The sequence below is a fragment of the Variovorax sp. N23 genome, assembly GCF_025486315.1.
In the GTDB taxonomy this organism is placed as follows: domain Bacteria; phylum Pseudomonadota; class Gammaproteobacteria; order Burkholderiales; family Burkholderiaceae_C; genus Variovorax.
Genome location: NZ_JAOOPY010000004.1, coordinates 242,360 through 298,217, shown reverse-complemented (window position 1 = coordinate 298,217; position 55,858 = coordinate 242,360). Strand labels below are relative to the sequence as shown.

The 55,858-nt window shown below is 67.1% G+C and carries 54 protein-coding genes and 2 pseudogenes (2 of these 56 cut by a window edge); 22 read left to right on the top strand and 34 right to left on the bottom strand.

The features are described 5' to 3' along the window. A protein-coding gene (locus tag N8A90_RS08735; RefSeq protein WP_262074348.1) for an RnfABCDGE type electron transport complex subunit B crosses the window boundary here: on the top strand, window positions 1-352 show its 3' portion. Its footprint begins 257 nt before the window's first position; 352 of the gene's 609 nt are visible here — the last part of the coding sequence; its start codon lies beyond the left edge, outside the window; it ends in the stop codon at window positions 350-352. 17 nt (window positions 353-369) lie between these two features. Here N8A90_RS08735 and N8A90_RS08730 read toward each other — a convergent pair whose 3' ends face one another. Genes N8A90_RS08730 through scpA form a run of 7 tightly spaced genes read right to left on the bottom strand, consistent with a single transcriptional unit; the run spans window position 370 to window position 9,198 of the window. Next, window positions 370-852 (bottom strand): VOC family protein, encoded by a 483-nt coding sequence (locus N8A90_RS08730; protein ID WP_262074346.1) that lies wholly within the window; start codon window positions 850-852, stop codon window positions 370-372. Further along, window positions 849-1,871, bottom strand: a complete 1,023-nt coding sequence (bioB, locus tag N8A90_RS08725) for a biotin synthase BioB (RefSeq protein ID WP_262074344.1) — start codon at window positions 1,869-1,871, stop codon at window positions 849-851. Before bioB ends, N8A90_RS08730 begins: the two co-directional genes overlap by 4 nt. After that, entirely contained in the window at window positions 1,871-3,919 is a 2,049-nt protein-coding gene (accC, locus tag N8A90_RS08720; RefSeq protein ID WP_262074342.1) for an acetyl-CoA carboxylase biotin carboxylase subunit, read from the bottom strand. The genes bioB and accC overlap by 1 nt, the downstream gene beginning before the upstream one ends. A 10-nt stretch (window positions 3,920-3,929) precedes the next feature. Further along, entirely contained in the window at window positions 3,930-5,462 is a 1,533-nt protein-coding gene (locus N8A90_RS08715) for an acyl-CoA carboxylase subunit beta (RefSeq protein WP_262074340.1), read from the bottom strand. Window positions 5,463-5,501: 39 nt separating this feature from the next. After that, window positions 5,502-6,512, bottom strand: coding sequence for a methylmalonyl Co-A mutase-associated GTPase MeaB (meaB, locus tag N8A90_RS08710; protein WP_262074426.1), 1,011 nt, complete (start codon window positions 6,510-6,512; stop codon window positions 5,502-5,504). Between the two features lie 44 nt (window positions 6,513-6,556). Next, complete coding sequence (locus N8A90_RS08705) at window positions 6,557-7,030, bottom strand: GNAT family N-acetyltransferase (protein WP_262074339.1); 474 nt, start codon at window positions 7,028-7,030, stop codon at window positions 6,557-6,559. Then, entirely contained in the window at window positions 7,027-9,198 is a 2,172-nt protein-coding gene (gene scpA, locus N8A90_RS08700; RefSeq protein ID WP_262074338.1) for a methylmalonyl-CoA mutase, read from the bottom strand. The genes N8A90_RS08705 and scpA overlap by 4 nt, the downstream gene beginning before the upstream one ends. 105 nt (window positions 9,199-9,303) lie before the next feature. Between scpA and N8A90_RS08695 the strand changes: the two genes are divergently transcribed. The 5 genes from N8A90_RS08695 (at window position 9,304) to N8A90_RS08675 (ending at window position 15,784) form a co-directional block, all read left to right on the top strand. Next, entirely contained in the window at window positions 9,304-9,951 is a 648-nt protein-coding gene (locus tag N8A90_RS08695; RefSeq protein WP_262074336.1) for a GntR family transcriptional regulator, read from the top strand. Between the two features lie 343 nt (window positions 9,952-10,294). After that, the gene (gene nirB / locus N8A90_RS08690; RefSeq protein WP_262074333.1) at window positions 10,295-12,838 is read left to right on the top strand and encodes a nitrite reductase large subunit NirB; all 2,544 of its coding nucleotides are present in this window, start codon (window positions 10,295-10,297) and stop codon (window positions 12,836-12,838) included. 19 nt (window positions 12,839-12,857) lie between these two features. Further along, window positions 12,858-13,196, top strand: coding sequence for a nitrite reductase small subunit NirD (gene nirD, locus N8A90_RS08685; protein WP_262074424.1), 339 nt, complete (start codon window positions 12,858-12,860; stop codon window positions 13,194-13,196). A 42-nt stretch (window positions 13,197-13,238) separates the two neighbouring features. Further along, complete coding sequence (locus N8A90_RS08680; protein WP_262074332.1) at window positions 13,239-14,051, top strand: formate/nitrite transporter family protein; 813 nt, start codon at window positions 13,239-13,241, stop codon at window positions 14,049-14,051. Beyond that, the gene (locus tag N8A90_RS08675; RefSeq protein WP_262074331.1) at window positions 14,048-15,784 is read left to right on the top strand and encodes a bifunctional protein-serine/threonine kinase/phosphatase; all 1,737 of its coding nucleotides are present in this window, start codon (window positions 14,048-14,050) and stop codon (window positions 15,782-15,784) included. Before N8A90_RS08680 ends, N8A90_RS08675 begins: the two co-directional genes overlap by 4 nt. A 27-nt stretch (window positions 15,785-15,811) precedes the next feature. Here the strand turns inward: N8A90_RS08675 and dusA are convergent, their stop codons facing one another. Continuing rightward, complete coding sequence (dusA, locus tag N8A90_RS08670) at window positions 15,812-16,825, bottom strand: tRNA dihydrouridine(20/20a) synthase DusA (protein WP_262074330.1); 1,014 nt, start codon at window positions 16,823-16,825, stop codon at window positions 15,812-15,814. 95 nt (window positions 16,826-16,920) lie between these two features. Here dusA and N8A90_RS08665 point away from each other — a divergent pair, with 95 nt between their 5' ends. The 3 genes from N8A90_RS08665 (at window position 16,921) to N8A90_RS08655 (ending at window position 20,032) form a co-directional block, all read left to right on the top strand. Further along, entirely contained in the window at window positions 16,921-18,150 is a 1,230-nt protein-coding gene (locus N8A90_RS08665) for a site-specific integrase (RefSeq protein ID WP_262074328.1), read from the top strand. 233 nt (window positions 18,151-18,383) lie between these two features. Continuing rightward, window positions 18,384-19,121: a type IV toxin-antitoxin system AbiEi family antitoxin gene (locus N8A90_RS08660; protein WP_262074327.1), complete on the top strand. Its 738-nt coding sequence runs from the start codon at window positions 18,384-18,386 to the stop codon at window positions 19,119-19,121. Then, window positions 19,118-20,032: a nucleotidyl transferase AbiEii/AbiGii toxin family protein gene (locus N8A90_RS08655; RefSeq protein ID WP_262074324.1), complete on the top strand. Its 915-nt coding sequence runs from the start codon at window positions 19,118-19,120 to the stop codon at window positions 20,030-20,032. The genes N8A90_RS08660 and N8A90_RS08655 overlap by 4 nt, the downstream gene beginning before the upstream one ends. A 3-nt stretch (window positions 20,033-20,035) precedes the next feature. Here the strand turns inward: N8A90_RS08655 and N8A90_RS08650 are convergent, their stop codons facing one another. The 15 genes and pseudogenes from N8A90_RS08650 to N8A90_RS08580 all read right to left on the bottom strand — a co-directional run bounded on the left by N8A90_RS08650 (window position 20,036) and on the right by N8A90_RS08580 (window position 34,380). Then, window positions 20,036-20,287 (bottom strand): DUF2274 domain-containing protein, encoded by a 252-nt coding sequence (locus N8A90_RS08650; protein WP_262074322.1) that lies wholly within the window; start codon window positions 20,285-20,287, stop codon window positions 20,036-20,038. Next, complete coding sequence (locus N8A90_RS08645; RefSeq protein ID WP_262074320.1) at window positions 20,284-21,564, bottom strand: TrbI/VirB10 family protein; 1,281 nt, start codon at window positions 21,562-21,564, stop codon at window positions 20,284-20,286. Before N8A90_RS08645 ends, N8A90_RS08650 begins: the two co-directional genes overlap by 4 nt. After that, window positions 21,561-22,544 (bottom strand): P-type conjugative transfer protein TrbG, encoded by a 984-nt coding sequence (trbG, locus tag N8A90_RS08640; RefSeq protein ID WP_410087655.1) that lies wholly within the window; start codon window positions 22,542-22,544, stop codon window positions 21,561-21,563. Before trbG ends, N8A90_RS08645 begins: the two co-directional genes overlap by 4 nt. A 32-nt stretch (window positions 22,545-22,576) precedes the next feature. Further along, a complete protein-coding gene (gene trbF, locus N8A90_RS08635; protein WP_262074318.1) occupies window positions 22,577-23,281 on the bottom strand; it encodes a conjugal transfer protein TrbF in 705 nt (234 codons plus the stop codon). A 20-nt stretch (window positions 23,282-23,301) separates the two neighbouring features. After that, window positions 23,302-24,678 (bottom strand): P-type conjugative transfer protein TrbL, encoded by a 1,377-nt coding sequence (gene trbL, locus N8A90_RS08630; protein WP_262074317.1) that lies wholly within the window; start codon window positions 24,676-24,678, stop codon window positions 23,302-23,304. An 80-nt stretch (window positions 24,679-24,758) separates the two neighbouring features. Beyond that, window positions 24,759-24,998 (bottom strand): annotated as a pseudogene (locus N8A90_RS08625) (EexN family lipoprotein); the annotation flags it as partial. A gap of 22 nt (window positions 24,999-25,020) precedes the next feature. Further along, window positions 25,021-25,758, bottom strand: coding sequence for a P-type conjugative transfer protein TrbJ (gene trbJ / locus N8A90_RS08620; RefSeq protein ID WP_262074316.1), 738 nt, complete (start codon window positions 25,756-25,758; stop codon window positions 25,021-25,023). Continuing rightward, window positions 25,755-28,202: a conjugal transfer protein TrbE gene (gene trbE / locus N8A90_RS08615; protein ID WP_262074315.1), complete on the bottom strand. Its 2,448-nt coding sequence runs from the start codon at window positions 28,200-28,202 to the stop codon at window positions 25,755-25,757. The genes trbJ and trbE overlap by 4 nt, the downstream gene beginning before the upstream one ends. Window positions 28,203-28,224: 22 nt before the next feature. Then, entirely contained in the window at window positions 28,225-28,491 is a 267-nt protein-coding gene (locus N8A90_RS08610; RefSeq protein WP_262074422.1) for a VirB3 family type IV secretion system protein, read from the bottom strand. 17 nt (window positions 28,492-28,508) lie between these two features. Next, a complete protein-coding gene (locus N8A90_RS08605; RefSeq protein WP_262074314.1) occupies window positions 28,509-28,892 on the bottom strand; it encodes a TrbC/VirB2 family protein in 384 nt (127 codons plus the stop codon). After that, window positions 28,889-29,911, bottom strand: coding sequence for a P-type conjugative transfer ATPase TrbB (trbB, locus tag N8A90_RS08600; protein WP_262074420.1), 1,023 nt, complete (start codon window positions 29,909-29,911; stop codon window positions 28,889-28,891). The genes N8A90_RS08605 and trbB overlap by 4 nt, the downstream gene beginning before the upstream one ends. Before the next feature lie 29 nt (window positions 29,912-29,940). Further along, window positions 29,941-30,411: a CopG family transcriptional regulator gene (locus N8A90_RS08595; RefSeq protein WP_262074313.1), complete on the bottom strand. Its 471-nt coding sequence runs from the start codon at window positions 30,409-30,411 to the stop codon at window positions 29,941-29,943. Next, the gene (locus tag N8A90_RS08590) at window positions 30,408-32,411 is read right to left on the bottom strand and encodes a conjugal transfer protein TraG (protein WP_262074312.1); all 2,004 of its coding nucleotides are present in this window, start codon (window positions 32,409-32,411) and stop codon (window positions 30,408-30,410) included. Before N8A90_RS08590 ends, N8A90_RS08595 begins: the two co-directional genes overlap by 4 nt. Window positions 32,412-32,597: 186 nt before the next feature. Beyond that, on the bottom strand, window positions 32,598-33,509 hold the full coding sequence (locus N8A90_RS08585) for a LysR substrate-binding domain-containing protein (protein ID WP_262074311.1): 912 nt from the start codon (window positions 33,507-33,509) through the stop codon (window positions 32,598-32,600). A 322-nt stretch (window positions 33,510-33,831) separates the two neighbouring features. Then, complete coding sequence (locus tag N8A90_RS08580) at window positions 33,832-34,380, bottom strand: helix-turn-helix domain-containing protein (protein ID WP_262074418.1); 549 nt, start codon at window positions 34,378-34,380, stop codon at window positions 33,832-33,834. A gap of 187 nt (window positions 34,381-34,567) precedes the next feature. Between N8A90_RS08580 and N8A90_RS08575 the strand changes: the two genes are divergently transcribed. Further along, window positions 34,568-34,936 carry a helix-turn-helix domain-containing protein gene (locus N8A90_RS08575; protein ID WP_262074310.1) on the top strand — a complete coding sequence of 123 codons (369 nt, stop codon included), beginning with the start codon at window positions 34,568-34,570 and terminating at the stop codon, window positions 34,934-34,936. A 245-nt stretch (window positions 34,937-35,181) separates the two neighbouring features. Here N8A90_RS08575 and N8A90_RS08570 read toward each other — a convergent pair whose 3' ends face one another. The 5 genes from N8A90_RS08570 to N8A90_RS08550 are packed head-to-tail and all read right to left on the bottom strand — an operon-like array spanning window position 35,182 to window position 39,194. Beyond that, window positions 35,182-35,712 (bottom strand): DUF6527 family protein, encoded by a 531-nt coding sequence (locus tag N8A90_RS08570; protein ID WP_262074309.1) that lies wholly within the window; start codon window positions 35,710-35,712, stop codon window positions 35,182-35,184. After that, the gene (locus N8A90_RS08565) at window positions 35,709-37,223 is read right to left on the bottom strand and encodes an aminoglycoside phosphotransferase family protein (protein ID WP_262074308.1); all 1,515 of its coding nucleotides are present in this window, start codon (window positions 37,221-37,223) and stop codon (window positions 35,709-35,711) included. The genes N8A90_RS08570 and N8A90_RS08565 overlap by 4 nt, the downstream gene beginning before the upstream one ends. Beyond that, window positions 37,220-38,548 (bottom strand): HesA/MoeB/ThiF family protein, encoded by a 1,329-nt coding sequence (locus N8A90_RS08560; RefSeq protein ID WP_262074307.1) that lies wholly within the window; start codon window positions 38,546-38,548, stop codon window positions 37,220-37,222. Before N8A90_RS08560 ends, N8A90_RS08565 begins: the two co-directional genes overlap by 4 nt. Further along, complete coding sequence (locus tag N8A90_RS08555) at window positions 38,545-38,928, bottom strand: E2/UBC family protein (RefSeq protein WP_262074306.1); 384 nt, start codon at window positions 38,926-38,928, stop codon at window positions 38,545-38,547. Before N8A90_RS08555 ends, N8A90_RS08560 begins: the two co-directional genes overlap by 4 nt. A 5-nt stretch (window positions 38,929-38,933) precedes the next feature. Then, window positions 38,934-39,194 carry a multiubiquitin domain-containing protein gene (locus tag N8A90_RS08550; RefSeq protein WP_262074305.1) on the bottom strand — a complete coding sequence of 87 codons (261 nt, stop codon included), beginning with the start codon at window positions 39,192-39,194 and terminating at the stop codon, window positions 38,934-38,936. Window positions 39,195-39,540: 346 nt separating this feature from the next. Here N8A90_RS08550 and N8A90_RS08545 point away from each other — a divergent pair, with 346 nt between their 5' ends. The 5 genes and pseudogenes from N8A90_RS08545 (at window position 39,541) to N8A90_RS08525 (ending at window position 43,124) form a co-directional block, all read left to right on the top strand. After that, window positions 39,541-40,119, top strand: coding sequence for a hypothetical protein (locus N8A90_RS08545; protein ID WP_262074304.1), 579 nt, complete (start codon window positions 39,541-39,543; stop codon window positions 40,117-40,119). Next, on the top strand, window positions 40,116-40,520 hold the full coding sequence (locus N8A90_RS08540) for a hypothetical protein (protein ID WP_262074303.1): 405 nt from the start codon (window positions 40,116-40,118) through the stop codon (window positions 40,518-40,520). The genes N8A90_RS08545 and N8A90_RS08540 overlap by 4 nt, the downstream gene beginning before the upstream one ends. Window positions 40,521-40,526: 6 nt before the next feature. Then, window positions 40,527-41,318: an ImmA/IrrE family metallo-endopeptidase gene (locus N8A90_RS08535; protein ID WP_262074302.1), complete on the top strand. Its 792-nt coding sequence runs from the start codon at window positions 40,527-40,529 to the stop codon at window positions 41,316-41,318. A gap of 471 nt (window positions 41,319-41,789) precedes the next feature. Then, window positions 41,790-42,272: pseudogene (locus N8A90_RS08530) on the top strand (GreA/GreB family elongation factor). A 186-nt stretch (window positions 42,273-42,458) separates the two neighbouring features. Then, window positions 42,459-43,124, top strand: coding sequence for a tRNA-uridine aminocarboxypropyltransferase (locus tag N8A90_RS08525; protein WP_262074301.1), 666 nt, complete (start codon window positions 42,459-42,461; stop codon window positions 43,122-43,124). On the opposite strand, the gene N8A90_RS08520 is transcribed toward N8A90_RS08525, so the two are convergent. Genes N8A90_RS08520 through N8A90_RS08495 form a run of 6 tightly spaced genes read right to left on the bottom strand, consistent with a single transcriptional unit; the run spans window position 43,117 to window position 50,381 of the window. Then, on the bottom strand, window positions 43,117-44,124 hold the full coding sequence (locus N8A90_RS08520) for an NAD(P)H-dependent flavin oxidoreductase (protein ID WP_262074300.1): 1,008 nt from the start codon (window positions 44,122-44,124) through the stop codon (window positions 43,117-43,119). The genes N8A90_RS08525 and N8A90_RS08520 overlap by 8 nt on opposite strands. After that, window positions 44,121-45,137 carry an NAD(P)H-dependent flavin oxidoreductase gene (locus N8A90_RS08515; protein WP_262074299.1) on the bottom strand — a complete coding sequence of 339 codons (1,017 nt, stop codon included), beginning with the start codon at window positions 45,135-45,137 and terminating at the stop codon, window positions 44,121-44,123. The genes N8A90_RS08520 and N8A90_RS08515 overlap by 4 nt, the downstream gene beginning before the upstream one ends. Next, window positions 45,134-46,258, bottom strand: a complete 1,125-nt coding sequence (locus N8A90_RS08510; RefSeq protein ID WP_262074297.1) for a CaiB/BaiF CoA transferase family protein — start codon at window positions 46,256-46,258, stop codon at window positions 45,134-45,136. Before N8A90_RS08510 ends, N8A90_RS08515 begins: the two co-directional genes overlap by 4 nt. Continuing rightward, the gene (locus tag N8A90_RS08505) at window positions 46,255-48,390 is read right to left on the bottom strand and encodes an acetate--CoA ligase family protein (protein WP_262074296.1); all 2,136 of its coding nucleotides are present in this window, start codon (window positions 48,388-48,390) and stop codon (window positions 46,255-46,257) included. Before N8A90_RS08505 ends, N8A90_RS08510 begins: the two co-directional genes overlap by 4 nt. Window positions 48,391-48,406: 16 nt before the next feature. Next, complete coding sequence (locus N8A90_RS08500) at window positions 48,407-49,558, bottom strand: acyl-CoA dehydrogenase family protein (protein WP_262074295.1); 1,152 nt, start codon at window positions 49,556-49,558, stop codon at window positions 48,407-48,409. 58 nt (window positions 49,559-49,616) lie between these two features. Further along, window positions 49,617-50,381 carry an IclR family transcriptional regulator gene (locus N8A90_RS08495; protein ID WP_262074294.1) on the bottom strand — a complete coding sequence of 255 codons (765 nt, stop codon included), beginning with the start codon at window positions 50,379-50,381 and terminating at the stop codon, window positions 49,617-49,619. 195 nt (window positions 50,382-50,576) lie between these two features. Between N8A90_RS08495 and N8A90_RS08490 the strand changes: the two genes are divergently transcribed. The 7 genes in view from N8A90_RS08490 to N8A90_RS08460 are tightly spaced (at most 49 nt apart) and all read left to right on the top strand, a layout consistent with a single transcriptional unit that may run on beyond the window. Then, window positions 50,577-51,563 carry a Bug family tripartite tricarboxylate transporter substrate binding protein gene (locus tag N8A90_RS08490; RefSeq protein WP_262074293.1) on the top strand — a complete coding sequence of 329 codons (987 nt, stop codon included), beginning with the start codon at window positions 50,577-50,579 and terminating at the stop codon, window positions 51,561-51,563. A 44-nt stretch (window positions 51,564-51,607) separates the two neighbouring features. Further along, entirely contained in the window at window positions 51,608-52,042 is a 435-nt protein-coding gene (locus tag N8A90_RS08485; RefSeq protein ID WP_262074292.1) for a zinc ribbon domain-containing protein, read from the top strand. Then, entirely contained in the window at window positions 52,039-53,202 is a 1,164-nt protein-coding gene (locus N8A90_RS08480; protein ID WP_262074290.1) for a thiolase family protein, read from the top strand. Before N8A90_RS08485 ends, N8A90_RS08480 begins: the two co-directional genes overlap by 4 nt. Before the next feature lie 25 nt (window positions 53,203-53,227). Next, window positions 53,228-54,034: an enoyl-CoA hydratase/isomerase family protein gene (locus N8A90_RS08475; protein ID WP_262074289.1), complete on the top strand. Its 807-nt coding sequence runs from the start codon at window positions 53,228-53,230 to the stop codon at window positions 54,032-54,034. Between the two features lie 49 nt (window positions 54,035-54,083). Next, window positions 54,084-54,899, top strand: a complete 816-nt coding sequence (locus N8A90_RS08470) for an SDR family NAD(P)-dependent oxidoreductase (protein WP_262074288.1) — start codon at window positions 54,084-54,086, stop codon at window positions 54,897-54,899. Between the two features lie 2 nt (window positions 54,900-54,901). Beyond that, the gene (locus N8A90_RS08465; RefSeq protein WP_262074286.1) at window positions 54,902-55,738 is read left to right on the top strand and encodes an SDR family NAD(P)-dependent oxidoreductase; all 837 of its coding nucleotides are present in this window, start codon (window positions 54,902-54,904) and stop codon (window positions 55,736-55,738) included. Window positions 55,739-55,765: 27 nt separating this feature from the next. After that, window positions 55,766-55,858: the start of a carboxymuconolactone decarboxylase family protein gene (locus tag N8A90_RS08460; protein WP_262074284.1), read on the top strand. The gene runs 489 nt beyond the window's last position; the window shows 93 of its 582 coding nt (coding positions 1-93); it begins with the start codon at window positions 55,766-55,768; its stop codon lies beyond the right edge, outside the window.

The window sequence follows — 55,858 nt, the reverse complement described above, 5'->3', positions numbered from 1 at the left end:
GTGCATCGGCTGCACGCTGTGCCTCGACGCCTGCCCGACCGATGCGATCGTCGGCATCCACAAGCGCATGCACACCGTCATCGAGGCGCACTGCACCGGCTGCGAGCTGTGCATTCCGGTGTGCCCGGTCGACTGCATCTCGCTCGAGAACGAAACGCCCGGCCGCAGCGGCTGGCAGGCCTGGTCGAAGGCGCAGGCCGACGCGGCCCTGGCGCGCTACACCGTGCACCGGCAACGCCGCACCGCAACGGCACCGGACACGACACCGGCCGCCGCCGCACCCGATGCGGACGCGCGCAAGCGCTCGATCGTCGAAGCCGCGCTGGCCCGCGCCCGCAACGCGAAGCGCTGACAGACCCGGCCGCGGCCTCAGTTCGGCGCTGCTGCCAAGGCAGCGAAGGCCTTCACGACATCGGGCGGCGCCTGCACCATCTCGATCAGCACGCCTTCGCCTGCAATCGGAAATTCGTCGTTCGCCTTCGGGTGCAGGAAGCAGATGTCGAAGCCGGCCGCGCCCTGGCGGATGCCGCCCGGCGCGAAGCGCACGCCCTGCGCGGTGAGCCATTCGACAGCTTTGGGCAGGTCGTCGATCCACAGGCCCACGTGGTTGAGCGGCGTGGCGTGCACCGCCGGCTTCTTGTCCGGGTCGAGCGGCTGCATCAGGTCGACCTCGACCTTGAACGGCCCGACGCCCATCGCGCAGATGTCCTCGTCGACGTTCTCGCGCTCGCTCTTGAAGGTGCCGGTGACCTCGAGCCCCAGCATGTCGACCCACAGCGTCTGCAGGCGCAGCTTGTCGGGGCCGCCGATAGCGATCTGCTGGATGCCCAGCACCTTGAACGGACGTGTCATCCCTCGGCTCCTGCGCTCGTCGAAACCTGCCGTGCCTTCAGGCCCAGCTTGCGCAGCAGCTGCACATCGGCCTCCACGTCGGGGTTGCCCGTGACGAGCAGCTTGTCGCCATAGAAGATCGAGTTGGCGCCCGCCATGAAGCACAGCGCCTGCACCGCGTCGCCCATCTGCTGCCGGCCGGCCGAGAGCCGCACGCGTGCCTTGGGCATCGTGATACGCGCAACGGCGATCACGCGCACGAAGTCGAAAGGGTCGATCGGTGCGCTGTCCGCCAGCGGCGTGCCGGGCACCCGCACCAGGCTGTTGATCGGCACCGACTCGGGGTACGGCTGCAGGTTGGCCAGTTGCGCGATGAGGCCGGCGCGATGCACCGGCGCCTCGCCCATGCCGACGATGCCGCCGCAGCACACGCTGATGCCGGCGCTGCGCACATGCTGCAGGGTGTCGAGCCGGTCCTGGTAGGCGCGCGTGCTCACCACGTCGGTGTAGTACTCGGGCGCGGTGTCGAGGTTGTGGTTGTAGTAGTCGAGCCCGGCGTCCTTCAGCGCCGTGGCCTGGTGCGACTCGAGCATGCCCAACGTTGCGCAGGTCTGCAGGCCCAGGCCCTTCACCGCACCGATCAGCTCTGCGACTTTTTCGATGTCACGGTCCTTGGGCGCGCGCCATGCCGCGCCCATGCAGAAGCGGGTGGCGCCGGCATCCTTGGCGGCCTGCGCAGCGCGCACGACCTCGTCGACCGCCATCAGCTTCTCGGCCTTCACGCCGGTGTCGAACTCCGCCGCCTGCGGGCAGTAGCCGCAGTTCTCGGGGCAGCCGCCGGTCTTGACCGACAACAGCGTGGCCAACTCGATCGTCCCCTCGGGCCAATGCTGGCGATGCACCGTCTGCGCCTCGAAAAGCAGATCCATCAGCGGCTTGTCGAGCAGCGCCTGGATCGCCTCGATCGTCCAGTCGCCCTGCGGCACGGCCACCTTGGTCGGCCGGTGAATCGTCACGGCCTGCATATCGTTGGCACCCATCAATTGAACTCCAGAATGATTTGATCGACGGCGAGCGATTCCCCCTTGGCCGCCGAGATTTTTCCGACCACGCCGTCCTGCGTGGCGAACAGGACATTCTCCATCTTCATCGCCTCGATCACCGCGAGCTTCTCCCCGGCCTGCACCTGCTGCCCCGGCTGCACCGACACCTCGACCAGCAGGCCCGGCATCGGCGACATCAGGAACTTGCTCAGGTCCGGCGGTGCCTTGTAGGGCATCAGCTTCTGCAGCCGCGCCCCCAGCGGCGACAGCACCATCGCGTCGATCTGCGTGCCGTCGTGCGACAGGCGCAGCGCCAGCGGGTTCTTGCCCGCGCCGCGTTCCACCTGGGCCACGAAAGGCTTGTCGTTGACCACGCCCTCGATGCGCACCGCACCCAGGGCCGCCCTGCTGCCGATCTCGTAGCGCCTGTCGCCGACCTGCACCGCGCTCGACCCGTTGGTCCCCTTGAAATCCGTCACCGACACCGGCGTGTGCACATGCTCGCCCTTCACGTCGAGCGTGACGACGACGAACTGCTCGGCGATCTTCACGCCATGCCCTTCGAGCTGGCCGCTGATGCCCGAGGCGCGCGCGCGGTAGCGGCGATGCATGAAGGCCGCCAGCGCCACCAGGAAGCCCGGGTCGTCGTGCGGCACGTCTTCCGCATGGAAGCCCTGGCTGTAGTGTTCGGCGATGAAGCCGGTGTTGAAGTCGCCGGCGACGAACTTCGGGTGCGCGAGCAGCGCCGCCTGGAACGGGATGTTGCTGCTGACGCCGCGGATCACGAAGCCGTTGAGCGCCTCGCGCATCATCGCGATCGCATGCGCGCGGTCCTTGCCGTGCACGATCAGCTTGGCGATCATCGAGTCGTAGAACATCGGGATCTCGCCGCCGTCGTACACGCCGGTGTCGACACGCACGCCGTACAGATGTTCGGTGTCGGCCGAGAACATCGTCTCCTTCGGCGGCTGGAACTTCACCAGGCGGCCGGTCGACGGCAGGAAGTTGCGGAACGGGTCTTCGGCGTTGATGCGGCACTCGATCGCCCAGCCCTCGCGCTTCACATCCGATTGCTTCAACGGCAGCGGTTCGCCCGCGGCGACACGGATCATCAGCTCGACCAGGTCGAGGCCGGTGATGCATTCCGTCACCGGGTGCTCCACCTGCAGGCGCGTGTTCATCTCGAGGAAGTAGAAGCTCTGGTCCTTGCCGACCACGAACTCCACCGTGCCCGCCGACTGGTACTTCACGGCCTTGGCCAGCGCCACGGCCTGCTCGCCCATCGCGCGGCGCGTTTCCTCACTGATGAAAGGCGACGGCGCCTCCTCGATCACCTTCTGATGGCGCCTCTGGATCGAGCACTCGCGCTCGTTCAGATAGATGACGTTGCCTTGCGAATCGCCCAGCACCTGGATCTCGATGTGGCGCGGTTCGACCACGAACTTCTCGATGAAGACGCGGTCGTCGCCGAAGCTGTTGCGCGCCTCGTTGCGACAGGCCGTGAAGCCCTCGAAGGCTTCCTTGTCGTCGTGCGCCACGCGCAGGCCCTTGCCGCCGCCGCCGGCCGAGGCCTTGATCATCACCGGGTAGCCGATGTCCTTGGCGATCTGCACCGCCCGCTCGGCCGATTCGATGGCCTCGTTCCAGCCCGGGATCGTGTTGACCTTGGCGTCGTTCGCGAGCTTCTTGGACGCGATCTTGTCGCCCATCGCCGCGATCGAGTAGTGCTTCGGCCCGATGAAGACGATGCCCTCTTCCTCCACCTTGCGCGCGAAAGCCTCGTTCTCCGACAGGAAGCCATAGCCCGGGTGCACCGCCTCTGCCCCCGTCTTCTTGCACGCCGCGATGATGCGGTCGGCCTGCAGGTAGCTGTCGCGGCTGGCCGAGCCGCCGATGTGCACCGCCTCGTCGGCGAGCTCGACATGGCGCGCGTCCTTGTCGGCATCGGAATAGACGGCCACCGTCGCGATGCCCATCTTCTTCGCGGTCTTGATGACGCGGCAGGCAATCTCTCCGCGATTGGCAATGAGAATTTTCTTGAACATCTTGGTCTTTTCAGAGAGGGATATTGCCGTGCTTGCGCCACGGGTTCTCGAGCTTCTTCTCGCGCAGCATGACAAGCGAGCGGCAGATGCGCTTGCGCGTCTCGCTCGGCAGGATCACGTCGTCGATGTAGCCGCGGGTGCTCGCCACGTACGGGTTGGCGAAGCGGGCCTTGTATTCGGCTTCGCGGGCTGCCAGCTTCTCGGGGTCGTTCTTGTCTTCGCGGAAGATGATCTCGACCGCGCCCTTGGCGCCCATCACCGCGATCTCGGCGCGCGGCCAGGCGAGGTTGACGTCGCCGCGCAGGTGCTTGGACGCCATCACGTCGTAGGCGCCACCGTAAGCCTTGCGCGTGATGACGGTGATCTTCGGCACGGTGCACTCGGCGTAGGCGTAGAGCAGCTTGGCGCCGTGCTTGATGATGCCGCCGTATTCTTGAGAAGTGCCGGGCATGAAGCCGGGCACGTCGACGAAGGTGACGACCGGGATATTGAACGCATCGCAGAAGCGCACGAAGCGCGCCGCCTTGATGGAGCTCTTGATGTCCAGGCAACCGGCCAGCACCAGCGGCTGGTTGGCCACGATGCCCACGCTCTGGCCTTCCATGCGCGCGAAGCCGATCACGATGTTCTTCGCATAGTCGGGTTGCAGCTCGAAGAAGTCGCCGTCGTCGACCACCTTGGCGATCAGCTCCTTCATGTCGTAGGGCTTGTTCGGGTTCTCGGGCACCAGCGTGTCGAGCGAGAGGTCGGCACGGTCTGCCGGGTCGCCGCTCGGACGCACGGGCGGCTTCTCGCGGTTGTTGAGCGGCAGGTAGTTGTAGAGGCGACGCAGCATCATCAGCGCCTCGACGTCGTTCTCGAAGGCCATGTCGGCCACGCCGCTCTTGGTGGTGTGCGTGATCGCGCCGCCCAGTTCCTCGGCCGTCACGTCCTCGTGCGTCACGGTCTTCACGACCTCCGGGCCGGTCACGAACATGTACGAGCTGTCGCGCACCATGAAGATGAAGTCGGTCATGGCGGGCGAGTACACCGCGCCGCCGGCGCAGGGGCCCATGATCATGCTGATCTGCGGCACCACGCCCGAGGCCATCACGTTGCGCTGGAACACGTCGGCATAGCCGCCGAGCGAGGCCACGCCCTCCTGGATGCGCGCACCGCCCGAGTCGTTGAGACCGATGACCGGTGCGCCGACCTTCATCGCCTGGTCCATCACCTTGCAGATCTTCTCGGCATGCGCCTCGCTCAGCGCGCCGCCGAACACGGTGAAGTCCTGGCTGAAGATGAAGACCAGGCGGCCGTTGATCATCCCGTAGCCGGTGACCACGCCATCGCCAGGGATCTTGTTGTCGGCCATGCCGAAGTCGACCGAGCGGTGCTCGACGAACATGTCCCATTCCTCGAAGGTGCCGTCGTCGAGCAGCAGCTCGATGCGCTCGCGCGCCGTCAGCTTGCCCTTCTTGTGCTGCGCGTCGATGCGCTTCTGTCCACCGCCGAGGCGCGCCTGGGCGCGCCGTTGTTCGAGTTGTTCGAGGATTTCTTTCATGGCATTCAGTCTGGAAGATGAATCGGAAGGGTCTGGCAATCAGGGCGCCCGCGACGCTTGCGCGGCGAGCAGATGGCGTGCGGCGGTCGATGCAGGCAAGCGGCCCGCGGCCACCTGCGCGATCGTGTCGGGCAGCAGTTCGCGCACGGCTGGGTGCTGGCGAAAGGCGTGCTTCAGGCCGGCGTCGATGCGTTCCCACATCCACGACAGCGCCTGCTTCTCGCGGCGCGTCGCGCGCCTGCCGTTGGCATCCTGCAGTTGCCTGAACCGCGTGACGGACGCCCAGAAGGCATCGACGCCCGTGCCCAGCAGCGCGCTCAGCTGCATCACCTGCGGCTGCCAGAAGCGGACTTCGGCCTGCGGCGATCCAGGCTCGGCATGCGCGGCCTTCAGCATCTCGGCATGCGCCGGGTTGCCGTGGTGGCCGAAGAGCCGCAGCGCCGACGTGATCTGCGCCTGCGCGCGCGTGGCGGCATCGCGGTCGAGGTCGGCCTTGTTGATGACCACCAGGTCGGCGATTTCCATCACGCCCTTCTTGATGGCCTGCAGGTCGTCGCCCGCATTGGGCAGCTGCATCAGCACGAACATGTCGGTCATGCCGGCAACGGCGGTCTCGCTCTGGCCGACGCCGACCGTCTCGACGATGACGACGTCATAGCCGGCCGCCTCGCACACCAGCATCGCCTCGCGCGTCTTCTCGGCCACGCCGCCCAGCGTGCCGCTCGACGGGCTGGGGCGGATGTACGCCTTCTCGTGCACCGACAGCCGCTCCATGCGCGTCTTGTCGCCGAGGATCGAGCCGCCGGAGACAGTGGACGAGGGGTCTATGGTGAGCACCGCGACGCGGTGGCCTTGCTCGATCAGGTGAAGGCCCAGCGTCTCGATGAAGGTCGACTTGCCGACGCCGGGCACGCCCGAGATGCCGAGGCGGAAGGACCGGCCGGTGTGCGGCAGCAGCGCCGTCAGCAACGCATCGGCCTGCGTTCGATGATCGACGCGCGTCGATTCGAGCAGGGTGATCGCCTTGGCGATGGCGCGGCGCTGCGCCATGCCGCCCGATCCGACGATCGCCCCTTCGAGCGTAGTCGCCAAGGTCAGCACGTCGCCTCCGCATCCGCATGCCAGCGGTAATGCAGATCCACGCCCTCCTCGCCTTCGAGCACGAAGCCGTGCCGCAGGTAGAAGCGGTTGGCATCGCTCTGCACGAGGGCGGTGAGCGTGATGTCGCGCTGCTGCGCACGCGCCTGGGCCTTGGCCCAGCGCATGACCCACTCGCCGATGCCGCGGCCCTGGAAGCCGGTGCGCAGATACAGGTGGTCGAGGCGCAAGGCGTCCGAGCCCTCGGGCTTGAGCGTGACGAAGCCGACGCGCTGTTCGCCATCGATGACGATGTGGTGCATGAAGGGCACCACGAAGCCGGCACTCAGCCGCTCGCGCGAACGTGCGAGGTCGAAGCGCCCGACCCGCTCCAGGCTTGGGCGCATCGCGTCGATGCGCACCGCCAGCATGTCCTCGAAATCGCCGGAATCCACCGACTGCAGCGACAGCCGCGACAGGAGATCGCTCACGCTGCGTCTTTGGCTGCGACCGACGCGCGGATCTGTTCGAGCACGTCCTTGGCGCTCGCCGGGATCGGCGTGCCGGGGCCGTAGATGCCCTTCACGCCGGCCTCGTACAGCATCTCGTAGTCGCCGCGCGGAATCACGCCGCCGACGAACACGATGATGTCGTCCGCGCCCTGCTTCTTGAGTTCTTCGATGATCGCGGGCACCAGCGTCTTGTGGCCTGCCGCCAGCGTGCTCACGCCCACGGCATGCACGTCGTTCTCGATGGCCTGGCGGGCACACTCTTCCGGCGTCTGGAACAGCGGGCCCATGTCGACGTCGAAGCCCAGGTCGGCGAACGCCGTGGCGACCACCTTGGCGCCGCGGTCATGCCCGTCCTGGCCCAGCTTGGAGATCATCACGCGCGGACGGCGGCCCTGCTCTTCGGCGAATGCCGCGATCTCGTGCTGCAGCGCTTCCCAGCCTTCGGCCGAGTCGTAGGCCGCGGCATAGACGCCGCTGACCTTCTGCGTGTCGGCGCGGTGGCGGCCATAGACCTTCTCGAGCGCGTCGCTGATCTCGCCCACCGTGGCGCGCAGGCGCACCGCGTCGATGCTCAGCGCCAGCAGGTTGCCCTCGCCGCTTTCGGCGGCGGCAGTGAGCGCATCGAGCGCGGCCTGCGTCTTCGCGCTGTCGCGGCTGGCGCGGATCGCCTTGAGCTTGGCGATCTGCCCGTCGCGCACCTTCACGTTGTCGATCGACAGACTGTCGATCGCGTCTTCGGTCTTGAGCTTGTACTTGTTGACGCCGACGATCACGTCGCGGCCCGAGTCGATGCGCGCCTGCTTGTCGGCCGCGGCCGCCTCGATCTTGAGCTTGGCCCAGCCGCTGTCGACGGCGCGGGTCATGCCGCCCATCGCCTCGACCTCTTCGATGATCGTCCAGGCCGCATCGGCCATGTCCTGCGTGAGCTTCTCCATCATGTAGCTGCCGGCCCAGGGGTCGATCACGCTGGTGATGTGGGTCTCTTCCTGGATGATGAGCTGCGTGTTGCGGGCGATGCGCGCGCTGAACTCGGTGGGCAGCGCGATGGCCTCGTCGAGCGCGTTGGTGTGCAGGCTCTGCGTGCCGCCGAACACCGCGGCCATGGCCTCGATGGTGGTGCGCACCACGTTGTTGTACGGGTCCTGCTCGGTCAGCGACCAGCCCGAGGTCTGGCAGTGGGTGCGCAGCATCAGGCTCTTGGGGTTCTGCGGATTGAACGCCTTCATGATCCGGCACCACAGCAGACGCGCGGCGCGCATCTTGGCAACCTCCAGATAGAAGTTCATGCCGATGGCCCAGAAGAAGCTGAGCCGCCCGGCGAAGCCGTCGACATCGAGCCCCTTGGCCAGCGCCGTCTTCACGTACTCCTTGCCGTCGGCCAGCGTGAAGGCCAGCTCCAGCGCCTGGTTGGCGCCGGCTTCCTGCATGTGGTAGCCGCTGATGCTGATCGAGTTGAACTTCGGCATCTTCTCTGCCGTGTACTCGATGATGTCGCCGATGATCCGCATGCTCGGCGCGGGCGGGAAGATGTAGGTGTTGCGGACCATGAACTCCTTGAGGATGTCGTTCTGGATGGTTCCGCTCAGCTGGTCCTGCGCCACGCCCTGCTCCTCGGCCGCCACCACGTAGCCCGCGAGCACCGGCAGCACCGCGCCGTTCATCGTCATCGACACGCTCACCTTGTCGAGCGGGATCTGGTCGAACAGGATCTTCATGTCCTCGACCGAATCGATCGCCACGCCGGCCTTGCCGACGTCGCCGGTCACGCGCGGGTGGTCGCTGTCGTAGCCGCGGTGGGTGGCCAGGTCGAAGGCCACGCTCACGCCCTGCCCGCCCGCGGCCAGCGCCTTGCGGTAGAAGGCGTTCGACTCTTCGGCGGTCGAGAAGCCAGCGTACTGGCGGATGGTCCAGGGGCGCACCGCGTACATGGTGGCCTGCGGGCCGCGCAGGTAAGGCTCGAAGCCGGGCAGCGTGTCGGTGTACTTCAGGCCCTGCAGGTCGGCCGCGGTGTAGAGCGGCTTGACCGTGATGCCGTCGGGCGTGCGCCAGTTCAGCGCTTCGACGTTTCCGCCGGGTGCGGACTTGGCGGCGGCCTTCGTCCATGCCGCCAGGTCAGCGGTCTTGAAGGTGGGTTCGGGAGTGCTCATGGCTTGGCGGACGCGGGGGTCCGCGCTCGTCTCGGTGTTGGTTTCGACGAGTCTAACCATCCGTAATTATTAATTCAAACAAAATTTGTGCGGTACATTCGCCCCATGTCCGCCGCCACCCTCACGCCCCGCGCCCTCTACGAAGAGGTCGCCGAACTGCTGCGCCAACGCATCTTCAGCCGCGAGCTGGAGCCCGGCAGCTGGATCGACGAGATGAAGATCGCGGAGGAATACGGCATCAGCCGCACCCCCCTGCGCGAGGCGCTCAAGGTGCTGGCCGCCGAGGGCCTGGTGACGATGAAGGTGCGCCGCGGCGCCTATGTGACGGAGGTGTCGCAGCAGGACCTGGCGGATGTGTACCACCTGCTCTCGCTGCTGGAGTCCGACGCGGCCGGCGTGGTGGCCGAGCGTGCGACCGAGGCCCAGTTGCACACCCTGCAGTTGCTCCACGCCGAACTGGAAGCCGCCGCCATTCCGGGCCAGGTCGACCGCGAACATTTCTTCGCGATCAACGAGCGCTTCCACATGCAACTGCTGGCCATCGCCAACAACCGCTGGCGCGACCAGATGGTGGCCGACCTGCGCAAAGTGATGAAGCTCAACCGCCACAACTCGCTGCTCAAGTCGGGGCGCATCGACGAGTCGCTGCGGGAGCACCGCGCGCTGATGGCCGCGATCGTGGCCCGGGACCCCACCGCCGCCATGGCCCGCATGCGCGAGCACTTCAGCAACGGCCTCGAAGCGGCGGCCTGAGCGCCGGCGCGTGTCGGCCCATTGTTGGGGCCGGCCACCCTGATTTGGTGCCGGCATGGCAGGCGGCAAGCCTGCGCTGCACCGATCCCTGCGCCAAACGGCACGATTCACCGGGCATGAATCGTGCGTCACCTGCTGCGACCACCGCCGCAGTGCCGCTGCGATGGTCATCGCCTCCGCCAACGACGGCGGAACCCGAGACTCGCTGAAGCGTTCATCCGCCCGGCACTCGGTCGTTCCAACCCGATTTCGTTCCGCATCCCGCGGGGGCCCAGGCTGTGTCGCACCATCGCGATGCAGCGACTGCACGGCACCCCACGGGGCCGGACGTGCAGGATTCAACATGAAAATCATCGTCGTCGGTCATGGCATGGTGGGCCACAAGTTCCTCGAGGAGCTTCACCAGCAGGGCCTCTCGCATGCCGAGGTCACGGTGCTCTGCGAGGAAGCTCGCCCCGCCTACGACCGGGTGCACCTCTCCGAATTCTTCGCCGGCAAGACGGCCGACGACCTGTCGCTGGTCGCGCCGGACTTCTTCGCGCGCAGCGGCTTCTCGCTGCGCCTGGCGGCACGGGCCGCCGCCATCGAGCGCCGCGACAACACCGTGACCACCGTCGACGGCGAGGTGCTGCCCTACGACAAGCTGGTGCTGGCCACGGGGTCGGTCCCCTTCGTGCCGCCGGTGCCGGGCCGCGACAGGCCGCACACCTTCGTCTACCGCACCATCGAAGACCTGGAGGGCATGAAGGCCAGTGGCGCCCACTCCAAGACCGGCGTCGTGATCGGCGGCGGCCTGCTCGGGCTCGAATGCGCCAAGGCGCTGCGCGACCTGGGCCTGGAGACCCATGTCGTCGAGTTCGCGCCGCGCCTGATGGCCGTGCAGGTCGACGACGGCGGCGGGCGTGTGCTGCGCACGAAAATCGAGGAGCTGGGCGTGCGCGTGCACACCGGCCGCAACACGGTGGACATCACCGACGGGGCCACAGCCCGCCACCGCATGGTGTTCGCCGACGGCACCTGGCTGGAGACCGACATGATCGTGTTCTCCGCCGGCATCCGCCCGCGCGACGAGCTGGCGCGGCAGAGCCTGCTGGCCCTCGGCGCGCGCGGCGGCATCGCCATCGACGACCACTGCCGCACCAGCGACCGCGACGTCTACGCGATCGGCGAATGCGCGTCGTGGAACGAGCAGACCTTCGGCCTCGTGGCGCCAGGCTACGAGATGGCGCGCGTGGCAGCCCGGCACGTGGCCGGCGATGCCGAGGCCGCCTTCGCCGGTGCCGACATGAGCACCAAGCTCAAGCTGATGGGCGTCGATGTGGCGAGCATCGGCGACGCGCACGGCAAGACGCCCAACAGCCGCAACTACCAGTACATCGACGAGCGCAAGCAGGTCTACAAGAAGATCGTGATCAGCGAGGACGGCAAGACCTTGCTCGGCGCCGTGCTGGTGGGCAATGCCGACGAGTACGGCACGCTGCTGCAGATGGCGCTCAACGGCATCGCGCTGCCGGCCGAGCCCGAGTTCCTGATCCTGCCGTCGAGCGACGGCAAGGCCAAGCCGGGCCTGGGTGTGGAGGCGCTGCCCGACACCGCGCAGATCTGCTCGTGCAACAACGTGAGCAAGGCGCAGATCAGCGCGGCCGTGGTGAGCCTGGGTGAAAAGGGCGCCTGCACCATCGCCGAGATCAAGGCCTGCACCAAGGCCGGCGCTACCTGCGGCGGCTGCGTGCCGCTGGTCACGCAAGTGATGAAGTTCGAGATGGCCAAGCGCGGCATGGCGGTCAACAACCACCTGTGCGAACACTTCGCCTATTCGCGCCAGGAGATCTACCACCTGGTGCGCGTCGGCCAGATCCGGTCCTTCGACGACCTGATGCACAAGCACGGAAAAGGCCTGGGCTGCGACATCTGCAAGCCTGTGGCCGCCAGCGTGCTGGCCTCGGTCTGGAACGAGTTCGTGCTCAAGCCCCAACTGGCCAGCCTGCAGGACAGCAACGACTACTTCCTGGGGAACATCCAGAAGGACGGCACCTACTCCGTCGTCCCGCGCATGCCTGGCGGCGAGGTCACGCCCGACGGCCTGATCGCCGTGGGCCAGGTCGCCAAGAAGTACGGCCTGTACACCAAGGTGACGGGCGGCGCACGCGTCGACATGTTCGGCGCCCGCGTAGACCAGCTGCCGCTGATCTGGGAAGAGCTGATCGCCGCCGGCTTCGAGAGCGGCCATGCGTACGGCAAGTCGCTGCGCACCGTGAAGAGCTGCGTGGGCTCGACCTGGTGCCGCTACGGCGTGGACGATTCGGTCGGCCTGGCCGTGCAGCTGGAGAACCGCTACAAGGGCCTGCGCGCGCCGCACAAGATCAAGTTCGGCGTCTCGGGCTGCACCCGCGAATGCGCCGAGGCACAGGGCAAGGACGTCGGCATCATCGCCACCGACAAGGGCTGGAACCTCTACGTCTGCGGCAACGGCGGCATGAAGCCGCGCCATGCCGAACTGATCGCCAGCGACCTGACGAAGGATGCGCTCATCGCGCTGATCGACCGCTTCCTGATGTTCTACGTGCGCACGGCCGACCGCCTGCAGCGCACCAGCACCTGGCGCGACAACCTCGAAGGCGGGCTCGACTACCTCAAGGACGTGCTGATCGCCGACAGCCTGGGGCTCGGCACCGAGCTGGAAGCGCAGATGCAGCACGTGGTCGACACCTACCAGTGCGAATGGAAGACCGCCGTGACCGACCCGACCGTGCGCCAGCGCTTTCGCACCTTCGTCAACAGCGACAAGGCCGACGAACGCATCGTCTTCATCCAGGAGCGCGGCCAGATCCGCCCGGCCCGGCCCGACGAGACCGCCGCAGCACCGGCCGAGGCCACGCCGGCCTGACCCCCCGAGAACCATGCACATGCCCACCGACACCCTGCCATGGACCGCCGTCTGCGCGGCCGACGACATCCTCCCGAACACCGGCGTCTGCGCGCTGGTGCAGGGGCGCCATGTCGCGGTCTTCCGCATCGGCGACGACCGCTTCCACGCCATCGACAACGTCGACCCGCAATCGGGCGCCAGCGTGCTGTCGCGCGGGCTGGTCGGCAGCCTGGGCGACCGCGTCGTGGTCGCTTCGCCGCTCTACAAGAACCACTTCGACCTGCGCACCGGCGAATGCCTCGAAGCGCCGCAGAACTCGGTGCGCACCCACACGGTGCGCATCGACGGCGGCCGCGTGCTGGTCGCGCTCGGCTGAACGCCGCCCCTTCATCTCTCTTCTTTTTGTTCAGGTAATCACATGGCCTATCTCGCACCTGCCGAATTCGTGACCAAGATGGTCGACGCCGGCGAATCCAAGCTGCTGATGTCGACCCGCGACACCCTCATCCGTTCCTACATGGCCGGCGCCATCCTCGCGCTGGCCGCGGCCTTCGCCGTCACCGTGACGGTCAACACGGGCAATGCGCTGGTCGGCGCGATGCTGTTCCCGGTCGGCTTCATCATGCTGTACCTGATGGGCTTCGACCTCTTGACCGGCGTGTTCACGCTCGCGCCGCTGGCCGTGTTCGACAAGCGCCCCGGCGCCACCTGGGGCGGCGTGATGCGCAACTGGAGCCTGGTGTTCTGCGGCAACTTCGCCGGCGCGCTGACGGTGGCCGTCTTCATGGCGATCATCTTCACCTTTGGCTTCAGCGAAGCACCCAACGCCGTCGGCGAGAAGCTCGGCCACATTGGCGAGGGCCGCACGGTGGGCTATGCCGCGCACGGCGCCGCCGGCATGCTGACGCTGTTCATCCGCGGCGTGATGTGCAACTGGATGGTCTCCACCGGCGTGGTCGCGGCCATGATGTCGACCACCGTGTCGGGCAAGGCCATCGGCATGTGGATGCCGGTCATGATCTTTTTCTACATGGGCTTCGAGCATTCCATCGTCAACATGTTCCTGTTCCCCACCGGACTGATGCTCGGCGGCAAGTTCACGCTGATGGACTACCTGATCTGGAACGAGATCCCGACCGTGCTGGGCAACCTGGTGGGCGGCCTGACCTTCGTCGGCGCCACGCTGTACGCCACGCACTACAAGACCGGGCCCAAGCGCAAGATCGCATGAGCCCACGCCTGCGGGTGACGCTGGGCCAGCATTCGCTGGCCAGCACGCAGCACGCCAACCAGGACTTCCACGGCGCGTGCCTGCCGTCGGGGCATGTGCTCGCGAGCAAGGGCATCGCGCTGGCGCTGGCCGACGGCATCAGCTCCAGCAGCGTGAGCCAGGTGGCCGCCCAGACCGCCGTGCGCGCCTTCCTGGAGGACTACTACGCGACCTCCGATGCGTGGTCGGTCCGGCGCGCGGCGCAGCGCGTGCTGGCCGCCACCAATGCCTGGCTGCACGCCCAGAACATGCACGGCGACGCGCGCTTCGACCGCGACCGCGGCCAAGTCTGCACCTTCAGCGCGCTGGTCCTCAAGGGCCGCGACCTGCACCTGCTGCATGTCGGCGATGCACGCCTGTTCCGCCTGCACGCCCATGCGCTGGAGCAGTTGTCGGAAGACCACCGCGTGCGCCTGTCCTCGGCCGAGTCCTACCTGGGCCGCGCCCTGGGAACCGGCCCGAACGTCGAGATCGACTACCGCTGCTGGGAAGCCGAGCGCGGTGAGATCTACCTGCTAGCGACCGACGGCGCCTATGCGCACCTCGATGCCGCTGCGGTGCACGAGGCGCTGGCCCGCCACGCCGACGACTTCGACGCGGCGGCGGCCTGGCTGGTGGCCCGGTCGCGCGAACGCGGCAGTGTCGACGACGCCACGCTGCAGCTGCTTCGGATCGACGCGCTGCCCGAGGCCGATGCACCCCACCCGCAACTCACGCGCGACGGGCTGGCCCTGCCGCCGCCGCTGGCGCCGCGCATGGTGTTCGAGGGCCTCACCATCGTGCGCGAACTGCAGGTCGGCCCGCGCAGCCACGTGCACCTCGCGCTGGACACGGACAGCCAGCAGCAGGTCGTGCTCAAGACACCCTCGACCGACCTGCGGGATGACGCCGAGGCGCTCGACCGCTTCGTGCTGGAAGAATGGGTCGCGCGCCGCATCGACAGCCCGCACGTCATCAAGGCCTGGGCCGGGGACCGCCCGCGCAGCCATCTGTTCGTGGCGATGGAATACATCGACGGCCAGACCCTCGCGCAATGGATGGTCGACCACCCGCGACCCTCGCTCGACAGCGTGCGCGCCATCGTGTCGCAACTGGCGCGGGGCCTGCAGGCGTTGCACGGGCGGGAGATGCTGCACCAGGACCTGCGCCCCGAGAACGTGATGATCGACCGGCACGGCACGGTGAAGCTCATCGACCTGGGCACCGTGCATGTGGCAGGGCTGGCCGAAGGCCGGCACGACGCGCAAACGGCCGCCGCGCCCGGCACCCTGCAGTACATGGCGCCGGAGTACCTGCTGGGCCATGGCGGCAGCCCGCGTGCCGACCTGTTCTCGCTGGCCACCATCACCTACCAGATGCTCGGCGGCCAACTGCCCTACGGCCTGCAGGCGGCGCGGGTTCGCACGCCGCGCGACGTGCGCGGCCTGCGCTATGTGCCGCTGCGTCATGTGCGGCCGGAACTGCCGGTGTGGCTGGATGCGGTGCTGGGCAAGGCGCTGCACCCCGATCCGTCCAAGCGGCAGGAGGCGGTGTCGGAGTTCGCGCACGACCTCCAGTCGCCCGGCCCGTCGTTCCACCGTTCGCGGGCCACGCCCCTGGTCGAACGCGACCCGGTGCGCTTCTGGCGGTGCGTCGCCCTGCTGCTGGCGCTGGCGACCGTCTTTCTGATCGGCCTGCGCGTGCTGGGGCGCTGACGCGCTTCGCGCTGTGGCCTGAACGCCTCAGTCGGCCAGCAGTACCGGCTCGACCGGCTGTGCGTGCGCCAGGGCCATGACGGCATGGGGCGCCTCGCCCTTGAGGCGGTGGTCGCTCCACACCTGGCGCCAGCGGCGCGCGCCGGGCAGGCCGTTGCGCAGGCCCAGCATGTGCCGCGCGACGTTCGACCACGGCGTGCCGTGCTCGGCCGCCTCGCGCACCATGTAGTCGCACATCTGCCGCTCGATGTCCTCGCGCGACAGTTCATGCGCCGGCTCGCCGAAGAAGGCGGCATCCCACTCGGCCAGCCACCAGGGGTTGTGGTACGCCTCGCGGCCGACCATCACGCCGTCGAGCAGGCGCAGCTGCTGGTGCACCTGCTCGGTCTGCGCGATGCCGCCGTTGATGGAAAAGCGCAGCGCGGGGAAGTCGTGCTTGAGCCGATGAACCAGCTCGTAGCGCAGCGGCGGCACCTCGCGGTTCTGCTTGGGCGACAGGCCCTGCAGCCACGCGTTGCGCGCATGGACGATGAAGGTGCGGCAGCCCGCCTCGCTCACCGTGCCGACGAAGTCGCGCACGAAGTCGTAGCTCTCGGTCTTGTCGATGCCGATGCGGTGCTTGACCGTGACCGGCACGTCGACCACGTCGACCATCGCCTTCACGCCATCGGCCACCAGCTGCGGCTCGGCCATCAGGCAGGCGCCGAAGGCACCGCGCTGCACCCGCTCGCTCGGACAGCCGCAGTTCAGGTTGATCTCGTCGTAACCCCAGTCCTCGCCGAGCTTGGCGCAGTGCGCCAGGTCGGCCGGCTCGCTGCCGCCGAGCTGGAGGGCCACCGGGTGCTCCTCGGCGTTGAAACGCAGGTGCCGCGGCACGTCACCATGCACCAGCGCGCCGGTCGTCACCATCTCGGTGTAGAGCAACGCGCGCCGGGTGAGCAGGCGGTGGAAGAATCGGCAATGGCGGTCGGTCCAGTCCATCATAGGAGCGACCGAGACGACTTTCTCTTTTAAATTCAACAACTTAGCGTTATCATTCATACACTTAACCACCCTCGTGTGCACGCTCGTGTGCACTGAAATTTGCCCGAATACGCCCTGTTTCGCCCTGTCAGTGCACACATAGAGCACACGAAATGCCCACCTTCACGAAGCTTCCGTCCGGCAACACGCGCGCGCAAGTCCGCCGTAAGGGTGTCTATGCGAGTGAAACCTTTCGACGGTACAGGGACGCCCAGGAATGGGCTCTCGCAACGGAGCGCCGCATCGATCTGGGCGACGCACCCCGCCGGTCAAAGGTCAAGGATCCGACCACATTCGGCGATTTGATCGATCTGCATGTCACCGACATGAAGGAAGTGCGGAGAGCGCCCCGGCGGTCCAAGGCCTTCACCCTCGATGCCTTGAAGACCAAATTGGGCAAGTTGAAGCTGAAGGACCTCACGCGCGAGCGGCTCATCCAGTTTGGCAAGGACCGCGCCAGGGAAGGCGCAGGTCCCATCACCATCAGCATGGACATCGGCTACATCAAGCTCGTAGTTTCTCACGCGGCGGCCGTGCATGGCACTCAGGTTCAGGTTGAGCCCATTGATCTGGCTCGCATTGCGCTCAAGCGCCTGGGCCTGGTCGGAAAGGGGCGGGAACGGGACCGCCGCCCTACCCTCGACGAGTTGCAAGCGCTTGCCGACTATTTCGCCGGAAATCAGCGGCAGATCATTCCTCTCGGACGAATCATGCGTTTCGCAGTTGCCACCGCCATGCGGCAGGACGAGATCTGTCGCATTCGCTGGGAGGACGTCGATGCCCGGGCTCGTACCGTGATCGTGCGGGACCGAAAAGACCCACGAGACAAGAACGGCAATGACCAGAAAGTACCACTGCTGGATGTCACCGGATTCGATGCCTGGGCCATTCTCCAGGAGCAGCGGCCTTTCTCCGGAGGCAGCAGCTTTGTCTTCCCCTACAACGGCCGCTCTGTGGGGACCGCGTTCCGTCGCGCATGCAAGGAGCTGCGCATCAGGAACCTCAAATTCCACGACCTCCGGCACGAAGCGGCCAGTCGCCTCTTCGAGGCGGGGTTCACGATCGAGCAGGCCGCGCTCGTAACAGGACACAAAGATTGGAAGATGCTCAAGCGGTACACCCATCTGAGACCAGAAGATCTGCATGCCCTCAGGCCAAAGAACATTCCGACAACGCTCGATTTAGCATTCGATCCGACGCCTGCAGACATTGCCCTGGGTGCGTGGGCCAGTCCGGAGCAGAGTGCTCAACGGACCACCTCGAGTTTTTCAGGCCAGCGATCGCTGCCGCCGTCCCAAGATAGGGAGCGCAAGGCACTTGGGCTCGATAGCCGTTCAGCTTGAACGCTGAGCGTTTGATCACGCCCCGTGCGGCTGTCGCACGGCCTTCAAGCGTGCCGCTGTCAACTGGTTCTTGGGACGCATAGCGTCTCGCGATGCGTCGGAATAGCCCGCTTGCAACCTCGCAGCTCAACAATCCATAGATTTGAATTATTTCTGATTGTCGTAGCAATACTACGACTCACCCCAGTGAAACAAAATTTGCGACCTTTTGAATTGTTTAGCAAAATCGCAGTATGGCTACGACAAATAGAACAAAACTAAGTAACCTCTATGGCAACTGGGCGCCGGGAAGCCCGTTGACATCCGCAGACTTGGCCGCACGGAGCATCTCCGCCGACCTCGCTGTGCACTATGTGCGTGCAGGCTGGCTCACTCGCTTGGCACGCGGCGTGTACTGCCGCCCGAACGATGTGCTGCAACTGCACCCCTGCCTGCTCCTGCTTGAACGAACCATTGACGGTCTGCATGTCGGCGGCAAGTCATCGCTCGACTGGTATGGGGTACGACACTACGTGTCGCAGCAACCCGTCTTGCAACTTTACGGCTGGACGGCGGCGAAGCTGCCCGACTGGTTCACCGAGCGCTTCCCGGCCGAATACCACCGCAAACGCCTGTTCGACGAAATACCGGGGGCCCTGCTGCATGTCGGCCCGTTCGAGAAGCGCGTCGGCGCGGCGCGGGTTTCAGCGCCGGAACGCGGCTTCCTTGAAGTGCTCAGCGAAGTCGGCGTGAGACAGCCGCTGAAAGAAGCGCGCGAGCTGGCAGAGAGCGGATACGGCTTGCGTGCCGATGTGCTGCGCGAACTGTTGCAACGCTGCACCAGCGTCAAGACCGTGCGTCTGTGTCTGCAACTCGGGGGTGAACTCTCCCTGCCCTGGGCGAAGAAGCTGGACCCCTCGCACTTGCCCACCGGCAGCGCCAGGGCCTGGGTGTCCCGCTCGTCCGACGGGCTTCTGGTGCTCAAGCCATGAACCAGACCTACCTCGACACCGCCCGGCTGTTGACGCAGATCGCGCCGCTCGTCTTCGCGGACGGAACCTTCGCGCTCAAGGGCGGCACCGCGATCAATCTGTTCATCCGGGACATGCCACGGCTCTCGGTCGATCTGGATCTGGTCTTCCCCGACCACAGCTTGCCTCGCGACGCAGCACTCGCCCGCATCAATGACGCCATCCGGCACGCTGCCGAGCGGCTGAATGCTCGAGGGTTTCAGACGCACACGCTGGCGACGGCCGAGGCCGGCGAAACCAAACTGCTGGTGCGACGCGGAAAGATCGAAGTGAAGGTCGAAGTGAACTTCGTGATGCGTGGCACCGTCCGTCCCGTGCGCGCTGCGGCCCTGACGCCCGCGGCCCGCGAGGCCTTGCTGGCTGAACTGGAGATTCCGGTGGTATCGCTGGAGGACGTGTACGGCGGGAAGCTCGTCGCGGCCATGGATCGCCAGCATCCCCGCGACCTGTTTGACGTGATGCAGCTGTTCGCTCACGAAGGCATCACTCCCGGCATTCGACGGGCCTTCGTGGTCTACATCGCCAGCCACAACCGTCCCGTCCATGAAGTCCTGTTCCCGGCCATGCGTGATATCGGCCAGGAGTACGAACGCAATTTCAGGGGCATGACCACCGAGCCTGTGGCATTGGACGCGCTGCTCGTCGCACGCGAGCGCATGGTGCATGAATTGCAAAGCAGCCTCGATGCCGACGAGCGCCGCTTTCTGCTGTCGCTCGTCAATGGGCAACCCGAATGGCGGTTGCTGAGCATTGCGCATGCGGAGGATCTGCCGGGCATTCGCTGGAAGCTGCAGAACCTGGCGCAGCTGCAACGCAAGAGTCCTGCAAAGTTCGCCGAGCAAGCCGACCTGCTGGCGCGGCGCCTCGGGTAAGGGCTATGCGCTCGGATCGATCGGCCTCGGCTGCTTCACCCTCAGCGCCGCCTTGAAGCCACGGTCGCGCGCGATGAAGGCCGAGAGCATGTGCGGGATCAGCCCTACCGCATCCACCGGTCCATGCAGCCGACTGTGCACCGCGGCATAGGCATCAAGCTGCAGCTTGAGCTCGGCTGGCACGGCGATGGTCAGCTTGACGACCTCCGCCCTGGGCAGCGCGCCCAAGCTCAAGCGCGTGGTGTTCCTGCTCATTGCGACGAACCGCGCTGGAAGAACAGCGGCTGGTAGGGCCGCAGGATCAGGTCCTTGCTCACCATCACCCGCATCGGAAACCCCGGCCGGATCGTCAACGTCGGTTGGATGCTCGCATTGCGCCTGGTGATCTCCTGCCCGACCTGGCTGATCGAGTCCTGCGTGCCTTCGCGAATCGCGATCACGGTCCGATTGCCGTCTTGACCCGTGCTGCTCTCCGGGGCGGCCAGCTCCGCCCCGACGCCCAACAGTGTCGACAGGGCCGCCCCTGCGAGGATCCGCTCCCAGTGCCAGTCGACCCCATCCTCGAGCCCTGCATAACCGGCCGGGTCGATCCCCGGCAAGCGGTCCAGTGCCACCGACGAGGTGTCCGGCAGGATCAGCCGTGTCCACACCAGCAGCACGCGCCGCTGCCCGAACGACACCTGGCTGTCGTAGCGTCCCATCAGGCGCGAGCCCTGCGGGATCAACAGATGACGCCCTGTGGCCGTGTCGTACACCGCCTCGGTGACGTTGGCGATCACCTGCCCCGGCAGGTCCGAATTGATGCCCGTCACCAATGCCGCGGAGATCACCGTGCCGGCCATCACCTGGTACGGCGATGCGGGCAGCTGCAGACTCCCCTGGTTGCGCGTGCCGCCCTCGCCCGCCTTCGTCATGAACGCCGCTTTGGCATCCTGCCGGTTCTGCGCAGTCGTCGGATCTGCAGGGGCAGCCGACGTGCCGGCAGCCATTGCATCGAACGGGTTCGGGCTCGAGCCAGCAATAGCTGCGCTCGTGCGCGTGTCTGGAGTCGTCGGCGAGGGTGCAGACACCGCCCTGCCGCCACCGCCGCCACCGGCCCCCCGGAAGAAGACCGGCGACCGCGCCGCCTCGTCGGCCGCCAGTTGCGCCGGGTCCGTGCCGCGCGGCGTCATACGCGGGTCCCCTGGTTGCTGCGATTTCACGATGGCAGGCCCCAGGTCGCCCGGCAGCGGCTCGCCCAGCACCGGCGGCGCTGCCTTCGGTGTCGGTGCAAGGCCGGCGTAATCCTTGGGCAACCGATCGAGGTTCTCAGACCTCGCGATGCGATCAACGTTGTACAGCTCATTCGCCGGTACATGGGAACGCTGCTGCGACTGCAGCGTCCACAAGGTGCCCCCCAGCACGGCCGCCGCCAGCGTGCCGGCGCCGACGGCCAGCACCCGGCGATTCAGGCGAACGACAGGACGCGGCTGCGCCCGCAGCGCCAGGGTCTCCGGATCGGCCTTGGGTAATGGTGCAGCGGTCTCGCTCACGATCCACTCCCGCGCGGCGCGCCATCGGTGCGTTCGATGCGCACGACCTCGGCCTTGCCCCCCTTGAACCCGCCCAGCCGCAGCTCGGCCGCTCCGAAGAGCCGGTCCACCACGTAGTACGGCGACCGGAAGCGGTAATTGACGAGCTGGCCGTCCCCCTGTGGTCCGATGACGAAGAGAGGCGGCAACTCGCCCTGGGCGATGCCGCCCGGGAACTGGATGTAGACCCTCTGCCCATCGTCGAAGGCGCGCAATGGCCTCCAGGACGGGCCGTCGCCCGTGATCGCATAGCGGAAGCGGATCTGTTCCAGCGACAGGCCCGCATCCACGGGTGCCGCCGCCTGGGCCTCGCGTGCCTGTTTCTGCAGCGCGAGCATCCGATCCCTCGGGTAGTCCCACGACACCGACGCCATCCAGGCCTGCGGCGTGGAAGACAGCTCCAGCAGGTAGGTCCGCCGGTTCGTGGTGATGACGAGGTTGGTCTTGAGACCGGTGCGCGTTGGCTTCACCAGGACGTTCACGCGCAGGGTGGCCCCCGAGCCGCTGGCCGTGTCGCCCACGATCCAGCGCACCGTGTCGCCGGCGGAGACCGTCACCAGCTCCTCGCCTTCCTGCAGCGCGATGACGGTCACCCGCCCCGGGCTGGTGTAGACCTGGTACAGCGCACCGTCCGCATAGGGCCAGACCTGGATGGCATTGACGTAGCCTTCACGCGTAGGCGCGATGCGCGCTTCGTCATTCGCGCGCGAGACACGCACCCGGTCGTCGGCCGGCTCCGGCACCGGCTTCGCCTCCGCCTCGGCCGGCAGCGCTTTCATCTGCTCCGGCAATGGCGCCGGAACCGCAACCACCTCGACGGGCATCACCGGTTCGGGCAACGCCTTCGCAGCCACGGCCACAGGTTCATCGAGAGAGATCACCGGCGGCGGTTTGACCTGCGTCGCACAGCCCGAAACGGTCAACAGCGTGGCAAGAGGGATCGAGAGCGACGTGGCTCTACGGCTATGTTGCTTCACGGCTTGGCTCCTTGCGATGCGTCGAGTTCACGACTCCACGACAGACCGTTGACGTAAATGCCCAACGGGTTCTTGCGCAGCCGCTCCTCGGTACGAGGCGGCTGCAGCACGACGGACAGCACCGCCGTCCAGCGCTCGACGCCGGCAGGGGAGCCGTTGACATAACTGCGCTCGATCCAGCGCACCTGGAACGAGGTGTCGCTCGCTCGCACCACGCTGGTCACCTCCACCGCGACGGAGTTCTGCCCGACGCGGGCGAACGGATCGTGCGTGCGCGCGTGGTCGTTCAGCGTCGCGGCGCCTCGGTCGGTCGTGTAGTCGTAGGCTTCGAGCCAGTTCCGACGAACCACCACCGGGTCGATGGAGAGCGAGCGCACATCGCTGACGAAGCGCGCCAGGTGAAACGCGATCTGCGCGTCGGTGGGCCTGTACGGCGCGGCTGCTTCGCCCACGGCCCGCACTTGCCCGGCGTGGTCCACCTCGACAACATAGGGCGTCACGATGGACTGGGCCGAGCGCCAGACCAGACCGCCGGCCATGAGCAGTGCCAGCGACAAGGCGCCGAAGGCCATCAGCCGCCAGTTCTTCGCCTGCACCCGGCTCTCGCCGATGCGCTGGTCCCAGACCTGGGCGGCGGCCTGGTAGGGAGTGACGGGCTCCGGCGTGTCCGAGTACCGCACCTGGGGTCGTTTGAAACGCATGGGTTCTCCTCAGCAGTCGATCAAGGGTTGGCGTTGTCCTGCAGGCTCGGGCTGGCGCCACTGCCGCCGTGGTCGCCCGAGCGCAACACGTGGGCGGCGGTGGTCGCGGCGTGGGTCGCCTGCTGCTTGCGGCGCATGCGCCGCGCCCATGCCGGTTCGGATGCAGGCGCGGCGGCCGCGCTGCCTTCGGCGGATGCTCCGGATGCAGAGAAAGACGCCGGTGCCGCTGCGTCGGCCACGAAGTCCGCCACGCGGTCCGTGACCGCCCTGGCACCGGACGCGATGCGCTGGCCGGCCGCACTCGCGCCGGCCTTGGCGACGTTGGCGAGCCCGGCACCGGCTGCGCGCGTTCTGGCACCATCCGCTGCGGCAGCCCCCGCCTGGTAGGCCGACTTCGCGCCGCTGGCCAGGGCACTGGCCGAGCGCGCGGCATTCGCTCCGCCTCCGATGACCGCACGCGCCGCACCGGGCGCCATCCGTGCGCCCGCTGCGACCGCGGAACCGGCGCCAGCCACGGCCGCACCGCCGGTCACGGCAAGCCCTGCCGCACCGATGGCGGTGCCGACGGCGGCACCCGCGCCAAGCTGCGGCGCGCCGGCCACCAACCCGGTCGCGATTCCCGGTCCAAAGATCCCGAGGCCCAGCATCGCCAGCGATGCCAGCATGATGATCAGCGCATGGTCGATGCTCGGGTCGGCACCGGGCGGGACGGTGAACTCGGCGAAGAGTCCGGAGCCGATCCCCACGATGACCGCCAGCACCAGCACCTTGACGCCGGACGACACCACGTTGCCGAGCACCTTCTCGGCCAGGAACGCCGTCTTGTTCCACAGCGCGAACGGCACCAGCACAAAGCCGGCGAGCGTCGTCAGCTTGAACTCGATCAGCGTGACGAAGAGCTGCACCGCCAGGATGAAGAAGGTCACGATCAGCACGAGCCACGCGAGGAACAACACCGCGATGGTGTCCAGGTGGGCGAACACCTCCGGAAACCCGGTCATGTTGTTGATCTGCTCCATGATCGGGCGAGCTGCGTCGATGCCCACCTTGGCGAGTTGGCCGGGCTGCAGCAGCTGTGCCTGGCTCATGCCCGAGCCGGATGCTGTCAAGCCCAACCCAGCGAATGACTGGAAGACGATGCCGGCGAGGCTGTTGAAGTTGCCCAGGATGTAGGCGAAGGTGCCCACGTACAGCACCTTTCGGACGAGCTTGGCGATCACGTCATCGCCCTGGCCAGAGGCATGGCTCATGGCCCAGAACAGCCCTGCAAGGGTCATGTCGATCGCGATCAACGTGACAGTCAGAAAGGCGACCTCGCCGCGCAGCAACCCGAAGCCAGAGTCGATATAGCGCGAGAACACATCCAGAAAGCGGTCGATCACCGCAGCGTCCTGCACGGCTATTCCTCGGAAGCCGAGTACACGGGCGATCGAGATGCCGGCGCGGGCGCAGCGGCACGGCCGTCCTGCCAGAACCCGCGCGGAGGAGATGCCGGCGGCGTGTACTTCGGTCCACCGCTGCCAAAGAAGCGTCTGCGCGTGGCTTCGACCACCGCATTGCACTGCACCTCGCCCACCTGCGCGCGGCCGGCCCGGCACTGCGTGCGCAGTTCCCGGAGGCGCTCCGGATTCGCCACGAGCGAATCGACGGACTCGATCGGTGCGGGCTTGCCGCAGGCGGCCAACAGCAGCGCCGAAGCCACCCACGCATGGGTCAGAAGCGAGTGCACGGCACGCCCCTCACTCGCTGTAGAAGTTAACCGTGTAGGGCGTGTACGGCGTGCCCGACCCCATGAAGCGCCGCCGCACCTCGCGCGCACGCTCTTGGACAGCGACCTGCCGCGCCTGTTCCAAGGCGGCCGCACGGTCCTGGGTGATCTGGAGCTGCTGCGCCTGCATCGCCTGCCGGGCCTGCAGCGCGAGCAGTTGGTTGGTCGCCTGCGTGGCTTGCAGTGCGCCCACGGCCGACTGGCTGCGGTTGAGCAGATCCGTCAGCGTCGATTCGTCCGAGGCGAAGTTCTGCATCGCCTGCGACTGCACCTGGGTCGCAGTGCGAAGCGCCTCGAGCGAATTTGTCCAGCGCCTGCGCGCATCGAGCACCATCTGGCCGCTGGAAACCGACGCACTGAACGACGCCGGATACAGCTGCTGGAACTGCGCCTCCATCTGCTGGACGTTGAAGGCCAGGCCCCGGGCCTGCTGGATCAGCTGGTTCGTCGCCGACAGGGCCGCGCGCAGTTCGTTCAGTGCGCTGAAGTCCAGGCTCGTCAGGTTCTTCGCCTGGTTCATGAGCGACTGCGCCTGGTTCTGCAGCTGCTTGATCTGGTTGTTGATCTGCTCGAGCGTGTTGGCCGCCGTCATGATGTTCTGCGCCAGGTTCGTAGGATCGATCACGACCCACTGCGCATGCACCGCGGGCGCCATGCCGATCAGCGATGCAGCCGCAGCAGCGACCAAGGATTTGCGAAGCTTCTTCATGGCGACTTCTCCTGCAAGGTAGGTGAAGGAAACGGGAACGACGGGATGAGATCGGCCGCCCAGTCCAGGCCGCGATGGCGCAGCCAGGCCGCAGCGAATGGGTCGGCCCCGCCATCGGCGAGCACTGCATCCATGGCGCGCTGGTCTTCCGGCGACGACGCCCCCGCGAAAGCCAGCGCCACCGGCCCCAGCCCGAGATCGAACACCCGGTTGCCGAGCCGCGACTGGTAGTAGTAGTCGCGCTTGGGCTGCGCGGTCGCGACGATCTCGATCTGCCGGGTGTTCAGTCCGAAGCCCTCGTAGATCGACCGGATCTGTGGCTCGGTCGCCTGCGGGTTCGGCAGGAAGATCCGGCTCGCGCAGCTCTCGACGATGGCCGGCGCGACGGTCGAGTCCTTCACGTCGGCCAGCGACTGGGTCGCGAAGACGACCGACACGTTCTTCTTGCGCAGCGTCTTGAGCCACTGCCGGATGCGCGACGCGAAGACCGGGTCGTCCAAAAAAAGCCAGGCCTCGTCCAGGATCAGCAGCGTCGGCGCACCATCGAATCGCGCGTCGAAACGGGCGAAGAGGTAGCCCAGCACGGCCATCACCGCGGCCTTGCTCTGCATCAGCTCCTCCATCTCGAAGCATTGGATGGCGCCGTCGCCCAGGCGGTCAGAATCGGCGTCGAGCAGCCTGCCGTGGGCACCACCGAGCACATAGGGCTGCAGGGCCAGCCGCAGCGCGTTCGACTGCAGCAGCACAGACAAGCCGGTCATCGTGCGCTGGTCCACCGGTGCGCTGGCGAGGCTGTTCAGCGCCGACCATACCGCATCCTTCTCGGGCGGGCCGACGACCACGCCCTCCTGCAGCAGCCGGCCCTCGATCCACTCGGCCGCCCAGGCACGCTCGCCGTCCCGGTCGATGCGCGCCAACGGCTGGAACGCGATGGCCCCTTCGGCCCCGAGGTCGTAGTGCTCGCCGCCCAGACCGAGCACGGTGGCGCGCATCGAGCGCCCCATGTCGAAGACCAGGATCTGCGACCCCGCGTAGCGCCGGAACTGCATCGCCAGCGTGGCGAGCAGCACCGACTTGCCCATCCCCGTCGGCCCAACCACCAGGGTGTGGCCCACATCGCCGATGTGCGTGACCAGGCGGAACGGCGTCGCACCGTCGGTGCGGGTGACGATGAGCGGCGGGCCGTCGAGGTGCGCGTTCTTCTCCGGCCCCGCCCACACGGCCGACACCGGCATCATGTGCGCCAGGTTCAGCGTCGAGACGAGGGGCTGGCGCACGTTCGCATAGGCATGGCCGGGGACCGACGACAACCAGGCGTCCACCGCATTCAGGGTCTCGGGGATCGTCACGAACCCACGCCCCTGGATGGCGCGCTCGACCTGCCGCAGCTTCTCGTCGGCCGAGGCAGCATCCACGTCCAGCAGCGTCACGGTGGCGGTGACATAGCCGAAGGCCACCTGGTCGCTGCCGAGCTCCTGCAAGGCCGCGTCGGCATCCGAGGCCTTGTTCGCCGCATCGGAATCGAGCAGCGGACTCTCCTGCTGGAAGATCGTCTCGCGCAGCAGCGCCACGATGTTCTTGCGCTTGACGAACCACTGGCGCCTCAGGCGTGCGAGCTCCTTCTCGGCTTCGGACTTGTCCAGGCAGATGAAGCGCGTGCTCCAGCGGTACGCGAAGCCCAGGCGGTTCAGGTCATCGAGCAGGCCGGGCCAGGTCGACGTCGGAAAGCCCCGCACCGTCAGCACCCGAAGATGCGCGCTGCCCAACATCGGCGCGAGCCCGCCCACGAGGGGCTCGTCGGCCAGCAGCGCATCGAGGTGCATGGGCACCTCGGGCGCCGCCACCGGATGGCCTCTCGTCGAGATGCACGCATGCAGGTAGGTCAGGCTCTGTCCGTCGTTGAGCCAGGCGATCTCCGGCATCACGCCTTCGAGCAGGCCGAAGATCCGTTCGGTCTCGGCCACGAAGGCGCCCAGCCGCGCCCGCCAGTCCGGGCCGTCCGCCCCGTCCGTCGTCTGGTTCTCGTAGAGCAGCCGGCCGGCCCGCGCGCGCGACTCCTCGGGCGGCAGGTACAGCAGCGTCAGGTGGTAACGGCTCTCGAAGTGGCTCGACGCCTCCTCGAAGGCCGCGCGGCGCTCCTCATCGACCAGCCAGGACAAGGGCTCCGGGAAGGACGACTCGGGATAGTCCGCGGCCGGCCGGCGCTCGGCGCCCACGAACAGGGCCCAGCCCGATCCGAACCGGCGCAGCGCGTTGTTCAGCCGTGCCGACGTGGCGACCAGCTCACCCGGTGTCGCGCTGTCGAGGTCCGGTCCCCGGAAACGCGCCGTGCGCTGGAAGGCGCCGTCCTTGTTGAGCACGACGCCGGGGGCGACCAGACCGGCCCACGGGAGCCAGTCGGCCAGCAGTGCCGGACGCCTGCGGTATTCGGTGAGGTTCATCATCGCGAGTGCTCCGCCTTCGGCCTCACACGTCCAGCAAGGCGCGGTGCTTGATGTGCCGCGCGAAGACCTGCATGAACTGCGGGTCCGTGCGCGCACCCCAGACGGCCAACGCGTGCCCGACGATCCACAGGGCAAGACCCGGCAGCCAGAGCTGCAGGCCCAGCCCGACCGCGGCGGCCAGGGTGCCATTGGCGATCGCCACCGTGCGCGGTGCGCCGCCCATGAGGATCGGCTCGGTGAGCGACCGGTGCAGGGGCACCTCGAACCCCGGTGGTCCCGAGGTCGGCATCTCGGTGGCGGCCATGCTCATGCCAGCACCGCGCCGCCGGAGAAGCTGAAGAAGGTCAGGAAGAAGCTGGAGGCCGCGAAGGCGATCGACAGCCCGAAGACGATCTGGATGAGCTTCCGGAAGCCGCCCGAGGTGTCGCCGAAGGCCAGTGCAAGCCCCGTGGCGATGATGACGATCACCGCAACGATGCGCGCGACAGGCCCCTGGATCGAATCGAGGATCGACTGCAGCGGCGCCTCCCACGGCATGCTGGAGCCGGCCGCGTGCGCGGGCAGCGCCACCATCCACAGCGCGAGCGGCAGCGCTCCAACGGCAGCCGTCCGAAGCAGCGGCCTGACGGAAAGGCGTGGAAGGTGCGGAACGCGTGAAAGACGCGAAAAGGCAGGCGTGGATGACGTCATGACGGTTCTCCGGTGGTGGACGAGGGTGAGGAAGTCGAAGCAGTCGAGGAGGTCGACGGGGATACCGACCCCGGCGAGGTGTCGAGCCGGTAGCCGTTGTTGTCGAACCCGATGACACGCGCGATCTCGCGCACGCGGCGCGCGCGGCCCCGGCCGGCGATGAAGACGACGACATTGACGGTCTCGGCGATGAGGGCGCGCGGGACGGTGACGCTCACCTCCTGCACGAGCTGTTCGAGCCGCGTGAGCGCACCGGCGGCCGAGCCGGCATGCACAGTGGCGATGCCGCCCGGATGCCCTGTCCCCCAGGCCTTGAGGAGGTCCAGGGCTTCCGCGCCGCGCACTTCGCCGACGATGATCCGGTCCGGCCGCAGGCGCAGGGTGGCGCGCACCAGATCGGCCAGGGTGCTGACGCCCGGCTCGGTGCGCATGCCCACGTGATCGTCGCTGCGGCACTGCAGCTCCACGGTGTCCTCGAGGACGAGCACGCGGTCGCGCGTCTCGGCAATCTCGTCGAGCAAGGCGTTGGCCAGCGTCGTCTTGCCGGTGCTGGTGCCGCCTGCGACCACGATGTTCAGCCGGTCGCGCACCGCCGTGCGAAGGAAGGCCGCCTGCGCGGCGGTCAGCACGCCGTCGTCCACATAGTGCGCGAGCGTCATGATGCGCAGCGCTCGCTTGCGGATCGCGAACGACGGCGCACGCACCACCGGGGGCAGCACACCGAGGAAGCGCTCGCCGGTCTCGGGCAGCTCGGCCGACAGGATGGGGGCGCCCGGGTGCACTTCGGCTCGTACGTGCGCTGCCACCAACCGGATGATTCGTTCCGCCACGGGCGATGGCAGCGTCGTGCCGGTCGGCGTGCGACCGCTCCCCAGGCGGTCCAGCCATAGCGAGCCATCGGGATTGAGCAGCACCTCGATGACCTCCGGATCGTCGAGCGCTGCCGCGATCTCGGGTCCCATCGCCGAGCGCAACATGCGGCTGCGCCGGGCGGCCGATTCACCGCCACCCTCCCCCATGCCATCGGCCTGCACGCCATCGCTGCGCCTCATGCTGTTTCTCCTTCACTGAATGTGGATGGGTCACCCGCTGCGGCATGCGCGGTCGAGGCGTCCGCCTCGCTCTCCGCATGGATGTCCCGCACCAGGCTGCGCCCGCGCTGGATGTGCCGGGCGAGCTGTTGGATGAACTGGGCGTAGCGCGCGCGTCCCTGCGCGCGCATCGCGTCCTGCTGGTGCTCGGGCACCGGTAGGGCCACCGTCAGGTAATGCCGCAGGTACAGGGCGAAGGTCTCGATCAGCACGCCCTGGTCGCGCTCCAGCCGCTCGAACTGGCGCGAGAGCCGGTCCAGGCGCTTGCCCAGCGCCACCTGGCGCTGATCCTCGCCGTCCGGCGAGAGGAAGGCCGCCAGCGCCGCCGCAATCACCGCGGACTTCGAGACGCCCCGGTGCGCAGCGACCTGGTCCAGCCGCTTGGCGTGCGCCGGTTCGATGAAGATGTTCAGGCGCGCGCGGGTCATAGCGCGATCCCGTCGTCGGGGTCGAGCGCGGCCAGGCGCGCGTTCCGGGCGAGCTGCCGGTCCACGTCCTGCGGGCGCAGCGGCACATCGTCCTCGTCGTCCAGCACCAGCAGGCCGTCGTCCTCGGGAAGCGGCGCGAGGTCCTGCACCACTTCGAGCTCGGGCTTGAGTTGGTGACCGCCCTCGTCGGCAAAGCCACCGGACGCCCCGGCGCCAGTCGATTCGGGCGCTGCGAGCGGCACCAGACCGCTCCAGTCGTCCGACCGCGCCGCAGGCCGATCCGCGTACACGCCCGACGCCAGCGCCGGCGGCGGAAGCACCCGCACCATGAAATTCCGGTCCTGGTGGTAGCGCAGCTTCTTCGCCTTGATCGGTGGGTGGCCCGAGACCATCACCACCGCGTCGTCCGGCGGCAGCTGCATCACCTCACCCGGCGTGAGCAGCGGCCGTGCGGTCTCCTGCCGCGACACCATCAGATGGCCGAGCCAGGGCGCCAGTCGGTGTCCGGCGTAGTTGCGCTGCGCGCGCAGCTCGGTGCCGGTGCCCAGCGCCTCCGAGATGCGCTTGGCGGTGCGCTCGTCGTTGGTGGCAAAGGCGATGCGCACGTGGCAGTTGTCCAGGATCGAATGGTTCTGGCCGTAGGCCTTGTCGATCTGATTCAGTGACTGGGCGATGAGGAAAGCGCGCAGGCCGTAGCCCGCCATGAAGGCCAGCGCGGACTCGAAGAAGTCCAACCGGCCCAGCGCCGGGAACTCGTCGAGCATCAGGAGCAGCTTGTGCCTGCGCGCAATGCCGTCCGAGCCGTCCAGCGATTCGGTCAGGCGCCGGCCGATCTGATTGAGGATCAGCCGGATCAGCGGCTTGGTGCGGCTGATGTCCGAGGGCGGCACGACCAGGTACAGCGACACCGGGTGCTCGGCCGAGATCAGGTCGGCGATGCGCCAGTCGCAGCGCGACGTCACTTCGGCCACCGTGGGGTCACGGTACAGCCCCAGGAAGCTCATGGCGGTCGACAGCACCCCGGAGCGCTCGTTGTCGCTCTTATTGAGCACCTCGCGCGCCGCGGAGGCCACGACGGGATGGACGCCGTCACCGAGGTGCCGGGTCGTCATCATCCGGCGCAGCGTCACCTCGAAGGGCCAGGCCGGGTCGGACAGGAAGTTCGCGACGCCACGCAGCGTCTTGTCGCTGCAGGCGTAGAGCACGTGGAGGATCACGCCGACCAGCAACGCGTGGCTGGTCTTCTCCCAATGGTTGCGACGCTCCAGCGCACCCTCGGGGTCGACCAGGATGTCCGCGATGTTCTGCACGTCTCGCACCTCGTGCATGCCGCGGCGCACCTCGAGCAGCGGGTTGTACGCTGCCGACTTCCTGTCGGTCGGATTGAACAGCAGGCAATGGCTGAAGCGCGCGCGCCAGCCCGCCGTGAGCTGCCAGTTCTCGCCCTTGATGTCATGGATGACCGCGGAGCCGGTCCACGACAGCAGCGTCGGGATCACCAGGCCGACGCCCTTGCCCGAGCGGGTCGGCGCGAAGACCATCACATGCTCCGGCCCCTCGTGACGGAGGTACAGCGGCGGCTTACCGCCCAGCTTGCCCAGGAACACCCCTGCCACCCGGGTCAGTCCCGCCTGCTGGATCTCCTGCGCCTCGGCCCAGCGCGCGGAGCCGTAGGTCGTCACGCGTCTGGCCAGCCGCGAACGCCAGACCGCCATGCCGATCGCGACCCCGGTGGCCAGCATCCCACCCGACGCGGCGATCACGCCGCCGCGCTGAAAGACCGCCGGCGCATAGGCATCGTAGAAGTACCACCACTCGAACAGCTTCCAGGGCTCGTAGACCGGCAGGTCGAACACATCGAACCAGGTGGGCCCAAGCCGTGCCTGGTGGCCCAGTGCATGGGCCGTCCACTGCGTGCCCGCCCACAGGCCACCGAGGGCCACGCTGGGCACCACCAGTAGCTGCCCGAACAGAATGCCGGTCGCTCCTCTCGTCGGCATGAGCCAGCTCCTTTGCGTCGTGAGATCCAGTGCGCTGGCCGCAGCGGCAGCGCTTGCCCCAAGTCTGGAATCGGGCCCGCGAACGACACACCCATGGGAGCGTGGCCAGGCGTACGCCAGCGAGTTCGCCGGCTGAGGGGTGCCGCCAAGCCGAATGGCCGACGGTCGTCCCTCCCCTGCCCCCGGTCAGTTCTGAACGGTGTGCTCGCCGACCTGCACCGTCTTGGCGTGGTCGATGAAGTCCTGCAGCGTGTCGGGCAGCCCACCGCGGCGCTGCTTGTAGGCCACGTAGGTGACGATGTGCTCCTGCTGTGCCAGGGGCACGACCGCGATGTCCGTGCGACCGAGGGTCTCGATGTGGCCGCTGTCGGCCAGCCCGACCCCGATGCGTGCAGCCACCCGGGTGACGTAGCCGGCAAGCGTGTGGGCCTCCCCCGCGAGCGTGGGCTGCAGGGTGTAACGCTGCACGATGCTGCGCATCTGCTGCCAGAGACCGGGATGCCGCTGCGGGTCGCAGGACACCAAGGCGTAGTTCAGCAGTTCGTCGATCGGCACGCTGGGCAAGCCCGCGAGCGCATGCGCGGCCGGGAGGATCGCCTGCACCGGGTAGTCCCAGACGGGCTCCTGGGCGAGCGTCTCGTCGTCGGGCAGCCCGAAGGTGAAGCCTGCATCGAGCTCCTCGCGCCGCAGCGCTGCGGCGAGTTCCGTCGCGCGCAACTCGACCAGGTCCAGCGGAATCGCTGGATCACGTTGCGACCAGGTGGCGAAGCATTCGGACAACCGGCGCTGCGCGATCCCGTCGGCCACGCCGATGCGCAGCGGCGCATGAAAGCAGGCATCGGTAGACCGTAGGGTGTTTTCCAGAAGGTGCACCCGGCCCAGAACCGCGCGGGCCTCCTCGACCAAGCAGGCTCCGGCGGGCGTCAACAGCAGTCGGCGCGGCGTTCGCACGAAGAGCGAAACGCCCAGGCGTTCCTCCAGATCGCGCACGGTGCGCGCAAGCGGCGTCGGATCGATATGGACGCGCTCTGCGGCGCGTGTGAAGTTCAGCTCCTCCGCAACCGCGGTGAAGTAACGCAAGTGCCGAAGTTCGATCATGGGCGGCTCCCGGACTGTGCTTCCGTGTGATGCGCTGCGGCCGGTGAACTGCGCAGCGCGGCCATGGTGCAGACGGCCCCGCGCTCCGGCGGGCTTCGCGGCAACGCGGTCGAACGACCGTCTGCATGCGTGCAAGCCTAGCGGCGCTCATCCAGAAATTGAGCTGCCCGTTCTGGTAGTTGACGCCGCCCGTCAAGGCGGCAAGCACTGAGCTAGCGAGGATCGAAAGGGCTAGCGCCGGGAGGAAACGCCCGACTCATCGGCCAAGCCAGTGCCAGTCGGCACCCCCGCCCGCGGAACAAAGAAGGGAGCGCGGTGCGCCTTAGTCCCGCATCGTGAACACAACCGACAGGTAGCTCACGGGCCCCTCTTCGATGGCCTCGATCCCGTGCAGCGCCGTCGCGTCGAACTGCAGGGAGTCTCCCGGCGCCAGCTTCACCACCCTGCCCCCGTACCGGTACGAGACCCTCCCCGTCACCAGGTGCAGGAACTTGATGCCTGGATGCTGGAAGGTGACGTAGGGCTCCGCCTCCGGCAGCAAGGTGACCAGGTACGGCTCGACGAACAGGTTGCCCGACAGCTGGTGACCCAGGAGTTCGTAGCGGTAGCCGGCGACCGCGCCCACGCGGTCGACCCGGATGCCCTTCCCGGCCGGCACGAACGAGAAGTCCGTTCGGCTGGTCTGGTCGCTGAAGAAGCGGGAAACGGGCACGCCCAGGCCATTGGCGATGCGGTCTAGGGTTTCGACGGAAGGAGACACAAGACCGCGCTCGATGCGGGACAGCATGGAACGGGAGACGCCGGAGCTGGCTGCCAGTTCACCGCCGGATGCACCGGCAGCAATGCGCAAGGCGCGAACCTGATGCCCGATGCGGTGGGCAGGGTCACTGCGGAACGGCTCCGCCGATGCAGGAATGCGAGGGCGCAGCACCGATGCCGGCAGCCTAAAGGGCCGGGCCGTGGGAAAGGGAGACACCGAAGAGGAACTCATGGCAGCACCGTCTATGCAGTGTATACGCCGTCGATTCTAGCGCTGCAAAGCGAGATTGTTCGGGTTCATGCCCGCGATTCCTGTCCAGCAACGAAAGCCACGCCCTGCGCCACGCAGGGAGGCAATTTCGGTCGCGCTTGGCAAGCGCATTAAGACGCTCAGGATTGCGGCCGACAGATCCCAGGCAGAACTGGCTTTCGACTGCGAACTCGATCGCACATATATCTCGTTGGTCGAGCGAGGGTTGGCAAATCCATCGTTGTGGACCTTAGGTACGCTGGCGTATGCGCTCAATACGAACGTCGCAGAGCTTCTTCAAGGCAACACAAACATCGTGAAGCCCTCAATGGGAGCATCGGATCGAAAGCGGCGCGTAAACCAAGCTTCGCATGAGGCAAAACGTCCAGCTGGCAGTCGACGCTCGCAATTGCGGTAGCAGGGGGAATTGGGCTATCTCTTTGAAGAGCAGCCGGGCCTGAGTTGCAACGGTTCTGCCTTGAAGGAGCAGGCTAGTAAAGGCCGAACGCTCGCTACAGACTGGGTGCGGTCGGTCAGGTTTGGCGTCGCGAAAGACCGCGCACGCCGACACCAGACACTGGTGGACGTGCGCGGCGAACCGCCGTAATTGGCCGGAAGCAACCGGTCATTGCCGCTGGAGTGCCACAGTATCGGCAGGAGGACTCACCGCGCAGTCGGCAAGGGATGTACTCGCCGAAAGCGGTGCTGATCGTCGCCGTTGCCACGCTGTACCAGTCCACGCGCATGCAGGCGTTGGCATGCCGACAATACTGCCCACGGAACGGCTGACAGCTGATCGGCAACCGCAGAATAGGACTGCCAATTCTTCGAGAGCGTAGACAGAACACGCTGCTCGAAATCCTCTGTCGTGGCCAGAAATGGTTCGTCCCAATCGCACCAGTAGATGCGGGAGCGCCAGACTATGAAATGGCTCTTGCAACTGGTGTTGCGCCAAACGGAAGGGTAGAGGCTCAAGGCTTGTTCTTCCACATACACGCGCCACGCGGGGCCGGCACGCCGGTCTACGTTAATCGTCAGCGTCTCGCCGCAGCCATCGGGGCATCGCAATACAAGCGAGCGGTCCACGCCGCGGCGCACCAGAACCGCCTGTCCTGGCGCCAGCAGGCGCGCCTCGGCCTCATGACGGTGTTCAACCAGGCCGCGAAAATCCAAGCTCTTGGCGCGCTGCTTCATGCTGCCTCACGATACTCATGCGAGAGCGCCTGCACGCCCTCGAGCAGTTGGCACCCCAGAATCCAGGCCCACGTGCGCCTCACCTCGTCGGCCTGCGGCGCTTCGGCGTCCGGCTCGAACATGGCGCGGCGCAGCAGGTACAGCGCCAGTGTGATGGCGTAGTCGATGGGCGGACTGCTGGCCGAGGCGACTTGTCGCGTATGAAGGACCCCCTGGCGCAACCAGGCGAGCGGCGCGGCCGGATCGGAGGCTGGCGGAGCCAGCACGTGCCGTATGCTGAACAGGTCGCGCACGGTTGCTAGCCATTCGCCCTCGTCGACCGCGTGATGGGCCGGCGGCCGCTGGAACGCGATCCAGACCTCCATGCACGCCGGGTCCGCGCTGGGGGGGCCTAGCGTGACGCGCGCCAAGTCGATCATGATGGCATCGTCGCCGCGCACGCGCACGTTGTCAGCGTGCATGTCACCGTGCACGGGCGCCTTCCGCCAGGTGCGGGTGGGCAGGTTCAGGAACGCTTCCCAGACGGCCTGCGGCTCGCGCACGACGCCGAGTTGAGCCGCCGCGCGCAAATAGCGTTTGCGCACGTTCTGGTACGCGAAGACCCCGCACAGGGCCGGCGCAATGGACCCGGTTTCGGTCTGCAGGGCAGCCGCAGGATCACGCCATCCCGCCAAGGTGTCCTTGAACAGGCTGGTGATGGCCCCCCCGGCCCGGCCTTGCAGGATCAGCGTCCACAGCGGCTCGGACTTGGTGACGAAGCTGCCGACCAGAATCCCAAGTTCGGTACCCACCAGACAACGGGCAGATTGCAGGTTCGGCCGCAGATTCCACGCGATGTGGCTGTCGGCGTAGCGCTCGTAGCAGTCCCGCTCCGTCACGATGCGCGCTGCCGCGTCCAGCTTGGCGAAGAAGGGCAACGGGTGCGGGCCGGCCATCGAATTCGACAGCGTGGCCTGCACCAGCACCGTCAGCGCCGACCGGCCGCCGGCCAGCGTGCTCAGCGTCACTGACACGCAATCGGCAAAAGCCCGCTGTAGCAGGAAGCCCTGTGGCTCGGTCAGCACCAAGTCGTCGGTCTTGTGGATTTGCAAAGCACGGTTGATCGCGTGCCCCGGGTCGTGCCGGGCAAAGATTTCCGCCACTTCGGGAGCGGAGGGGCGGACGCGGTACTGCACACGGTCGCGCGCCGGTCCCTTGGGCAGGTGTCTCTCGAGCTGCTGCTGCACGAAGCCGTGCGCCAGGCTGTCGGCCAGCATGATGACCACGTACAGGCCGTGATTCAGGGCCTGCACAACGCAGTCGAGCACTGCGGTGACGGCAGACACCTTCGGTGGCATCGCACAGAGCACGAGGCCGCGTGCATGCACGAGGTCGAGCCCGTCGCGCTGGAAGTTGTCCAGTGGCACTTCGCACAGGGTCAGGCCGCGGTTCGCATGCTCGATCTGATGCTCCGGCTGAGGCGATGCACCCAGCCACAGGACCTTGCTGCGTTGGGATTGACGGAACATCATGAGCGTACCGGCAGCGACCAGCTGCGGCCTCGTGCCAAGGCGCCTTCCTCAGAGCACACGATGCAATGCGGGCGCGGCGACAGCCGCTGCGGGCGCACCGAGCCGCGCACGCCGTCGTAGTGCAGCAGGCGCGCCTCGCCCGGGTAGGACGTGATGGCGGAGAGGAACATGGCCACCGCCGCAGACGTGACGACCCCGTTAAGCGGCATCACGGCCGGCTGCGGAATGGAAGCATTCTCGAAGTACGGATCAGCCCGGCGTTGGGCCGGGCTCATCATCTCCCAGCGCACCTGCTGGCCATCGATTCCGTCGGCACAGACCAGACAGCCCAGCCCGGGCGCCAGCATCTGCACGCGCCCGGTCACGGAAGCCAACCGGCCAGCCTCGACGTGGATGGACACGCCCATGTCAATCATTGGGATCAGGTACTGATAGGCCAACTGGTTGAGGACAGCGCGACTGGCCATCGAGTCCGTGCAACCAAAGATGAAGTCGACATCCGTGAGCCGTTCGGCCAACACTGCGTCCGTTACATCGCCGACCACGGGGTCGCACGTGGCCCGCGGGTTGATAGCTGAGATCGAGCGCGCGGCGACCGCCACCTTGGGAAGGCCGACATCTCCGGTCGTCGCGCCCTGCAGGCGATTCAGATTGCTCGTATCGACCTCGTCGTGGTCGATCAGCATCAGGCGGCCGACGCCCAAATGGGCCAGCTGCTGCGCGACGATTGAGCCGGTGCCGCCGAGGCCGGCGATCGCGACCGACAGGCGTTCCAGCACGGCCTGTCCTTCAGGTCCGAAGGCGCGCACTTGCCGGTCATAGCGGCCATCGACCACGCCGCTGGTGCTCTGCACGTAGTCGCGCACGCTCGGCCCCACCGCGAAAGGCGCAGCCGCAGGACCGCAGCCGAGTTCACGCATGTGCACATGCGCATGGGTCACCACCGCCGCGAAGTGGTCGCCCTCGGGCAGGCGCGCCCGAAAGTAGCAGGCCAAGGACCCTTCGCCCGCATCGTCCGCCGCCGAGAAGCCCTCCAGCGGCTGCAGACCCGGGTGCGTGTGCAGCAGGGCGACACCGGCACCCGCTGCCCGCGCGCGGTTAGCGATCTCGAGCATGAACTCCGGCTTCAGCGAGGCCTGCACGGCGCTGCGTTCCAGATAGGCGTCATCCGGCGCCACGGCCAAGCCTTGCACCGTGAAGCGCGGCGCGCCGGCCAACGAGTGCGCTGCATGCACGAAACCCGTGGCGCAGGTCTCAACGGGCAGCGTACCGGCCAAGGCGTGCAACGTCGACAGCGTGTCCGCGGGGATGGCGACACGCTTCATACGGGCTGCGCCAAGCGCTGACGGATCACCGAGAACCACGTCATCAGGTCATCGCGAGCGGCGTTCCACACCTGCAGATGCCACGAGAACCACAGCGCGGGCTCGCCAGGCAGGTGTGGGATGGGAGTGGCCAACCCCGCGTTCTGGGGCACGGCGCCTGAGCTCAGGCGCAAGTCTGCATCGGTCCAGAAGCAATCCGGCTGCGCGAACGGGTAGCCCTGCGGCGCGACGAGGTGGACAGTCGTCTGTTGCTTGTTCCAGCCTGCCGGCAGGGTGACCTGCGGGATGGAAACCAATCGGCTGCCATCGGGCAGCTGACGCACCTGAATGCCCGGCTCGCGCGCGTGCAGTCGGTCGAGGTGAATGTCGATCGGCCCCATGCGCATCACCCGAAGTTGGCCGGCGGCACCAGGGTGAAGCGGCGGGGCCCGCCGCGGTGCTCGTCCAGGCTGACCGTCTCGTCATCGGCGATGATGACATCGGGATCGTTGCCGTGGCCTTCCAGCGACAGCTTGGTGCCCGGCGGCACGCCGGCCACATAGGCCTTGATCTGCGCGCCGGTCAGCGCCGGCTGGTCGGTCTCGAACTTGTCGTGGCCCACAAAGAATTTGTAGGTCTTGGGTTTGTCGTCATGCTTCTGGTTCATGTGCAGCCTTTCTGAGTAGTGCATCTCGGGTTCCGCGAAGGAAATCCGCGCCCGTACCTCTAAATGCTCCAGTCGGCGCCGCTTCGTGACATCACCGGCGAGAAAAGTCGGTCAACCATGCGCAGCACCCCCTTCCTGAGTAGAAATGCTCCAACTTGCCTGGATTCCGACGAGCCCGAGCCCGGCCCACATCGACCGCAGGCGATCCCTCGATTGGTGGACGCACGGGGGCGGGCTTGCCCTATGCTCGACGGTGACGACCAGCCGAAATCGGGAATCATTTCGGCGCGATGTCCGAGGAAAGCGACGGAGGGAGCAATTGGTTGTAACCGGGAAGAAGGACGTGATGGACGCGGACGATCAATGGACAGCCGACGAGTTCCAGGCCTGGATCGACGGCAACATGTCCAGCAACGCCGACCTGAAGCGGTGGATCCTGTGGGCTGCTCGCCTGCTCAAGGGACTACCGGTCGAACCGCAGGATCTGCTGCGCGAGGCGGTGATGCGCATTTTGGCCGGCGACCGGAAGCTGAGTCGCACGGTGCCGATCGACGTAAATGTCTTCGGCACTATGCGCAGCATCGCGTCGAGCTGGCACAAGCGGCGCAAGCGCAAGCCTGAGATCAGTCTGGAAGAGCTGGTTAAGTCCGACGAAGGTGATGCGCAGGATCCGTTGGAGTTATTGGTGGTGCCTGAGGGCGCCGAAGCGGTCAGCCCCGAACAGGAGCTGGCTTTCAAGCAGGAAATGAATGCAATATTGGAATTGTTTTCCGACCGGGAAGAAGCGCAGCTCGTCATCATTGGGCGCGCGGAGGGCCTCAAGGGCGCTGCGCTGGCCGAGGCGGCGGGGGTGGATGGCGGCGAGCTCGCCTCTGTGCTGCGGCTCATCGCGCGCCGGATGGCGGGCTATAGGAGAGACGCATGACAAAGCCTGATGCAAGGAAGCAGCTCTCCAGCGTCTGGCAGCTCGCGCTCGAGGACCTTATGGCAATGAGCGAGAGTGAGATCGACGCGGAACTCAAGGAACTGGGCTTGGACCCGGCCATAGTTGCACAGAAGGGCAAGAAGGCCGTCGACGATGGCTTCGCCCAGTCTCGAGCTCTGCGACGTGCACGACTCCGCGAGAAGATGACGTCGGCGCATGCCCGCACGACGACGCCACGTGATTCAACTGTGACGGTGGACCTCGCACGTCAGCGCCTCGCACAGATGCAGGCTGCCAACGATGCGCGGTTGACCCTTGCCGCGCGGAATCGAGACCCAAAGAATATGACCGACGAAGAGGTCTTAGACTTGTTCTGGCAGATCGAGGAATTGAAACGGTAGGTCCACATGCGGCGACCCGAAGAGTTACTGGAGCGTTGCTATGTCGACAGCCCCGACGACATCGATCTAGAGGTGATCGCCTTCGAGGCAGGCTTGGAGGTGCGCGATCGGGCCCTGACGGGCTGCGAGGCTAGCCTTGTTGGATACGGCGATAAGGGAATCGTGACAGTGACCACGGGCGTGTCCCCGGAGCGGCGCCGGTTTTCGATTGCACACGAGATCGGGCATTGGGAACAGCATCGGGGGCAAAGTTTTTCCTGCCGCATTGAAGAACGAGCCCTAGACAAGGCTGCAAAGAGCAAGGAACGGGAGGCTGATGACTATGCCTCTACGCTGATGATGCCCACCGGCTTGTTCAAGGAAGCCATCCAAATGAACAAGGGCAGCGTCTCGCTGTCGCTGGTGAGCAAGTTGGCAGCGACGTTCCGGTCCAGCTTTCCGGCCGCCGCAATACGTTACGTGGAGCTATCCGGCGAGCCCGTTGTGCTAGTTTTCACAGGCGTCGGCAATGCGCGCCGGTGGACTTCACGCTCGCGGCGTGTGCCCGAGCACCTTTGGATCAAAACAGGCATCGACGGTGACAGTTTCGCTAGCGATCTGGTGCATGCGACCGAACTCACGAAGCGCCAGGGAAAGATGCCCGCGGAGGCGTGGTTTGACTCGGTGAGCGAAGACCGCAACTTGCAAGAGCACTCGATCCGATTCGCAGAGGGCATTTACACCCTGCTGCACCTGACTGACGAAGAACTACTCGAAGAGCGCATGTCGGCCAAGCGCGCGTGGCGGAATCGTGAGTAGTTGCGCAGAGTTTTTTTCGCCGCGAACATCGACAGTGTTTGCGCCACTAACGAAACGTGCGTGGATCGCGCGCAGCGCAATGCGGTAACGTAGCTGAATTCGGCTAGCTATTGAAAACGCACTTCCCGGTAGTCAGACTCCCTGGTACCACGGCTGGTTCCGACCGCTTACTGTAGTTCGCTCTCTGCAGGTCAGCGTGGCTCAATGACCGCAATGGGGCCGAGACCGTGAACTCGGGGTTGATCGACAAGTGACTCCGACCGCTGCACTGCGGACTGCCGCCGGCCGACTCCTCCAGACGTTGCGGTCAATCGGCGCGGCCCGCTGAATGTCTGCTGCGCGCCGCATCGTGCCACAGATGACCTGGCGGCACCCTGAGGTTGACCTGCAGGCAACAGAGGCGTCGAAGGCTGGTGGAGCCCTACATAATCGGCACTGTCCCCTACTTGTTCGAGATGCCTACCTTTCGTCATGGATAAATTCTTGCTGCAACAGCAGGTGCTGGAACGGCTCGCTGAAGACCTGCTTTAAGTCGAAAAAGCGGTGCGGGCGGCCCATGAAACGGCGACCCACGAAGAAAACATCGCCGAAAACAAGTACGACACATTGGGGCTCGAAGCCGCCTACCTGGCCACCGGGCAAGCTCGGCGCGCCGAGGCTATCCGCCAAGCAATGGCAAACTGGCGCCAATTCCGTCCGCGTCCCTACGACGCCAGCAAAGGTATACAACTCGGCGCGCTGGTCTGCCTCGTCGATTCCCATGACAAGCAGCAGCAGCTCTTTCTCGGCCCGGACGGGGGCAGCATGAAGTTGCTCAGCGGCGCTCAGCTCATTCAGGTCATCAGCAGCGAAGCACCTTTCGGCAGGGCCATGCTGGGTAAATGCGAGGGTGATGAGCTTTCGATACAGGTCGCTCCTATACGACAGCGTTTCGAGGTTCTGCGGGTTCATTGAGCCGCAAGCAGTTCATGCCGATTGGCCGAGGTCAGCAGACGTGCAGGCGTCGTGAGCGTACCGGTTGGCTGGCAAGGGCCCGAAGCGTCTTCCGACTTTGTCCAAAGCTGCCGGTCGTCGCGCCAAAGCTGAGAGACATCCCTGTCCGCGCACTGTCCAGCCAGGCGCGCTAAGTAAAAACCAGCCATGTCCACCACCGCTTTAGTCGCACGCCCCCAGTGCACCGCGTGCCTGAGGCCGGTCAGCGCCTGCATTTGCCGCTGGGTCGCGCCCACCGCCCACGCGGTGGAGGTACTAGTGCTGCAGCACCCACTGGAGCTACACCAGGCCAAAGGCAGTGCTCGCCTGCTGCAGCTGAGCTTGGCGCACTGCCGCTTGGTGGTGGGTGAGGCATTTGCCGCGCCGGTCTGGCCTGTGGACGGCAAGCACACGCTGCTGCTGTACCCGGACAGTCAGCAAGATACCGCCCCAGACCTGCGGGTCCCACCCCCGCTACCGCCCGAGTGGCGGCAAGCCCAGTCGCGCCTGCGTCTGGTCGTGCTGGACGGCACCTGGCGCAAAAGCCGAAAGATGCTCTACCAAAGCCCGCCACTGCAACAGTTGCCCCGCTTGGCCCTGCGCAACCTGCCGCCTTCGCACTACCGTATCCGCAAAGCCCATGGGCCTGACCAACTGTCCACGCTGGAGGCGACCTGCTACGCCTTGGGCCAACTGGAAGGCGATGCGGCGCGGTTCCAGCCCTTGTTGGATGCCTTCGACGCGTTTGTAGAGTACTTGGAGCAGGCTGGCGGGCAGCGGAATGCGCAAACTGACAAGTCATTCCCTCGACCAAGGGTTACCGGGTTCATTTAAGTGAACAGCCAAATGGCTGGCTTTGGCGGCAGATGAGATTTGTCGCCTTCGCTGAGAGGGAGAACTCGGCCTCAATCTCCCCCACAATCTCTGCCACGGTGCGCGTACCAGCCACGCCGGATACGGAATGTCCGGCGCTCCACAGATCGGCCCAGCGCTGAATGGTCGCGCCTTCGGAACCGCCTCCGAATCGACGGCGAGCCTCCTGGACGCTCACGCCTTCATCCAAAGCGTCGGGGTCCAGCCCGCAGCGGATCACCGCAGGCCGCAGGAAATTGGCCGGCAGGCCGGTGAAGGCACGGGTGGTCATCACATCGTCGAGTGAACTCGTGGCGAGCATCTGCTTGTAGGGCTCGGAAGCCAGGCTCTCCGCGCTCGCGATGAAGCGGGTGCCCATGGAGCCCAGGTCGCAGCCGAGGACCGTCGCCGCGCGCAACGCCACGCCGTCGGAGAGCCCACCAGCCAGCACCAGCGGACCGTCGAAGAAACCGCGCACCTCGCGCACGAACGCCAAGGGATTGGCCCAGCCCGTGTGGCCGCCCGCGCCCGCGGTCAGCAGCACCAGGCCATCGGCACCGGCTTCGATGGCACGCCGTGCATGATGCATCGAGGCCACGTCCGCCAGCACGATGCAGCCGCCGTCGTGCAGCGCGGGAATCACTGCGGCCGGCGAACCCACGCTGGTGATCACCACTTCGGCGCGGTGGCGCACGATCAGCTCGACCTCGGCCCGCACCCGTGCCGGATCGCGCCGCATGATGAGGTTGGGGCACCACGGCGCGTGGGGCCGGCCGTCGGCTCTGCCGGCGTCAGCTTCCTCGACCAGGCGCTGCATCCAGGCATCGAAGGTCTCGAGCGATTCGGCGTTCGCGGTTGGGAACGCGCCGACCACACCGGCACGGCAGGCCGCCGAGACCAGCTCGATGCCCGAGACGCGCAGCATGGGGGCGGCGATCACCGGCACGGCCAGGCGGTCGAGAAAAGGAAGGCGTGACGTCATGGCGATTCCGATGTGAGTTGGGGACGGAGCAGGGACGGAACACGCGCCAGCGCGGACTGGGCCTGCGCCAGCAGGTCCGCCACGATGTCGGCCAGCGGCTCGATGCGCTGTGCAAAAGCGATCGACGGCCCCAGCGACACCATGCCGCGTTGCCAGTCGCCCTGCGCATAACAGTGGTCGCGTGTCACGCGGCCATCGATGAGGCCGCCGAAGGCCGTATGGTCGTTCGCGCCCGCGCGCTCGATCTCGCCGACCTCGCGCGCCGTGTCGTTGGCGAGCACGCGCCAGGTGTTGCCCAGCGTGTGCAGAAGCCGGACGGTCGCGTGCTCGTCGCAGCCCAGCAGGTGCTGCTTGTAGGCGTCGTGCGTGGCGATCTCCTCGGCCACGAGGAAACGCGTGCCGATGAGCACGCCTTCGAGCCCCTGGGCCAGCACGGCCGCGAGCTGCCGTCCATGGCCGATGCCGCCGGCGAGCACCACCGGCACGCGCAGCTGCTCGGCCGCGAGCGCGCCGAGCAGCATCGTCGGCAGTTCGTTGGCACCCGGATGACCGCCCTCTTCCATGCCGACCACGGCCACCGCGTCCGCGCCCGCGCGCTCCGCCGCAAGCGCATGCCGAAGTCCGGGCGCCTTGTGGACCACCACGGCGCCGGCCGCATGCAGCGTGCCGATCAGTTCGCCGGGCGCGTAGCCGGCTGTCTCGAAGTGTCGAACACCGTGCGCGAGCGCGATGTCCATCCAGCGCCGTACGGCCGAGTTGGCTTCGGGGCGCTTGGACAGCGTGAGGTTCACGCCGAAGGCACGGCCCCCGGTGAGTTCGCTGCATTGCGCCAGCGCGGCCGCGAAGGCCTCGTCGCCCTCGAAGGAGCGCGGCGTGATGAACCCCATGCAGCCGGCATTGACCAGCGCTGCGACATAGCGGGCGTCGGACAGCCACATGAGCCCACCGCCCAGGATCGGGTGGTCGATCCCGAGCAGTTCGGTGATGCGGGTGCCAAAGACCGGTGCTGTCATGTCTGCTCAGCGCGCGCACTGTCGAGTGGCGGCGCGGCACCCGGGCCCTCGGCTGCGACGCCGGCCATCGGCACTGGGTAGCGCGCCAGCGCCAGCGGTGCATCGCCATCGAACTTGCCCCTTTGGGCAAACTGCGGCAGCGCCGTCAGCGCCGCGGGTTCGACCACGGGCGCGACGGGCACGTCGTGCTGCTGCAGCAACGCGAAGGCCGCCTCGGCGTCCATCGCACCGAGCGCCTGCGCGATACGCGCATTGATGGCCAGCGCCGCCTTCTTGCGCGCGCCGTGCGATCGGTAGGCCTCGCCGCCGTAGGGCGAGAGGTCGATCGCCTCGCACAGTCGAGACCAGAAGTGGTCTTCCAGCGCGGCGACCGACACATGCCGGCCGTCCCGGCACAGGAAGGCGCCGTAGGCAGCTTTCACCAACGTGGCCTCGCGCTGCGCTTCCAGGCTATCGTCTCCCGAGGACCGCCAGGTGCCCAGACGGGGATTCATCCAGTGGAGCGCGCAGTCGGCCAGTGCCACGTCCAGATGCTGGCCCTGCCCGGTGTGTTGGCGCTGCAGCAGCGCCGCCAGCGTGGACGACAGCGCGTACATGGCGCCGCACAGGTCTGCCACCGGCAGGCCGAAGCTCTGGGCCGGACCGTCGCCGGGCACACCCGAGACAGCCAGCACGCCGGCCGCCGCGAGATAGTTGATGTCGTGGCCCGGCAGGTCAGCCCAGGGGCCCTCCTGCCCATAGCCGCTGAGGGACACGTACACCAGCCTCGGGAACTCGGCACGCAGGCTGGCCGCGTCGAGCCCAAGCCGTGCCATCACACCGGGCCTGTACGACTCCACCACCACGTCGGCGTCGGCGATCAGCGCACGCACCTGGGCGCGCTGCGCTTCGTCCTTCAGGTCGACCAGCAGGCTTTGCTTGCCGCGGTTGACCGCCTCGAAGACGCCCGGCCCCATCCGCCGCACGTTGTCGCCGTGCGGCGGGCGTTCGATCTTGATCACGCGCGCGCCGAGCTCGGCCAGGTTCTGGGTGAAGAAAGGCCCGGGCAGCAGCTCGCTGAAGTCGATGACCACGATGCCGGCCAAGGGCGACCGCACGGGGGTTTCGGTAGCGGGCGTCATGCCGGCACGCGCTCGATGATCACCGCGTCGAGCGGCAGCGCGCCCTCGCCGGTCGCGCCCACCCACACCGGGTTCAGGTCCATCTCCTCGATGCGATCGGCGCGGGCGACCACGAAGTCGGACACGCGGACCAGCAGAGCCTCCAGCGCGGCCAGGTCGGCCTTGGGCCGTCCTCGCGCCCCGTCGAGCAGCGCGAAGCTGCGGATCTCGCGCACCATCGCCGCGGCATCGCGTGCGCCAATGGGCAGCATGCGCCGTGTCACGTCGCGCAGCACCTCGACGTAGATGCCCCCCAGGCCGAAGGTCATGACGTGTCCGAACACCGGGTCGCGTGTAACGCCCACCATCAATTCCGTGCCGCCGCGCGGCGCCATTTTCTCGATGAGCAGGCCGTCGACCGCTGCCTCGGGCTGGTGTCTGGCTGCCGCGGCCATGATGTCGCGCCAAGCCTCACGCACCTGGGCTGCATCCTGCAGACCGACCTTCACACCGCCGATGTCGGACTTGTGCACGATCTGCGCGCTCGCAACCTTCGCCACCACCGGGTAGCCCATGCCATCGGCCAGTGCACAAGCCTGGTCGACCGACGTCCCGAGCCCCTGCGGCAGCAGTGAAATGCCTGCGTCCTTCAGCTGCGCCTTCGCCTGCGACTCCGACAGGCTGCGCGTCAAGAAGTCGCCCGCGGGCGCGATGGTCGGCAGCACGATGGCCGCGCCGGGGTTCGGTGGGTTGGCGCGCCGCCAGCGCCCGTACGCCACCCAGCGCTCGATCGCAGCGATGGCCTTGTTCACCGAACGCGGCGGCGCAAAGCCCGCGGCCACCAGTTTCTGGTAGCCCTCGCCGAGCCGGTCGCTCATCCAGATCGGAACGATGGGCGAAGCGCTGTCCTTCTGCGCATTGATGATGTTGTCTGCCATGCGCGTCGTGGTTTCGCCGTAGTCGAGCGCGATCGGCACAATCGTCAGGCCGGTGTGCGGATCGTTCGCGACGCAGCCCAGCGTGGTCTCGATCACGGTCTTGTCGCTCAGCACCATCGCGGTGGTGTCGACCGGGTTGCCGATCGCCGCATAGTCGGGGAGCTTGGCACGCAGCACCGCGGTGGTGGCCGGCGCGAAGGTGGCCAGCGTCAACCCGGCGGCACCCACGGCATCGGCCGTCAGGGCGGCGGTTCCGCCCGAGGAGCAATAAATGCCCAGCGCCTCCTGCTCGCCCGGCATCGCGCGCGCGAACAGCCAGGCGGTGTCGACCAGTTCGTCGATGTCGTCCACCTCGATCACGCCGAACTGCCGGAACACCGCACTGTTGACCTCCGCCGACCCGGTGAGCGACGCGGTGTGCGACTGCGCCGCCTTGCGCCCGTACTCAGAGCGACCGACCTTCAGGCCGATCACCGGCTTGCCGTTGGCCGCACAGCGCTGGACCGCGGTGGCGAACTTCGCGCCGTCCTTGATGCCTTCGAGCAGCGTGACCACCACCTTGATGTCGGGTGCGTCGGCCATGTAGTGGATGAAGTCGGCCACCTGCAGGTCGACCTCGTTGCCGGTCGAGGCCCACAGGCCGATGCCGATGCCGCGTTCCATCGCCTGCATCACGTTGCGGCCCAGGCCACCGCCCTGCGTGGCCAGACCGATCGGGCCCTTGGTCAGGTCGTGGGGAAAAGAAGGCGAGAAGGTCAGCCCGAGGCGGTGGTTGACGTTGGTCAGCCCGGGGCAGTTCGGGCCGTACAGGCGCAGGTTGCCGCGCTCGGCAATCTCCTTCATGCGCAGCTGCTCGCGCTCGCCCTCCTCGCCGGCCTCGCCGAAGCCGGAACTCAGGATCACCGCGAAGCCCACGCCGCGTGCGACGCATTCCTCGATCACCGCCAGCACGCCACTGGCGGGCACGGCCACCACCGCCACGTCGGGCGTGGCCGGCAGCGCAGCCACGCTGGGCCAGCACTGGCGGCCGCGGATCTCGGCCTTGGTGGGATTGACGAGGTAGACCTCGCCGTCGAATTCGGAATGCCGCACCAGATTGGTCATGGTGCGCTCGCCGATGCTTCCTTCTCGCTCGGAAGCGCCGACCAGCGCGATGGAACGCGGCCGGATCAGGCGCGCTATGTCGACGGGGCCTTTGTCTTGGCGGGAATGCATGCCGTGCTCCTCCCGCTCAGGCGATGGCCGACATGCCAAGGATCTCGCGCCCGACGATCAGCGTCTGGACCTCCGTCGTGCCCTCGGGGATGGTGCCGCCGCGGGTGTCGCGGAAGATCCGCTCGATCGGGTAGTCGGTGGAATAGCCGAGGCCGCCGTGCACCTGCAGCGCCATGCTAGCGACCTCGTGCGCTGCCTCGGTGGCGTAGAGCTTGGCGATCGAGCAGGCCATGCGCGCGTCGCTCTGGTTCGCATCGAGCGCCGAGGCGGCGCGCAGCGCCAGCGCACGGGCGGCTTCGACGCGCACCGTCATGTCGACGATCAGTTTCTGCACCAACTGGAAGCTGCCGATCGGCTTGCCAAACTGGGTGCGCGTGCGCGCATAGTCGATCGAGAGCTCGAGCGCCGAGCGCGCGGCACCCACCGCGCCCATCGCGATGTTCACCCGCGCGGCATCCAGGCCCACGAGCATGCGCTTGAGCGCACTGCCCTCCTCACCCAGCAGGTTCTCGCGCGGCACCTTCACGTTGTCGAAGCTCAGTTCGGCCGTGCCAGTGCTGCGAAGGACCATCGTGTCAACGCGCCTCGACTCGAAGGGCGAGACCTCGCGCTCCACGAGGAAGGTCGACAGCTGCCCCTGGCAGTCGGGACTGAAGGTGCGCGCCACCACGATGCCGAAATCGGCGAAGGCGCCGTTGGTGATCCACAGCTTGCGCCCGTTGAGCACATAGTGATCGCCCTGCAGGTCGGCGCGGGTCTGGACCTGCGCGATGTTCGAGCCGGTGCCCGGCTCGCTGATGGCAGTGAAAACACTCCGGTCGCTGGCCAGCAGCGGCTTGAGAAAGCGCTCCTTCTGCGCTGCGGTGCCCTCAGTGGCGAGCTTGTGGATCGGCCCGTTGGTGATGTTGAGCATGGTGCGCAGCGACAGCCAGGTGTAGCCCGCCTCTTCCATCAGCATGGCCCAGGTGAGCTGGTCCAAACCCATGCCACCCTCGGCCTCGGACAGACGACCGCCGATGTAGCCGAACTGCGCCAGTTCCTTCATGAGCTCGAAGGGAAAGGTCTTCTCCACATCGTGCTTCGCCACCAGGGGCGCCACCTCGGTTTTCATGAAGCGCCGGATGCTGTCGCGCAGTAGTTCTTGGTCGGCGTCGGGGGTGAAATTCATCGAGATGTCTCCTGTGAAGCGTTGGAAGGAAAAGACGCACGCCATGCGCCCGGCGCGTCTATGAAGCGCCAGGCTCCTTGGCGTTGCGGGGACGAAAGACCAGCGCCTGCACTTCCTGCAGGGCGGCCAGGAAGGGTTCGCGCTGCTGGCGCAGGCGGTCGGTGGGACCGGCGACAGAGAGCGCGATCGGCTCGCCGCCCACGTAGCCGGCAACGGCCAGGGCTGCAAGCCCGTCGCCGCCTTCGTTCTCGACCCAGATCCAGCCCTGCGCACGCGCCTGGGCGACTTGGGCCTCGAGCGCGGCGAGATCGGTGATGGTGCCTTCGGCAAGCTGGCGCAGCGGCTTGAGCCGAAGCTGACGCGCTGCCTCCTCGGGCGTGCCTAGGGCGAGGACTGCCTTGCCGAGCGCCGAGACGTGCAGACTGAGCTTGTCGCCTGGGTTCTGCATGTACCGCAACGGGTGGCGGCCCTCGGTAAAGGCCAGGACCTTCACCACACCACTCTCCACGCGGCCGACCAGGCCGGTCTCGCCGGTCTTGTCGCGCAGCAACTCGGCGGCCTCGGAGGCCACGGCATAGAGCGGGTCGCTGGCCGAGATCTCCTTGGCCACCGCCAGCAGCCGGGCGGTCGGATAGAAGCGCCGGCTGCGCGCGGTGCGCAGCAGATAGCCGAGTTCATGCAGCGTGTGCAACAGGTCCGAACAACTGCTTTCGGGCAGGTCCATCAGTCGCGCGAGGTCGGAGTTGGAGAGCTCGCGCTTTTCGCGAGCGAACAGCTCCAGCAACGCCATGGTGCGCGATGCGGCAGGGACTAGGGTGGGCATATTTCCTCCGGTATTTCGTAGAGATCCACGAATATTAGCGAAGGGACGTTCGAGGGGCTTCATTCTTGAGAAAGGACTTTCCGCTTTTTGACGCGTTCTCGCATCGCTGAATCTCCTCTTGTTTTCTACGGCCTGTCGAAGTATATTGCGACCACTCGTAGATAAACGAGACCTACAACGAACCGGAGACAAGCCATGCAGAACTTCTGGAAGCGCGCGTTCGCGGGGCTGGCAGCCACCGCCACGCTGCTCGGCGGCCCCGTCCGAGCGGCCAACGACACCTGGCCGACCAAACCCATCACCTTTGTCGTGCCGTTCACGCCCGGTGGCATCACGGACAACACCTCACGCCTGCTGGCCAAGATCCTTGGCGACAAGCTGGGTCAGCCGGTGATGGTCGACAACCGACCCGGCGCCGGGGGCTCGATCGGCGTGGAGGCGGCATCGCGCCAGCCGCCCGACGGCTACACCATGATCTACGGCACCCAGGGCACGCAGGCTGCCAATCTGGCGCTCTACAAGAACATTCGCTACGACCCCGTGAAGGACTTCGTGCCGGTGCACGCGATGTCCGAGACACCGCTGATCCTGGTGATCAATCCGAACCGGCCCTTCAAGACCGTGCCCGAGCTGATCGCCTACGCCAAGGCGAACCCCGGAAAACTCAACTTCGGCTCGGCCGGCGCGGGCACCGGCACGCACCTGACGGCGGAGCTGTTCCAGGTGGCCACCGGCACGAAGATGACGCACGTGCCCTACAAGGGCAGCAGCCCAGCGCTCACCGACCTGATGTCGGGCAACCTCGACCTCATGTTCGACTACCCGGTGGTCGTCATGCCCTTCGTGCAGGCAGGCAAGCTCAAGCCACTCGCGATGACTGGCAAGACGCGCCTGTCGGTCGCGCCCGAGGTGCCGACCATGGGTGAGCTCGGCTTCCCACGCGCCGAGTCGTCTGCCTGGAGCGCGGTGTTCATGCCCGCCAAGACCCCGCCGGAGATCGCGAAGAAGCTTGGCGACGCGATCGCCCAGGCCATCGTCGATCCCGAGATGCTGCAGGTCACCGAGAAGTTCGGCAGCGTGCCGATGAAGGACCTGCGCGACGCCCGGCTCGGCGAGTTCGTGAAGACCGAGATCGTGCGCTGGCGAGACGTCGTCCAGCAGTCCGGCGCCAAGCTCGAATGACCTCTCCCACCCTTCCCTGATACGTCTCCCGCATCTCCAAACCCATGACCCAAGACCTGACCACGCTCCAGCCCCTGCGGCCGACGCTCTACCGGCTCGCTGCCGACGGGCGCTCGCTCGATTTTCTTTTCGCGCAGTGTCCGCACTGCCAGGCCCTGAGCTTTCCGGCCAACGCGCCGGGCTGCATGCACTGCGGCCATCCAGTCGACGCCTCCGCGCAGGTCACGCGGCCTGGAGGCGGCACCTTGCTCGAGTATGTGACGCTGCATGTCGCGATGGTCCCGGGCCTGCCCACGCCGAGCATCGCGGGCGACATCCGCATCGCCGAACAGGTGGTGGAAGAAGGTGTGATCGGCGTGACCGACGAGAGCCTGCTCGCGCCTGGCATGGCAATGCGCGCGATGGCGGTGCCGCTCGCCTCGGGCGAGCACTACGGCTGCCAGTTCGTGCCTGTGGATGCGAGCGGAGGCCGGTCATGAGCGGCGGCACGAACTGGCTCGATGGAAATGGCGGCGTGTATGTCGTCGGCATCGGCCTGCACCCCTACCAGTTCCCGAGCGACACGCCCTACACCCATCTCGGACTGACCGCCGTGCGCGCCGCCCTGTCCGATGCCGGCCTCGAATGGAAGCAGGTGCAGAGCGCCTACGTCGGCACCACGTCGATCGGGATGGCCGCGGGCCGCGTCATGTTCCGGCACCTCGGCTCGACCGGACTCGCGGTGACGCAGGTGGAGAACGCTTCGGCCTCGGGGTCGTTCGCCTTCCGGCAGGCGTGCATGGAAGTGGCTCACGGCATCAGCGACGTGGCGCTCGCCATGGGTGTGGACAAGCACGGCGACGGCCGCCGTGCGGCCAACAAGGATGGATTGGAACGCCTGAGCGACACCGCCACCATTCCCGCGGTCAAGTTCGCGCTGATGGCGCGCAGCTACCTGCGTGAACACGGCGGCGGCATGGAATCGATGGCGAAGGTTGCGGTCAAGAACCATGGCAACGCGGCGCTCAACCCCTATGCGCAGTTCCGCAAGCCGCGCACGCTCGAACAAGTGCTGGGCTCGCCCAAGGTGGCGGGCGATCTCACCGTGCAGCAATGCTGCCCACGCGGCGAAGGCGCCGCCGCCGTTCTTCTCGTGTCGGGCCGCACGCTCGCCCGTCACGGCCTCGATCCGAGACGCTGCGTCCGGGTGCGTGCCTCGGCCGCCAACAGCGAGCGCGACGAAACCCGCTATGGCGAGGGGCCGGTCGAACTGGTCCGCGCCAGCGCGCGGGCCGCGCTCGAGCAGGCCGGCATCGGTGCGACTGAACTCGATCTGCTCGAACTGCACGACGCCTTCTCGGTCGAGGAGCTTCTCTACAGCGAGGCCGTGGGCGTGTGCGCCGCCGGCGAAGGCGCGGCCTACCTGGAACGCGGCGACTCGCGCATCGGGGGGCGCTGCGCCATCAACGCGTCGGGCGGCCTGATCGGCATGGGCCATCCGCTCGGGCCCACCGGCATCGGGCAGATCGCCGAGATCGTGCGCCAGATCCGCGGCGAGGCCGAAGGTCGCCAACACCCCGGTGCGCGCTGGGGCATGGCCCACATGATCGGCCTCGGGTCAGTGGCGATCGCGCATGTGCTCGGCGCGGCACAGGGCTGAACAACAACACCGGAAGAAGTTTCTTATGACACCCAACACCCCACCGCTGGACACCCTGCTCTACGAGGTACGCGGCAACGTCGCCGTGATCACGCTGAATCGGCCGGACCGCATGAACACCCTCGGCGGTTCGATGAAGCCCGACCTGGCGCGGGCCTTCTTCGACTACGCGCGCACCGACGAGCGGGTGCGCGCGGTGCTGATCACCGGCAGCGGCGAGCGCGCCTTCTGCGCCGGCGCGGACATCAAGGAGCGCGCCGGCCACGTCACGATCGGCACCGAGTACTTCGTGGCGCAGAAGGCCACACACGACCTGTTCCGCAACATCGAGGAGTTCGAAAAGCCGGTGATCGCCGCCATCAACGGCGTCGCGCTCGGTGGCGGCCTGGAGATCGCGCTGTGCGCCGACATCCGCATCGCGGCCGACGGTGCGCGCTTCGGCCTGCCCGAGATCAAGCTCGGCGTGATTCCCGCCGCCGGCGGCACGCAGCGGCTGCCCCGTTTGATCGGGGAGGCGCGCGCCAAGGAACTGATCCTCACCGCCGACCTCGTCGACGCCGAGACCGCGCTGCGCTTTGGCATCGTCAGCCGGGTGATGCCGCAGGGCGAGCTGATGCCCGCTGCCCTGGAGCTGGCCCAGCGTATTGCCGAGCACCCGCCGCTGGCGGTGCGTTTTGCCAAGCGCGCCATCAATCGCGGCATGCAGACCGACCTCGACTCGGGGCTCGAGTACGAGCGCTATGCGGCGGCCATGATCATCGACAGCGACGACCGCAAGGAAGGCATGCGCGCCTTCGTGGAGAAGCGCAAGCCGGTGTTCACCGGCCGCTGAGCACCTCCAACCATCCCCCCCTCTTTCACACAAGCCAAGGAAACAACCCATGAGACTCGGATTGGAAGGCCAGGTCGCGCTGGTCACCGGCGGCGGCCAGGGCGTCGGCCGTCAGATCTGCATCGAACTCGCGGCCGAAGGTGCCCGCGTCATCGTCAACGACCTCTTCGCGGAGCGAGCCGAGGCCGTCGCCCGGGAAATTGCCGAGGCGGGCGGTCAGGCACTCGCCGCACCGGCCGACATCACGCGCAGCGACCAGGTCGAAGCGATGGTTGCGCAGGGTGCCAAGCACTTCGATGCGCCGGTCGGTGTGCTGGTGAACAACGCGGGCATCATCCCGGAGCGTCGCGAGAAGGGTGGGCGCACCCCGCCCTTCCTCGAGATGCCGATCGAGGACTGGGCCAAGATCGTCAACCTGAACGTCTATGGAACCATGCACTGCTGCCGCAGCGTGTTGCCGGGCATGGTGGCTCGCAAGCACGGCCGCATCGTCAACATCATTTCAGAGGCCGGCCGCATCGGGGAGGCCAACATGGCGGTGTATTCGAGTGCCAAGGCGGCCATCGCCGGCTTCGGCAAGGCGCTGGCTCGCGAGCATGGCCGGCACGCGATCACCGTCAATTCGGTCGCGCTGGGTGCGGTCTCGCATGCGGGCATCAAGGACGGCCCGCTGCGCGTCGATGCCACGATCGAGAACGACGAGCGGCTGGGCAAGATGCTGAACGTGTACCCGATCTCCAAGGGTGTGGGCCGACTGTCGCGCCCTGAGGACGTTTCCGGCATCGTTGCCTTCCTGGCATCCGAGCGCGCCTTGTTCATCACAGGGCAGACGATCGGTGCTTCCGGCGGCTTCGCGATGATCTGACGATGGCAGTAGCACAGCATACGGAGCCGGCCAGCGGCAGCCTCGTCGGTCGTGTGGCCATCGTGACCGGCGCGGGCTCTCGCGGGACAGGCATCGGAAACGGGCGGGCCGCGGCCATCTTGCTGGCTCGCCGCGGTGCCCGAGTGCTGCTGCTCGATGCGCAGATGGAGGCAGCGCTCGAAACGCAGCGGTGGATCGACGCGGAGGGCGGCACGTCACTCGCCCTGGAGGCCAATGTCGCCGAGCCTGCGCAGTGTTGCGCCGCGGTGGCGCACGCCGCCGAGACCTGGGGCCGCGTCGATATCCTGGTGAACAACGTCGGCGTCGGCGGACCTGCGGGCAATGCCGTCGAGGTCGACATCGAGGCGTGGGACCGAGCGCTTCGCATCAACGTCAGCTCGATGATGTTGATGGCCAAGTACGCCATCCCGCACATGCGGCGGCAAGGCGCGGGATCGATCGTCAACATTGCCTCGGTGGCGGGCCTGATCGGCGGCACGCCCGCCCTGCTCTACCCGACCTCCAAGGGCGCGGTGGTGAACATGACCCGCGCGATGGCGGCGCATCACGGGACCGAAGGCATCCGGGTGAACTGCGTGGCACCGGGCATGGTGCACACGCCCATGGTGGCGGACCGCATGACGCCCGAGGTGCGCGAGCAGCGCCGCAAGCGCTCGCTGCTCCACACGGAGGGGTCCGGCTGGGACGTCGGTCATGCGGTGGTCTACCTTGCCAGCGACGAGGCTCGGTGGGTCACCGGGGTGATCCTGCCAGTCGATGCCGGCGCCACCGCTGGCACCCTGTCGCCGGACCTGAAGGCCGACGCGCCTTCCACCTGAGTCAACTACCCCACACCAAGGATCGCCATGCCGCACGTCCCCCTGCTGCCCGAGATGCCCGAGGAGCCCCACACGCGAGCGCTCTTCGACCGGGTGCGTGGGGCGATGGGACCGGACTTC

Coding starts and splice junctions, on each gene's coding strand:
- N8A90_RS08655 (WP_262074324.1), top strand. CDS start 19,118: ATGAACCAGACCTACCTCGACACCGCCCGGCTGTTGACGCAGATCGCG.
- N8A90_RS08695 (WP_262074336.1), top strand. CDS start 9,304: ATGTCCGCCGCCACCCTCACGCCCCGCGCCCTCTACGAAGAGGTCGCC.
- N8A90_RS08520 (WP_262074300.1), bottom strand. CDS start 44,124: ATGACGTCACGCCTTCCTTTTCTCGACCGCCTGGCCGTGCCGGTGATC.
- N8A90_RS08525 (WP_262074301.1), top strand. CDS start 42,459: ATGTCCACCACCGCTTTAGTCGCACGCCCCCAGTGCACCGCGTGCCTG.
- N8A90_RS08495 (WP_262074294.1), bottom strand. CDS start 50,381: ATGCCCACCCTAGTCCCTGCCGCATCGCGCACCATGGCGTTGCTGGAG.
- N8A90_RS08680 (WP_262074332.1), top strand. CDS start 13,239: ATGGCCTATCTCGCACCTGCCGAATTCGTGACCAAGATGGTCGACGCC.
- nirD (WP_262074424.1), top strand. CDS start 12,858: ATGCCCACCGACACCCTGCCATGGACCGCCGTCTGCGCGGCCGACGAC.
- N8A90_RS08510 (WP_262074297.1), bottom strand. CDS start 46,258: ATGACGCCCGCTACCGAAACCCCCGTGCGGTCGCCCTTGGCCGGCATC.
- scpA (WP_262074338.1), bottom strand. CDS start 9,198: ATGAGCACTCCCGAACCCACCTTCAAGACCGCTGACCTGGCGGCATGG.
- N8A90_RS08465 (WP_262074286.1), top strand. CDS start 54,902: ATGGCAGTAGCACAGCATACGGAGCCGGCCAGCGGCAGCCTCGTCGGT.
- N8A90_RS08565 (WP_262074308.1), bottom strand. CDS start 37,223: ATGATGTTCCGTCAATCCCAACGCAGCAAGGTCCTGTGGCTGGGTGCA.
- N8A90_RS08505 (WP_262074296.1), bottom strand. CDS start 48,390: ATGCATTCCCGCCAAGACAAAGGCCCCGTCGACATAGCGCGCCTGATC.
- N8A90_RS08605 (WP_262074314.1), bottom strand. CDS start 28,892: ATGACGTCATCCACGCCTGCCTTTTCGCGTCTTTCACGCGTTCCGCAC.
- N8A90_RS08585 (WP_262074311.1), bottom strand. CDS start 33,509: ATGATCGAACTTCGGCACTTGCGTTACTTCACCGCGGTTGCGGAGGAG.
- trbB (WP_262074420.1), bottom strand. CDS start 29,911: ATGGGGGAGGGTGGCGGTGAATCGGCCGCCCGGCGCAGCCGCATGTTG.
- N8A90_RS08730 (WP_262074346.1), bottom strand. CDS start 852: ATGACACGTCCGTTCAAGGTGCTGGGCATCCAGCAGATCGCTATCGGC.
- N8A90_RS08555 (WP_262074306.1), bottom strand. CDS start 38,928: ATGGGGCCGATCGACATTCACCTCGACCGACTGCACGCGCGCGAGCCG.
- nirB (WP_262074333.1), top strand. CDS start 10,295: ATGAAAATCATCGTCGTCGGTCATGGCATGGTGGGCCACAAGTTCCTC.
- trbJ (WP_262074316.1), bottom strand. CDS start 25,758: ATGAAGAAGCTTCGCAAATCCTTGGTCGCTGCTGCGGCTGCATCGCTG.
- N8A90_RS08610 (WP_262074422.1), bottom strand. CDS start 28,491: ATGCCGACCTCGGGACCACCGGGGTTCGAGGTGCCCCTGCACCGGTCG.
- N8A90_RS08515 (WP_262074299.1), bottom strand. CDS start 45,137: ATGACAGCACCGGTCTTTGGCACCCGCATCACCGAACTGCTCGGGATC.
- N8A90_RS08570 (WP_262074309.1), bottom strand. CDS start 35,712: ATGAAGCAGCGCGCCAAGAGCTTGGATTTTCGCGGCCTGGTTGAACAC.
- accC (WP_262074342.1), bottom strand. CDS start 3,919: ATGTTCAAGAAAATTCTCATTGCCAATCGCGGAGAGATTGCCTGCCGC.
- N8A90_RS08595 (WP_262074313.1), bottom strand. CDS start 30,411: ATGACCCGCGCGCGCCTGAACATCTTCATCGAACCGGCGCACGCCAAG.
- N8A90_RS08715 (WP_262074340.1), bottom strand. CDS start 5,462: ATGAAAGAAATCCTCGAACAACTCGAACAACGGCGCGCCCAGGCGCGC.
- N8A90_RS08535 (WP_262074302.1), top strand. CDS start 40,527: ATGCGGCGACCCGAAGAGTTACTGGAGCGTTGCTATGTCGACAGCCCC.
- N8A90_RS08675 (WP_262074331.1), top strand. CDS start 14,048: ATGAGCCCACGCCTGCGGGTGACGCTGGGCCAGCATTCGCTGGCCAGC.
- N8A90_RS08650 (WP_262074322.1), bottom strand. CDS start 20,287: ATGAGCAGGAACACCACGCGCTTGAGCTTGGGCGCGCTGCCCAGGGCG.
- trbE (WP_262074315.1), bottom strand. CDS start 28,202: ATGATGAACCTCACCGAATACCGCAGGCGTCCGGCACTGCTGGCCGAC.
- N8A90_RS08475 (WP_262074289.1), top strand. CDS start 53,228: ATGACACCCAACACCCCACCGCTGGACACCCTGCTCTACGAGGTACGC.
- meaB (WP_262074426.1), bottom strand. CDS start 6,512: ATGGCGCAGCGCCGCGCCATCGCCAAGGCGATCACCCTGCTCGAATCG.
- dusA (WP_262074330.1), bottom strand. CDS start 16,825: ATGAATGATAACGCTAAGTTGTTGAATTTAAAAGAGAAAGTCGTCTCG.
- trbF (WP_262074318.1), bottom strand. CDS start 23,281: ATGCGTTTCAAACGACCCCAGGTGCGGTACTCGGACACGCCGGAGCCC.
- N8A90_RS08590 (WP_262074312.1), bottom strand. CDS start 32,411: ATGCCGACGAGAGGAGCGACCGGCATTCTGTTCGGGCAGCTACTGGTG.
- N8A90_RS08480 (WP_262074290.1), top strand. CDS start 52,039: ATGAGCGGCGGCACGAACTGGCTCGATGGAAATGGCGGCGTGTATGTC.
- N8A90_RS08660 (WP_262074327.1), top strand. CDS start 18,384: ATGGCTACGACAAATAGAACAAAACTAAGTAACCTCTATGGCAACTGG.
- N8A90_RS08665 (WP_262074328.1), top strand. CDS start 16,921: ATGCCCACCTTCACGAAGCTTCCGTCCGGCAACACGCGCGCGCAAGTC.
- N8A90_RS08540 (WP_262074303.1), top strand. CDS start 40,116: ATGACAAAGCCTGATGCAAGGAAGCAGCTCTCCAGCGTCTGGCAGCTC.
- N8A90_RS08560 (WP_262074307.1), bottom strand. CDS start 38,548: ATGAAGCGTGTCGCCATCCCCGCGGACACGCTGTCGACGTTGCACGCC.
- bioB (WP_262074344.1), bottom strand. CDS start 1,871: ATGGGTGCCAACGATATGCAGGCCGTGACGATTCACCGGCCGACCAAG.
- N8A90_RS08550 (WP_262074305.1), bottom strand. CDS start 39,194: ATGAACCAGAAGCATGACGACAAACCCAAGACCTACAAATTCTTTGTG.
- N8A90_RS08490 (WP_262074293.1), top strand. CDS start 50,577: ATGCAGAACTTCTGGAAGCGCGCGTTCGCGGGGCTGGCAGCCACCGCC.
- N8A90_RS08545 (WP_262074304.1), top strand. CDS start 39,541: ATGGACGCGGACGATCAATGGACAGCCGACGAGTTCCAGGCCTGGATC.
- N8A90_RS08500 (WP_262074295.1), bottom strand. CDS start 49,558: ATGAATTTCACCCCCGACGCCGACCAAGAACTACTGCGCGACAGCATC.
- N8A90_RS08485 (WP_262074292.1), top strand. CDS start 51,608: ATGACCCAAGACCTGACCACGCTCCAGCCCCTGCGGCCGACGCTCTAC.
- N8A90_RS08575 (WP_262074310.1), top strand. CDS start 34,568: ATGCCCGCGATTCCTGTCCAGCAACGAAAGCCACGCCCTGCGCCACGC.
- N8A90_RS08470 (WP_262074288.1), top strand. CDS start 54,084: ATGAGACTCGGATTGGAAGGCCAGGTCGCGCTGGTCACCGGCGGCGGC.